Here is a 44,494-nt window from a genome sequence, read left to right on the forward strand (position 1 = left end):
AAAATTAGCTAAAGCTATTCAATCAGCTGTCAATGGCTCTTATCGTCTGCCTAAGCTCCAACAAGATTCCGTCAATGTTGTTCTCGGGCTATTAGCTCGAGAAATCCGAAATCTGGAACAAATGATTAAGGATATTGATAAAGCTATTGAANANATGGTNGAAGTCATNCCTGAATACCAGTGTTTAACTTCTGTGCCTGGTGTTGGTAAAGTTTACGCTGCAGGAATTATCGCTGAAATTGGACAGATTGAGCGCTTTAAAGACCATCCTCAAGTCGCTAAATAGGCAGGATTGAATTGGAAACAGAATCAATCTGGGAACACTAACTCTCAAAATACGGAACTTGTCAAACGAGGCAACCGCTATCTCCGTTATTACTTAGTTGAAGCCGCCAACTCGGTCAGACGACATGATAGTGAATATCAAACCTTTTACAAGAAGAAGTATCATGAAGTTCCTAAACATCAACACAAACGAGCCATCGTCTTAACCGCTAGAAAATTTGTGCGTCTGGTGGATGCGCTACTACGCAATCGCCAACTCTATACGCCACCAAGGAGGCTTATGGAAGATAGATAATGATCTGCACAAGTCCTTGGTTAAGCTAGTGAAAAAAAGCGATTTTCACTAGGTGTTTTTAGTGCACCCTGTTTTCTAAAAAATCAACTAGAATTTTCTCAACTTTCTATTGACTTTTTACCACTAGACTATTATTTAAATATTGTCCCAATCAACTCTGGCAAACTCTTCAACCACAACTTCACCGAAACCCCAAGCCATCCAATTTGCCATTTCGTAAATATCACGAAATCTCTTTTGGTGCTTGCGAGCAAAGTCTGGATTGCGTTCAGCTTCGTTCATAGCTGCGATAAAGGCTTTCGCAGTTGTATCATAAAAATCCTCGTACATATCACCATAGTCATAGGTAAACACTGTCGCATAATAAGCGAAACTGAGGTTGATTTCAGCTAGCAAAGTAACATCTGTTACAACCTTCTTGGTCTCTCTGAAAAGTTTTTTGGCATTTTTAAACTCAAACGATCGAATGCGCCTATACATTTTCTCAAGTTTTTGATCAAATTCTCTAACAATCGTTTCATTGGCTTCCGGCCCTAAAAACAGTTGTTCCAATAAAAGGCTAGCTTCATTACTTTTCTTATATAGATGGCAAATCAAATCTTCTCTTTCTTTTTCAGATAAGGCACGGATGTGCTGACGCAACTCTCTGATTCCCAACTGTTTAGACATTGATAACTCCAATACTTTCTACAAAACGCATAAAGGCAGATTGACCTTTTTCATCACGTTTGTAAACACCTGCGTCTTCTAAAACACGAACAAAGGTTTGCCCGACAGCTTGTTTGACAACTTCTGAAACAGTTGCTTCGCTCACATCAGGATGGTCTGCTTTGATGGCATCCGCCCAATCTTTGTGATAGTCTGCTACTTCATTATACTGGCTCAGGAGGTATTTTTCAACCTCTGTCAGTTCATTTTTGAGCCTTGGCGGCAAAATAGCTAAGCCCATGACCTCAATCAGACCGATATTTTCTTTTTTGATATGCTGCACATCAGCGTGCGGATGATAAACACCGTCTGGAAATTCAGCTGTCGTGTGATTGTCACGCAAAACAATATCCAGTTCAAAGACGCCATCACGTCTACGGGCAATTGGAGTCACGGTGTGGTGCGGTGTGTCTCCTGTATAAGCGACAACATCAACACTATCATCAGAATAATCACGCCAAGCCAAGCGAATTTTTTCAGCCAATTCAACCAAGTGGTTCCTGTCCTCGCTACGTAAACGAATAACAGACATTGGCCATTTGACAATACCAGCTGTCACATCAGAAAAGCCTTTGAAATGAAACTCACGGTCTAGCTCTGCTATTTCCATAGGAAAGACATGACGCCCACCTTGATAGTGATTGTGTGTCAAAATTGACCCACCAACAATTGGTAAATCAGAATTTGACCCTGCAAAATAGCCTGGGAAAATATCAACAATGTCCAATAATTGCGCAAAAGTATCCTTGCTAATAACCATTGGCACATGCTCAGTATTTAAAATAATGCAGTGCTCATTGAAGTAAGCATAAGGTGAATACTGGAAGCCCCATTTTTCATCACCCAAATTCATACGGATAATGCGGTGATTAGCGCGGGCAGGATGGTTAATCCGACCTTGGTAGCCTTCATTTTCCATGCAAAGTTGGCATTTTGGATATGAGGAAGCTTTGACCAGTTTAGCTTGTGCAATAGCTTTGGGGTCTTTTTCAGGTTTTGATAAATTGATTGTGATTTGAATATCGCCATATTGTGATGGTGTTGTAAAGGCAATATTTTTTGCGATTGCGGCAACTTTAATATAATCGTTGCGTTTGCTGAGGGCGTAAAAATCTGCGATAGCTTGTTGAGGAGATTTTGCATAAGTATCCCAGAATTTACGGTTCACCTGACTTGGGACAGGCGTGATAAAATTCATTAGCTCAGCACCCAAACAATCTTTTTCAGCCACCAATTCACCAACCTTGCCATTTTGCACGGCTAGGTCAACCAGTTCATCTTTGAGAGCAATAAGCTCTGTTTGCTTCGTTTCTTGCTGTGCGCCTTCTTCGCCAACAAGGGCAAGGACACGGTTACGCAAGTAAAACATATCATCTGCTGTGTAGTCGCTAACTGCAATGACTTTAGCAACAAAAGTATCTAAAAGTTTCATTTTTCTTCTCTAATCTTACTTATTTTCGAGACAAGACACGTGAGCCAGCTGCAATTTCAGCAATGTAGAAAGCTGGCGCATAGCCAATGATTTCTGTATAAACCTTGCCGACATTTTGGGTGAATTCATCAACTTTATCTTTAGCGACAATGGCAATACCGCAGCCACCAAAGCCCGCTCCTGTCATACGAGCTCCAAGGACACCTTCTTGTTGCCAAGCGGTATGAGCAAGGGTATCAAGCTCAATACCAGTCACTTCGTAATCATGCTCAAGTGATACATGTGAGGCATTGACCAAACGACCAAATTTTTCAAGTTCACCTGCAATCAAAGCTTCTTTGGCTTGAAGAGTGCGTTGATTTTCCCAAACAGCGTGACGAGCACGTTTGAGACGATTGGCATCTTTAATGAGGTAACTGTATTCATCAAAAGCTTGCAAATCAAGTTCACCAAGTGTCTTGATATCAAGCGCTTGATTCAATTCTTCAACGGCTTTTTCACATTCGGCACGACGTTCATTGTATTTTGAATCAGCCAATTCACGGCGTTTGTTAGTATTCATGATAACAATGACATTGTCACCTAAATCAAGCGGCACAAGGTCGTATTCTAATGTGTTGGTATCAAGGTAAATAGCTTGCTTGTCAGCTCCCATACCGATGGCAAATTGGTCCATGATTCCTGAATTAACGCCGATAAATTCATTTTCAGTCTGTTTACCAATTTTTACTAAGTCAAGACGGTCTAAGTTGAGGTCAAATAATTCTTCAGCAACAATTCCGACCAAGAGCTCTAACGAAGCTGATGATGACAAGCCTGAACCGTTTGGAATATTCCCATTGACATAAAGGTCAAAACCGGTAGCAATCGTATGTCCAGCTTCTTGCAAGCATTTGATGACCCCTTTTGGATAATTGGTCCAGCTGTCTTTTTTATCAAAGACAAGATTAGCAAGGTCAACCTCGATAATGCCTAAATCAGCAAAGTTTGCTGAATAAAAACGAAGTGTTTGGTCATCACGTTTGCGAGCTGCACCGTATGTTCCAAGTGTGATAGCCGCTGGGAAAACATGACCACCATTGTAGTCTGTATGTTCACCAATCAAATTGATACGTCCTGGTGAGAAAAAGGTTGCGTCTGCTTCATTGCCAAATACGGCTGTGAAGGCTTCTTTTAATTCTGTAACTTTCATGAGGGTCTCCTTTTTATTTCTTCTATGATTACGGTTTCATTGTACACCTGTCCTTATTCCAAGTCAATAATTTTACTAAAATTTTACTTAAAATTTTCTTTGTGTTATTTTTGTGCTATACTAAAGAAAAGATAAGAAAGAAGGGATGACTTATGGCTACATTAAAAGACATTGCAAAGTTGGCAAAGGTTTCATCAGCGACCGTTTCTCGGGTGCTTAATCAAGATGCTACCCTTTCTGTTAGCGAGGAAACACGGCATCGCATTTTAACCGTTGCTGAAGAGTTGGGGTACGAAAAGCATAAACGCAGCACGAATATTTTACAAGAACGGCAAAAAATTGCTATTGTGCAATGGTACAGCAAGCAAGAAGAACTCAATGACCTCTATTATTACAGCATTCGTATCGGACTCGAAAAACGCGCTCAAGAGCTGGGCTATGATATTATTCGTTACTTTAATAATGACATTTTAACGATTTCTGAAAACATCTGTGGTATTATTGCCATTGGTAAATTTTCTAGCGCACAAATTTCAAAGCTCGAAAAATTGTCTCAAAATCTTGTTTTTGTTGACAGCGACACACTTAATGCAGGACACCCTTGCGTGACCACTGATTTTGATAATGCCGTTGTCAAGGTGCTTGATTACTTTATGGATCAAGGGTTCACAAAAATCGGGATGATTGCTGGCGAAGAACGCACAACCGACCAACAAGAACTTATCGTTGACCAACGCTTCCGTACTTTCAAAAATTACGCCTATGAAAATAATCTCTACAATCCTAACTACGTATTTGTCGGAGATTTTTCAGCACAAGCAGGATATGAATTAATGAAAAAAGCCATTACCGAACTTGGTAATGACCTCCCTCAAGCTTTCTTTGTTGCCAACGATACCCTTGCAATCGGTGCGCTTCGCGCTCTCCAAGAAGCTAGTATCATTGTGCCAGACCGCGTCAGCCTCATCTCTTTTAACGACACTCCACTAACGAAACAAGTCTTTCCAGCCCTATCAAGCATCACTGTTTATACCGAAGAAATGGGACGGACTGCAGTTGACATCCTTAACCGCCAACTTATCAACCATAACACTATCCCAACAATGACAAGACTCGCAACCACACTAACATTGCGAGACAGCACGAAATAAAAATTATCAACAAAAGAATGAGACAAAGACGCGGGCAAAACATCCATGATTGCTCCGCCCTCATCCACAGAATAATGAAAACAAACATAAAGCCCTCACTAGGTGTATAATCTTAGTGAGGGCTTTGTGGTTGACGAGTTAATGATGTTAGTCATCTAGGCCAAAACTATTGAAAAAGTAAATACGCATAAAATCAAGTTATCAAAAACATTGATTCTACGCGTTTTTTACTGTAAACTTGTCCAAAGTATTAAAGCCGGATTACATTTTGACCAACTTCTTCATGAGCCTAAAAAGCAAATTGGGAATTGTAAACCTAATAGATCCAAATTGCCATAATACCACATTTTCTAGAATAATCAAGCATTGCTTCATTCCGCTAAAAAGAAGACGAGTTCTCTTCTTTTTGATTATAAAAAGACAATCTCTCTCCCGTTTTCTTTAACCGTATAACTTAAGTCTTTTAGATTGATTGTAGCGTCTGCAACCACACTGCTACCTTGATTACGACGAGTGATTATAAGCGTGTTTTCATCTAATACCTCTACATCAATACTGCCTTCAAGGTCAAAAGCAGCTGAGTGATTTCGGAAAGTAAAGAGTTTGAGCAAAGCTTGAACCACTGGGCGTTTGACTTCTTCAGCGATTTCTTCACTCGTGTAATAATGACGATTGATGTTGCGGCCTTCTTTTGTTTTTTCTAACAAATCAAGGTCATTTTTTCCTGCTAAAAAGCCAACATAATAAACTTGTGGAATACCTGGTGCAAAAGCCTGAATCAAGCGTGCTAAGAAATATTTCTTGTCATCATCACCGAGCGCAGAATAATAAGTCGAATTGATTTGATAAATATCAAGATTATTGTATTCAGCAGATGAGTATTTGCGTTTGACATTAGCACCAACTTTATAAAGTTCACTGGAGGTGTAATCAATTTCCTCATCTGTCAAAATATCTTTAACATCAACCACACCAATTCCATCGTGTGTATCAAGCGTTGTAAATTGCTTCATTGGCGACATTTTCAACCATTTCGCCAAGCGGCCAACTTTGCCACTATATAAGCTATAAAGCGTCACCATGGGAAGTGCAAAATCATAAACATAATAGCCATGCTCAGCAATCTTAAACTGGATTGAATAATGCTCATGAATTTCTGGAAGCAATTCTGTGCCAGATTGAGCTGCAATGCTACGCACTTTATCAAGTAAGTCCCAAATGTCTGGCTCTACGAAGAAATCATTGGTATCCAATTTCTTAACCGCATAAGCAAATGCATCTAGACGGATGAGGTCACAGCCATTTTCTGCCAAATGTTCGATGGTCTTTCGAATGAAATCCATGGTCACCTCTTTTGTCACATCAAGGTCAATCTGTTCCTCACCAAATGTGTTCCACAAATGCTCAACTGAGCCATCGGCAAAATGAATTTCTTGTTTTGGTGCACGATCTTTACGCTTATAAATCAAGTCTACATCAGCTTGTGTCGGACGATTTTCTGGCCAGAATTTATCCCAATTAAGGAATAAATCTTTATAAGCGCTGGCTTCGTGTTTTTCTTGATAATCTTTATAATATTTTGATTGACGAGAGATATGATTAATCATGAAATCAAACATGAGATAATACTTTTCACCTAAATTCTTCACATCATCCCAAGTACCAAATGCAAAATCAACCTCGTCATAATCAACAGGGGCAAAACCGCGGTCACCCGTTGATGGGAAGAATGGTAAAAGATGAATACCACCAACTGCTTCCCCAAAGTACTTCTCAAGATTATCCGCTAACTCTTTCAAATTCTTACCCAGACTATCCGAGTAAGTGATTAACATTGTTTTATTTTGAATTCCCATAATGATTCCTTTGTTTTATTTTCATCATTTATATTGTGATATCGTTGAACACAACCTATAAGCGTAGCAAAAAATAATTTTTCCTAGAATGTACACGTTCTTCGTCTAAATTCTTATTTTTACTGATCCCGCTATAGACCTTAAATCTTACTAGCAATCCGGCCATTGTGGTTAGCGTTATTTGACGAGATGCTTTAGCAACCATCAAATATAGCAAGTTAAGTCAAACTCGAGCTACAGGCTTGGTGAAAAAGGAAGAGTCTCCTTGTGTCTGAGCGACACTTCGCCATCTCCCTATTTTCACTGTGCCCGCTATAGGCCTTCTGTATCCTTATTTCACCGCTCCATTACTCATACCAGCAATGATATGTTTTTGGAAAATGAGGTAGACAATCGTAATGGTAATGATTCCTACGATATAAGATGCAAAACTTGGACCATAGTCATTAAAGTATTGTCCGCTGTAATTGTATTGGAACAAAGGAAGCGTCCACATGCTTGAATCCTTGTTAAGAATCAACAGAGGCAGCATAAAATCATTCCAGAACCAAAGCGCGTTAATAATCAAAGTCGTTGCATGCATTGGTTTTAGCATAGGAAAAATAATTTTACGATAAGTTGTAAATTTATCCGCACCATCAACCTCGGCAGCTTCATCTAAACTGTCAGGAACACTTAATTTAATATAACCAACATAAAGAAAGAGAGTCTGCGGAATAGCATAAGTTAAATAGAGAATAATCAACCCCCACATATTAGCTAGCCCTAATTTGCTCATCATAACCGTAATAGGAATCATGATAACTTGGAAGGGGACGAAAATCCCTAAAATCAAAAGACTGTACATGATATTAAAGGCACGTCTTTTAGACATATTACGGGCAATGGAATAAGCTGCTGCAGGAATAAAGAGCATAACCACTAGAACTGATAAGACGGTGATAACCGTTGAATTCCAAAAATATCCTCCAACACCATCAGCTAACAAACGTTTATAGTTATCCAAAGTAATGGGATTTGGAAAAGCAAAGAAATGATTCATAATATCCTTAGTTTTCTTAAAAGAACTAAAGACAGTGACCAAGAGGGGAATTAGAATTAAAATACCGCCTGCAGCCAAAAGAACATATTTCCAAAAATAATTCAATTTTTCATCTTTTTTCATGACACTAGTCTCCTTTAAACTTCAAATTTCTTAGAGAGTTTAATTTGCAGTACAGAAACAATTCCAATGATAATAAAGAGAATCAAAGCGATAGCATTGGCATAGCCGTACTGATTGCTCTTAAAGGCATAATTGTAGACCAAAAGACCTAGTGATGTTGTTGAATTATTTGGACCACCACCTGTTAAAGCAAAGATTTGGTCAAAAGCTGTTAAACCCGCTTTCAAAGCCATGATAAAAACCATGGAAATACTTGGAAGTAAGTAAGGTAGCTCGATTGACCAAAAAGTCTGTCTGCTGTCAGCACCATCAATTGCTGCTGCTTCGACAATTTCTGATGGAATACTTTGAAGGCCTGAGAGAAAAAGAATGATAGGCATAGCGACACCTTGCCACAAAAGAACGAAAATTGAAGCAATAACAGCCCCGTTCGCTGTTCCCAACATACTTGTTTCTAAAAATTTAAGTCCCAAAGCACTGCCGATTGCTGGGAGTCCATAATTAAAAACTTGCTTAAAAATCAAAGATACAGTTAAGCCAGATAAAACAGCCGGGAAGAAAAACCAAGCTCTGAAAAAAGTTTTTCCTTTTATTTTAGCATTGAGAGCACGCGCGATAATGATTCCAAGGACAATTTCACCAACAATCAGGGCCAGAGTCAAAATTAAAGTAAAGCCAATAGCCTTCATAAATTTTCCATCAGTCATCAAAATCTTATAATTACTGATGCCAACAAAATCAAAATTATAGGTCAGACCAGTCCAATTGGTAAAGCTGTAGAAAGCTCCTTGAATCATAGGGAAATAAAAGAATACAGCTTGTAAGATAAGGGGAACAATTAAAAATGTCCAACCCCAGTATTTATTTAAAAATTTTCTGATAGTCATTCCTTATCCCTCCTAATCAACATCTGCTTTCATTGGATTAAAGAAAGCGTTAAGACCGTCGGCCAGCCCCTTACCATTTTTTGTCATTAGATAGTTTGTCGTCGTCGTGAAGAAATCATCTTCACTATTCCAATGCTGACCTAACCATACATAATGCTTATCGGTAAAGGCTAATTTATTCAGGGGCTGCAAAGGTGAATTCTTGTCTTCCTTAACCCCCTTAACTGCTACTGGTGAACCATCAACATCATAATATTTTTGCATAGCTTTAGCAGTTGTCATATATTTAATAAATTTTTCAGCCTCTTTAGGGTGCTTTGTTTTAGCGGAAATTGATAGGGCTAAATCTCCAGCTCCAACAGTTATTCCATCTCCAGACTTTTTACTCGGAAAAGCAAAGGTGCCAATTTCAAATTTTGGATCTTGCTGTTTAATAGCTGGCAATGCCCAGGAACCATTTGGTGTCATGAGAGCTTTTTCATTAGCAAAGGCCACGAGGGCATCATTATAGGAAGCACCTTTCCAGTTTTTTTGCTGGTTGCCCTCATCGGCTAAAAGATTAAGACGTGTCATGTCTTCTTTAAGCACTTTATCACTAGTCTTAATCGAATTTGGTTGTGAAAAACGAAGGTATTTATTGGCAGCATCCGCACTGCCAGTAATTGAAATCAAGGATAACTGATGGTAACCGTTTAAGGTCCAGCCTTCTGTTCCTGCTAGGGCAAATGGTGTTTCTTTCTTCGCCTTGATTTGTTCTACCAATTTAACGAACTCATCCCAATTTTCAGGAACCTTTAAGCCCAGTTCTTTAAATTTTGTTTTATTATAATAAATCCCTGAAACATTAGCTGTCAAAGGAACGCTATAAACTTTTTTGTTAATCTTATATTCATTGGCATAGTGATTTTTTAAATTATTAAGATATGCTTTACCAGTCATATCATAAAAATAACCTGCTTTTGCCCATTCTTGAAAGTCCATATTTTGAGGATAAATATTAATGACATCAGGCACATCTCCTGCCAAGACGCGTGTCTTCAAGACTGTACCAGCATCTGGAACACTGGTCATCTTAACATGGATTTTAGGATTTTCTTTTTCAAAATCTTTAATGATTTCTTTTAAAGTAGCATCCATTTCTTTCTTCTGATTAAAATATTCAATGGTTACCTTGCCATCAGCCGATGTGTCATCCTCTTTTGAACACGCCGTCAATATTAAACCAGCAGTGGTAGCTAAAGCTACTATGCCAGCAGCTATCAATTGTTTACGCCATTTCATTGAAAACCTCCTTTTTGTTTCACAAAATAGTATTGTTTGCTGAGATAGTCACCTTGTGGGAGAGTTACGGTCAAACCTGCATACATGAGTTCAGCCCCGGAGAAAATTTGTCCTGTTTCTTGTAAGCGATAGGTATCTGCTTCCTCTAAACCTTTCAGTTTTAGCGTCGTTTCAATTGTTTCAATCATTGAAAGTGTGCGAACGTAAGTTACAACGACTTTATCTTCATAGACAAATTGCACAGCCGCTTCATTTGCGCCTTGTTCTGGATTGATAAGACGATAATGCTTCCCAAATTGGACAACTGGACGAATGTCTTTGTAGTGAGAAACTTGAGTAGCAATCACTTCTTTTTCACTTTCTGGAAGGCTTGTCAAATCAAGTTCGTAGCCAAGATTTCCCATCATAGCAACATTTCCACGTGTTTCAATTGGTGTTGTGCGTCCCATTTGGTGATTTGGGCTTGCTGAAACATGGGAACCCATAGAGATAGTTGGGTACAGATAGCTTGAACCATATTGAATTTGCAAACGAGAAATGGCATCTGTATTATCACTAGCCCAAACTTGTGGGAAGTAGCGCATCATTCCAAGGTCGTTTCGACCACCGCCACCTGAGCATGATTCAAAGAGAATATTGCTATGTTTTCCAGTCAAATAGGATACCAAATCATACAAACCTAACATATATGCATGGGATTGCATCTTAGTGGCAAGAGCTGAGTCGCCATTTCCGATATTTGTGATGTTACGGTTATAATCCCATTTGACATAATCAATAGCATTTTCTGTTAAAATCTTGTCAATAGCTGATTTAATATAAGCTACCACATCAGGGTTGGCAAGGTTAAGCACCAATTGGTTACGAGAATAAGTGTGTCCTCGACCCTCAGCCTGAATAGCCCAATCCGGATGGGAGCGGTAAAGATCACTATCTACAGAAATCATTTCCGGTTCAAACCACAAACCAAATTTCAAGCCTTTAGCATGAACTTTATCAATCAAATCACTCAATGGTCCACCAAGTTTTTCTTCATTGACACCCCAGTCACCAAGTGCACGATTATCGTCGAATCGATTTCCAAACCAACCGTCATCTAAAACAAAGAGTTCAATACCGAGTTTACTTGCTTCATCAGCTAAATCCAGCAATTTTTCTTTCTTGAAATCAAAATAAGTCGCTTCCCAGTTATTGATAAGAATCGGACGCTCAACGTGGGCAAATTGTTTTGGCATGATGTGATTTTGCACAAATAACTGGCTTTCTTGGCTTAAATGTGTCAAACCTTTTGCCGAATAAGTCATCAAAGCCACTGGCGTTTCAAAATTATCTCCAGCTGCTAATTGCCAAGCAAAGTTATCATCATTAATGCCAATTCCCAGACGAACTTCATTCAATTGATTTTTTTGGAAAAATGCTTGGAAATTACCACTATAAAGTAATTGAAGAGCTAAAGCCTGACCAGCCTCCTCCGTCGCTGTCCCATCACACAAAATCATAGCTGGGGTCTGAGCGTGACCAGAAGCTCCGCGATTCGAAGCGATGCTAAAGATGCCTTGCTCAACTTTTTGACGACGAACTGTTTTCTCACGCGCATAAGCGCCTTGCAAAGTCACCACATCATAATTTCCAGCAGGTACATCAAGCATAGTTGATAAAGCACGGTTGATGACAACAGCTCTATCGGATAGATTACTAATCTTAGCAAAGGTTGAAATAGTTGCACGATCTGCATAAGCTGTGTAATAAAGCGTCAGACGCAACTTAGCAAATTCATCTTCTAAGACAAGCACTAGTGTCTCGGCACTTTCTGTTGAATAAGGATTAGGTAATCCTGTTGCCTCAACAACTCCATGTAAAATATGACTATCTTTTAACTTAAATTGTGTTAATTCATTGTTATCATGTTGAATTTTAAGTGATGGGCAACGAAAATCACCAAAGCCATGCACACCAAATACTTGACGTTGGGTATCATAGCTAAACGTACGATTATCGGGAGTCGGATTGCCTGAAAAAGCATGATCTTTCTCCAATATCGCATTTGAACCGTGATAGTTAGCGATTTTACCCCCAATATGACGAAGAAGTAAATCACCTTCTCGGTTCTCAATAATCATTGACATCTCTTTACTCTGAATATAGAAAAGATTTCCTTTGATTGTAATTCCCACAAGTTTTCCTCCTCTATTTTTACTAAAATTTTACCACCAAATTCCCCTTTGTTAAATGGTAGGATGTTGGACAAATATGGTAAAATGTTGCTTATAGAGGAGATGATAATTTGAACGTTCTAAATACCTATAATGAATTTGATACCAATAATTTTGATCTAAATGTTGACCACTACGGTGCTGAAATCTGCGAAGGTAATTACTCTTTTGGACCAACCCTTCGTGATAATTTTGTTTTGCATTTTATTGTTGATGGTAAAGGAAAATTTACTATTGATGGCCAAACTACCGAACTTGGTGTTGGTGATATGTTTATCCTTCCCAAAGGAAAAGTGACCTTTTATCAAGCTGATAAAGAACATCCTTGGACATACCTCTGGGTCGGATTTAGCGGTTCAAAGGCTGAAAGTATTTTAAGTAAAACTCAGCTACTAGATCAATACTTCTGCCATTCAACACTTAAGTCCAGAGTTCTTGATCAAATCGTCAAATTAACTCAATTTCGCGACCAAAAACTCGATGACGTAACTGAACTTCAACTGATTGCTGAACTTTATAAGCTACTTGCCTACTTAATTGAAGAATCTCCCAGTAAAGCAGCCTCTGATGGTAGTATCCTTATTCAAAACTATATTAGACAAACTAAAAAAATAATTCATTCACAATATGGAACTTCTTTAAAAGTGGGAGAAATCGCAGATAAACTCAATCTTAACCGTAGTTACCTTTACAAGATTTTCAAAGAAGAAACTGGCTATGCCATCAAAGATTATATCGTCCAAGTCCGCATGGAAAAAAGTGCTGATTTACTTACCAACACTACTTTTCATATCTCAGAAGTTGCAAACGCCGTAGGCTTCACAGATGGTCTCGCGTTTAGCAAAGCCTTCAAAAAATACTTCAACCAAAGTCCAAGCAATTACCGAAAAACACTAAAAAATTAAGCAAAAAGCGTTAGGATTCTCTTACCTAACGTTTTTTACAACACCCAAAATCCCCCAAGAGACTAAGCTCTTAGGGGTGAAATGAAATGTATAACTAATCGACTTTAACAAGTCTGACGTTATCGATGTTTAACCATTTGTTAGCAGAGGCATTGACGTAAATGCCGATTTCACATTGTCCGTTTGTGATTTGGATGTTATCATACCTATATTTACATATACTCGTCTGTTTGCTTTTCCTATTTTTATAAAGTGATTTAAGCAAAGTAAGACATTACGAAGGCTACGGCATCTTCTGGGTCACGTGTTAATTAATGTATTCAGCACCTTTTTGTAGCTGCCAACTTGATACCAAGCGCATCAGTATCTTTCTTAATATCTTAATAGAATGAGTTAACTTGATGAGCAAGCATATCATATCGAAGTTTTTCAGTTGCTACTTTTACTGGAGCTACACTTTCAACAAATGTTGGCTCTACCTCACTGTGCCTTACACCAGTACTACCTGTGTTTTGAGGTCTAGTCTGACTCTGATAAGTTTCGTTTAGTATTAAGAAAAACTCTCCATAGCGCAACTGTTTGCATTCCCAAAAGAAAATCCCCAAAAGTTTGAGGATTTCATTCTTTAGGAGGTTCTTAACGAATTGCTTGTTCTGTTTCAATATCGAAGAAGTGTCCCTTAGCTACGTTAAATGTCAGAGAAACTTTTTCTCCTGGGTTGTGGAAATCACGTGCTTCTACACGAGAAGCGAATTCTGCTTCACCAATTTTAACATAGAGCATTGTTTCTGAACCAAGCAATTCAGATACCATGACTTCTGCTGTGACAGTTGCATCTGGATAAGTTTCTTGAACGATAAGATTGCTTGAAACATCTTCTGGACGGATACCAAAGATAACTTCTTTGCCAAGATAACCTTTACTTTCAAGAACCTTAGCTTGACCGGCAGGAAGAGCGAGAGTAAAGCCATCTTTGCTAACAAGACGATCTTTTTCAACAGTCACAGTGAAGAAATTCATCGCTGGACTTCCGATAAATCCAGCAACAAATTTATTAGCTGGTTGGTTGTAAAGTTCTTGTGGTGTACCAATTTGTTCAACACGACCGATTGTTCCTGAACCGTCAGGGTTTTTAGTAGAACTCATGATAACAATACGGTCAGCAAGAGTCATGGCTTCTGTTTGGTCGTGAGTGACGTAAATTGTAGTTGAACCGATACGACGGTGAATTTTCGCAATTTCAGCACGCATTGATACACGCAACTTCGCATCCAAGTTTGACAATGGTTCATCCATCAAAAATACTTTGGCATCACGAACAATAGCACGTCCCATAGCTACACGTTGACGTTGACCACCTGACAAGTCTGCAGGTTTACGTTGTAAGAACTCAGTCAAACCAAGGATTTGAGCAGCTTCTTTCACACGCTTGTCAATATCTTCTTTAGAGTATTTACGCAATTTCAAGCCGAAAGCCATATTATCGTAAACAGTCATGTGTGGGTAAAGAGCATAGTTTTGGAAAACCATGGCAATGTCACGGTCTTTTGGTGCTTTGTCATTAACTACTTCACCATCAATCTTCAATTCACCCTCGGTGATATCTTCAAGACCTGCGACCATACGAAGTGTTGTTGATTTACCACAGCCTGAAGGACCAACAAAAACGATAAATTCTTTGTCTTTAATATCCAAATTAAAATCTTCAACAGCATAGTGTGTTGCGTTTGGATATTTTTTAAAGATGTGATTTAGATTTAATTCAACCATGATAAGCTCCTTTTTCATTGCTCTGGAAAATAGCAGAGCTTCTTATTTGATGGTTTCATTGTAACAAAGATAACGTTTTCATGGTATAGTCATTCCTGACAAAGTCTTTTGTGCAAGGTGACTAAAAATCACTCCATCAGAATGAGGAGATAACAAAAAGCTAAGTCATCTAATTTTTTCAAGTTGAGTCCTGACAAGCTGGCAAATTTATCCAACTTGTATTGCAGAGAATTACGATGAATAAAAAGTTTTTGAGCCGTTTGAACTAAATTGCCATGCTCTTCCCACATCGTTACGATGATATCTCTAACATCTTTACTCTCATTGATATCTTGCAAAATTTTAGATTTGATAGCTGAGAGATTACTTCCATGAATTCCCCCCCAAAGAACAGCCTGTGAGAAAGAAATTAGATTTTTATCTGCCTTATAGTGAATAAAATCAGAAAAGAGACTGTTTTCATTGTCAAAATAAAGTCGCAATTCATCACCCTTAAACTTTGTCCAACTATTACCAAAAAATACTGTCAACGTCATCCCGAAATCACTCTCAATCGTCGGTAAAATATCCTGAACAAGTGTTTCAACATCAAAGAACGTTTCTTGATTAAGTAGAAGTAAAGTACGCGTTGGAGACAAATCAACTAAAGCCTCCAAATTAACCAATAAACTAGTAAAAAAATCCTTCAGTTCCTGTGACAATGGCTGCCGATGCTCAATGTAAAGCATTTGAACACATTCAAAACTTTGAGGAATTTCCCCCTGCTTTTGTAAAAAATAAGTCTGCCAGACATCAACCGTCTGTGGCTCCCCTACCAAACTTTTGGAGAATAGTCCTAATAAAAGCTGTTCACGTTTTGATAAGGAGGTCTTTGGCAAATAAACATACTGCTCGTCTAGCAATAATTCTAAGTAATCCTGAACCAGTGACAAATCTCTATTTTGACGAATTACCGCCTCTGGAAATAGTGTTTCAATTTTCATAGTAGCTCACTTCTCTTGGATTCATACAATCATTATAACATAGTCACAAAAATACGCCTCTCCTGTAAAGCAGGTGACCCTTTTTCACAAAAATAATACTATACTAAAATTGAAGTGCGGCAGTAGTTGTCCAAAATTTCTTCTGAATTTTCTTAGGTTTGTTGGTATCAAGTGGACCAACCAAGATACAACAACCGATAGATTTTTGGTGGACATCAATACCACAACATCTTTCAATCATGGCTTCTATATGAAAAACCTCCTACCCTGATATTTAACAATAAAATAGGAGGCTTCTGGTAAGATAGTTGCACGCTTCTCTGCGTATTCGAGTTTTCTCATGACTCTTATTCATCCAGTTTTGTATACAGGCCAGGCAAAGCCTGCTTAGATTTTGTATTGCTATAAAAAGTTAGCACAATTTCACGCAAAAAGCATCCCATGGTTCTAACATTTTATTAGTTAAAACTGTTGAAACATCAGTGTTTGAAATAATTTCCTCAGAAACAGCAATCGGCATATCAAAAACTTGTTTATCATCTGACACATTGACAACTACCAAATAAACAGCGTCCGCAGTTTTTCTGAGATAGGCAAAGACCTTGTCTGCTGTCTCTAGAAGTTCAAAATCCGCATCAATCAACCACTCATTTTCCTTGCGAAGTTTGATGAGTTTTTGATAAGTATAGAAAATAGATTCTGGATTATATAGAGCAGCTTGGACATTGATAGTATTATGATTTGGATTAACTGGCAACCAAGTCTTATCAGCTGTTGAAAACCCTGCATTCTTGCTACTATCCCATTGCATAGGCGTTCTGGCATTATCGCGACCAATCATACGAATACTGTCTAGCACTTCTTCTGACGTCTTACCATTTTCAAGCGCTTCTTTGGCAAAATTGAGTGACTCAATGTCATCAATTTCTCCTAAATCCTTAAAAGGATAGTTGGTCATGCCGATTTCCTCACCTTGATAGATGTAGGGCGTACCACGCATGAGGTGGAGGGCAATAGCTAACGCTTTGGCGGATTTTTCGCGGTAGGCAGCTGTATCACCCCAAATTGACAGAACACGGGGCAGATCATGGTTGTTCCAGAAAAGTGAGTTCCAACCTTGACCCAGTTCTAGTTCAGTTTGCCATTTATTGAAAATAGCCTTGAGAGCTGGGACATTCAGCTCTTTTTCATAGTCCCATTTTGGGGCATTAGGCTTATGTTGCAGACCAATATGCTCAAATTGGAAAACCATGGACAGCTCTTCCTCGGCTGGGCTAGAGTATTTCTTGGCAATCTCAGGTGTTGCCCCCCAAGTCTCTCCCACTGTCAGTAAATCCTTGCCAGCTAGAGTCGCTTGGTGCATTTCCTTGATGTAATCGTGCAATTTCGGACCGTTGTTGGCGATCTTCTGATCAGGAATTTTTCCAATCATGTCAATCACATCCATACGAAAACCAGCAATTCCCTTATCAATCCACCAATTCATCATGTCATAAACTTTCTGACGCAACGCAGCATTCTCCCAATTCAAATCAGGCTGTTTCTTGCTGAAAAAGTGGAGATAGTATTGACTAGATTTGTCATCATATTGCCAGGCAGATCCTCCAAAAATAGAGTCCAGATCATTAGGCTGGTCACGCCAGATGTAGTAATCACGTTCTGGACTGTCAGGATTTTCACGCGCTTCGACAAACCAGGCGTGCTCATCAGACGTATGATTAACCACCAAGTCCATAATAATCCTAATGCCACGCTGCTTAGCTTGCGCCAGCAATTCTTCCATATCCGCCATATCACCGAAAATATCAGCGATAGCCTGATAGTCTGAAATATCATAGCCGTTATCATCCATCGGACTTTGATAAACAGGAGACAGCCAGATTGCTGTAATGCCTAGCTTTTGTAAGTAATCCAACTTACTCGTAATCCCTTTTAAATCCCCAATACCATCACCGTTAGAGTCCATAAAGGACTTGGGATAAATCTGATAAATCGTTGCCTTATGCCACCAGTGTTTTTTCATGGTATCCTCCTTTTGTTCAAGTTTATTTTACTCTATTTAAGCATTTTATGCAATCGCTTGCGTTTGCTTTCCTCCAAAAATAATAAACCTACCACGTCAGCACTAAGTCTGAGCACGGTAGTTTTATTGTTATTTAGCGTACTTTGGTATCCAAGTTGATGGTCACAGGGCCGTCATTGACAAGCGAGACTTGCATGTCTGCTCCAAAAACACCTGTTTGAACGGTAACAAATTGAGCCAGCTCTTGGTTGAACTGGTCATAAAACTGGCTGGCCATATCAGGATGAGCAGCTTCTGTGAAGGCTGGCCGGTTGCCTTTTTTAGTATCCGCAAAAAGGGTGAACTGAGAAATAGAAAGAATCTTACCTTTGATGTCTTGGACAGAGAGATTCATTTTGCCATTGTCATCTGAGAAAATACGCATATTGACAATCTTTCTGACCGCGTAAGCTAAATCCTCGGCTGTGTCAAGGTCTCCTACACCGACTAGGAGTAGGAGACCTTGACCAATAGCGCCAGCTACTTTGCCATCAATAGAAACAGATGCCTCTGTCACGCGCTGAATGATAATCCTCATGAGCAGATCACCCATTAGTCCTTTTAACCGAGTAAACGTCTGGAATAATCTTGATTTTATCCACAACTGTGGTCAGCTCAGATAGATTAGGGATGCCAAAACTAATGTGAATATTGGCAAACTTCATGTCCTTGGTTGGTTGGGCATTGACCGTAGAAACATTCTTGGTCGCATTGGAGAGAACCTGTAGCACGTCATTAAGTAAACCAGAACGGTTAAGACCGTAGATGTCAATCTCAGCCAAATAATCCTTGCTAGAATTGTCATCGTCCCACTCAACCTCAATCAAGCGTTGCTCATAGCCTTCTTGGCTCTTGATATTGTGGCAGTCTGCACGGTGAATTGCAACACCACGACCCTTGGTAATATAGCCTTCAATGGGGTCGCCCGGAACGGGATTACAACATTTGGCAATCCGCATGAGTAGACCCGATGCCCCTTGGATGATAACGCCATTTTCGCTGCGCACCTTGAGCACATCCTTCTTCTCATGTTTGACTTCGCCACCCTTGACCAATTCGTCTGCTTCAGCTTGAGCCTTGGCGCGCTCTTCCTCACGACGTTCTTTTTCAGTTAATTTATTGAACACACTCATCGGACTGAGTTCACCAAAGCCAACGGCCGCATAGAGGGCTTCTTCACTGCGCACACTAAGGCGTGGTAAGATGCTGTCAATGTGCTTCTTGTCCAAAAATTTATTGGCCACATAGCCGTGATTTTGGAATTCTGTCACCAATAAATCACGACCCTTGTTGATGGACATTTCCTTGTCTTGGTTTTTAAAGAATTGACGAATTTTATTTCTAGCCTTATTGGTCTTAACCAGTTTGATCCAATCTCGACTTGGTCCAAAGGAAGAAGCATTGGTTACAATTTCGCAGGTATCACCTGTTTTTAATTTAGCTGTCAGGGGCACCATACGACCATTAATCTTGGCCCCAACTGCCTTTTCCCCCACCTTGGTATGGATAGCATAGGCAAAATCAATTGGTCCAGAGTCTTTTGGCAATTCCTTAACAGCACCTGTTGGAGTGAAAACATAGATGCGTTCGGAGAAAATATCTTCCTTGACTGAGTCGACGAAATCTTGGGCATCACCGTTGGATTCATTTTGCAATTCAACCAATTCCTTAATCCAATTCATACCCAAAGCCTGCTCAGACTGGTTGACCTTGCCTTTTATGCCTTTTTTATAGGCCCAGTGAGCAGCAACCCCATACTCAGCCACTTGATGCATTTCCTTGGTACGGATTTGAATTTCAATTGGTCCTTTTGGTCCGAAAACTGTGGTGTGAATAGACTGATAACCATTAGCTTTAGGCGCAGCAATATAATCCTTGAAACGACCTGGCATAGGATGCCAAAGCTCGTGAATGTAGCCAACCATAGCATAGACATCACTAGGGGTTTCCATGATGCAGCGAATAGCAATCAAATCATAGATCTGGTCGAAGCGCTTCTTCTTATCACGCATCTTGCGATAAATAGAATAGATGTGCTTAGGGCGACCGTAAACATCACCGTAAAGACCTTGTTCCTGTGTGTAATCCTTAATTTTTTTAACGATTTCTTCAACCAAGGCTTCACGTTCACGGCGTTTCTCATTCATCATGTGGGAAATCTTGTAAAATTCTACCTCATTGAGATAGCGGAAAGACAGGTCTTCCAACTCCCACTTAATACGACTGATCCCCAAGCGATGGGCAAGTGGTGCGTAGATTTCCATGGTTTCGCGGGAAATACGTTCTTGCTTGTCCTTACGCAAATGTTTAAGCGTCCGCATATTGTGCAGACGGTCAGCCAACTTGACCAAGATAACACGAATATCCTTGGACATGGCCATAAGCATCTTGCGGTGATTTTCCGCCAACTGCTCCTCGTGTGACTTGTACTCAACCTTACCTAGCTTGGTCACACCATCCACGATATCACGAACGTCCTTACCAAAATCAAACTCGATATTATCTAAAGTAATGTCCGTGTCTTCCACCACATCATGTAAGAATCCACAAGCCACTGTCACAGCATCCAGGTGCAAGTCAGCCAAGATTCCCGCTACCTGAATAGGGTGAATAATGTAAGGCTCACCCGATTGCCTTACTTGATAATAATGTGCAGCCGTTGCATACTCCAAAGCTTTCCTAACAAAGGCGACATCTGTCTCATTCATATAAGTAGCTGCCAAAGCAACAACTTCGTCTCCTGTTAAATTTACTTCTTTAGCCATATAAGCCCTCTTACTATACAGTTTGATATTGTTTCTATTTTAACACTTTTTTAAGCTAAATGGAAAAAATCCCAATTCTAATTCTCTGACTCGTGGTGATAAAAGATTATGGAGCCATTTTATTCAATATAATACAGACGTTCTATTAATAAAGCAACTTTATGATTCGGAATTTACTTGTTGTAGGCTACTATTTCTTGTATAATAATAGTCTAAGTCATTTTAAGGAGACTATTATGAAAAAGCATTACTTATCAAAAAGCGCTCTTTTGCTATCGCTGATAGCAGCATCCGGTGCAACTGGACTTGTTTACGCCGACGAAAGCCCCGCTGCAACACCGACAGCCACTGTTCAAAAAACTGCTGCAACGACTGAGGTGGCAATTCAAAATCAAGCAGCGACAGCTACACCCACTGGATCTACTCCTAAAGCCACTGTAGAGGCTTCAACTAATACGACTGCAACAACTAGTGCTACTGAAATAACTGCTATCCAGACTAATCAGCCTCTTTCAGTTTCTGAAACAAGCAACGGCTCCACGCAGGCCCTGCCTGAGACTAGCACTGAACCTAATGCCTCCGCTCAACCAACTCCAACAGGCAATTCAACAACCACTACTACTGTAAATGACAGCTCTGCTATGTCCAAGACAGCGACTGCCCCTCAAAACCTTGCCGATACTTCTGCTCCAAGCCTTCCTACTGAGGGACAGAGCATTGAACTCCGTATCCTGTCTACGACAGATCTCCACACCAACCTCGTCAACTATGATTATTATCAAGATAAGCCGTCACAAACCGTTGGGCTAGCTAAAACAGCTCTGCTGATTGAGGATGCTAAGAAAGAAAACGGCAATACTATCCTTGTTGACAGCGGAGACACCATCCAAGGCACACCTTTTGGTACCTACGAGGCCTTGATCAATCCTGTCAAGGAAGGTCAGACTCACCCTATGTATAAGGCCTTTGAAAAACTGGGTTACGATGCAGAAACACTGGGCAATCACGAGTTCAATTATGGGCTTGACTTCCTTAACCGCATGGTCAACACTGCTGGTCTACCAATTGTCAATGCTAATGTCCGCGATGCCAAAACGGGCGACTACTATTTCACACCTTATAAAATTATTGAGAAACCCTTTGCTGATACCAAAGGACAACCCATCACAATCAAAGTTGGTATCACAGGTGTCCTGCCACCTCAAATCATGGTCTGGGACAAGGCCAATCTTGAAGGCAAGGTGACCGTGGATGACCCTGTTAAGTCTGTTGAAAAATTAGTCCCTGTCATGAAAAATGCTGGCGCTGATATTATTTTAGCCTTGGCTCACTCTGGTATCGGAGATGACGAATACCAATCTGGTGAAGAAAATGAAGGGTATTTCTTGGCTGGCATTGGTGGTGTGGACGCTGTCGCAACAGGGCATTCCCATGCTAATTTCCCAAATGGAGACGGCAGCAGCTTTTATGCCAAATACAAGGGGGTTGACGATATCAACGGTCTCATAAATGGCAAACCTGTTGTCATGGCTGGTAAATTCGGTGACCATCTCGGTATCATGGACATGACCTTAACTTACAAGGAAAACAAGTGGCAAGTCATCAAGAGCAAGTCTCAACTGCGCAAGATTGATAGTAAATCTGATGCTGCCGACCAAGAGCTGATTGACCTCGTCAAAGACGAACACCAAGGAACTATCAGTTATGTTCGTCAAGAGGTCGGCCAAACTACTGCTCCTATCAACAGTTACTTTGCACAGATCTTGGATGATCCATCCATTCAGATTGTCAATAACGCTCAAGTCTGGTATGCCAAACAACAACTGGCTGGGACAGCCGACGCCAACCTGCCAATCATCTCTGCAGCTGCACCATTTAAGGCAGGAACACGCGGCGATGCCACCTACTACACTGATATTCCAGCAGGGCCTTTGGCCATCAAGAATGTCGCTGACCTCTACCTTTATGATAACGTCACAGCCCTTATCAAATTAACTGGCGCCCAAATCAAGGAGTGGTTGGAAATGTCTGCTGGTCAGTTCAACCAAATTGATCCTAACAGCAAAGCACCTCAACAATTAATCAACAGCAACTATCGTTCTTACAACTACGACGTGCTAGATGGCCTGACTTATCAATTTGACATCACACAGCCTAATAAGTATGACTTTGAAGGTAAATTAGTCAATCCTGATGCCAGTCGGGTTCGTAACCTGCAGTATCAAGGCAAGGCTATCGATCCCAATCAGACCTTCATCGTAGTCAGCAACAACTACCGCGCAACTGGTAATTTCCCTGGTGTTCGAGATGCAGCCGAAAAACGCCTGCTCAACCTTGAAAATCGTCAAGTTATCATTGATTACATCGTCAGTGAAAAGATCATCAACCCATCTGCTGATGGCAACTGGAGCTTTACCGATAATAGCTTGAAAGGTTTGGATATTCGCTTCCTTTCCTCAGAAAGTGCTCAAAAATACCTGGCTGGTCAAAGCAATATCAAATTCCTTGGCTCGTCTAGCTCAGAAGGTTTTGGAGAATATCAACTGCTTTACACAGAAAAATCAGCCAATCTTGCTGAAAAAACTGAAGCCCCTATTAACACAGAAAAACAAAGTCAGTCAAGTAACATTTACAACCTAGTAGCCAAAGCTTATGCTCAAACCCAAGCGGCAACTACCACTCAAACAGCCATTGCTTGGTCAAGACAAGCTAGCACTAGCCATACTAACAAGGCGTCTGCTCTTCCAAATACTAGCTCAACTGACTCATCCGTTCTTAGCTTCCTAGGCTTCTCTCTGCTTGGTCTGGCAGGCTTCTTTACTAGAAAAATCAAACACTAATAAGCTTACAACTCCTAAACGGTGTGAACACTTCACATCGTTTTTTTGTCTTGTCCATCCCCACATATTGTGTTAAAATTGGTGTACATTCACAATATTTAGTAAAAGGAGACTATCGTGTCCCAATTAACCATTGTTTATATCAGCCTTAGTGGAAATACGCAGAGCTTTGTCAGACGATTATCCGACTATCTCAAGCTCAATCATGACATGACAACGCGCCAGATTAACATTAAAGAGCTTGACCACCAGACCTTCCCCGTAGAAGAACCCTTTGTCGCTATTCTGCCAACTTATTTAGAAGGGGGAAATGGCATTGACGACGGTGATGTGGAAATTCTAACTAATCCACTAGGCGACTTCATTGCAGCCCATGACAACTACAAACACTGCTTTGGCATCATTGGCTCTGGCAACCGCAACTTCAATAACCAATATTGCCTGACAGCCAAACAATACGCCAAACGCTTCGGATTTCCTATGATTGGCGACTTTGAACTGCGTGGTACAAGCAGCGACATTGAGCGGCTGGCAGCTGTCATCTTGGAGACACAAGAAGCCTTCGCAACGAAAATATCTTGAGCCCTACCATTCCTCCGAAAAAGACTAAAAAAGAAAAGAGTGTTTGTTAACATGACCAAACTCATCCTTATCCGAGGCAATGCGGCCTCTGGCAAGACAAGTCTTGCTACTGTCCTTCAAGCTGAACTAGGGGAAAACACTCTTCTACTCTCTCAGGACAATATTCGCCGTACTATGTTGGCTGCCCATGATGGTCCCGACATACCAACCATCCCCCTCCTTAGGAATCTTCTCATCTATGGAAAGACGCACTGCGACTACCTTATCCTAGAGGGCATCCTACGCGCTGATTGGTATACTCCCATCTGGGAGATGATAACAGATCTATTTGGCAGTAAGAATACCTACGCTTATTACTACGATCTCCCCTTTGAAGATACCCTGCGCCGCCATAGCAGCAGAGCAAAAAGTCAAGAATTTGGAGAGAAATCACTCAGACGCTGGTGGAATGACAACGACTACTTGACCCACTTTTCCGAAAAGAAAATTGCAACCACTAGTAGCCTATCAGACAGCCTAGAAACCATTTTGCAAGACATCAAACAATAAACATCTGACGACTAGCCAAACACAAAATCGTACCAGTCAATATCTGCTAAGGGAGATTCACTTACTTAAAAAAAAACAGCCATCTGTAAAATCAGACGGTTGTTTTTACTTGTAAAAGTCGCATCTGCCCTGAGCAACGACTCGTTTTGGAAATTATTTGAGCGTCTGCTTTGGGTAATGACTGTTTTTCAAATGCATGAAGACGCCTACCAAAGCAAGTGACAAGGTTGCAAATTAACCAGCAAAAGCCAATCATGTCATTTAAAAATCGCTTTAGAGCAGTTCTTGGAATAGGGGGCATAAGCGATTTTTGTTTTCTCTTCTTTAAATTATCATGGTTGGGTCAAACTTTGTGCTAGTATCCAAGGATTAGAAGTCAAGCTCAACAGCTAAGCCAAAATGATCACTGACAATTGGAGCATCTCCACCGTCAAAAACGACTTTGGACGATTTTACTGGGAGGTCTGGACTGGTGAAAACATGATCAACCTTCAAAGATTGCTTGTTACCTTCCCAACCATCAATGTCTTCAATAATTGTATGGTCACCAGAAACATATTCAGCAACTTTGTGACTGTCCTGTAAGCCTAGAGGACTTTTGCTGATGATCTCATAACCTTCTAGGTCGGTTGGATTGTTAAAATCACCCATGAGAACCAAGGGTTTTGGCAGATTAGTTAGAGCAGTCTCCAGCTTTTGCCATTCAGCCTCAAACCCCTTGCCAAACCAAGACATGTGGAGACTAACCACCGTCAGATTCTTCCCCTCAACCTCAGTCTGGGCAGCGAGGACATGCCTAGTGTGAAAATCCGTCTCATCATCCACATCCGAAATCAAGATTTCCTGAGACTTCAAAGGCGCCTTAGACAGGATAGCCACACCCTCTTGATACTTGTCATAGCCGATATGGTTGTAGGCCCAAGACCAGTAATAGTGGCGCCCCTGACTTTTCAGATAGGTGACCAATTGCAGAGCAAAATTATCACGATGGATGGTCGGCGTACCAGGAATTTCCACATAGCCGTCCACTTCTTTTGCAGGCAGGCTGCGCATTTCCTGGTTTACCTCCTGTAAGCAGATGACATCGTAATTTTCATTGTAGATATGTTCAGCCACATCAAATAATTTCTTCAATGAATTGGCTTCAAGCCATGAATGGGTATTTAGTGTTAAAAATTTAGCCATTTTTTCTCCTCATCTTCAAAGAAAATTAGGGCTCAGTGACACGAGATGTTCAACTCTTCTTATTAAAAGCCCTTTATAATGAATAAGGGCTGAGAGCCTAGACTCCCAACTCCTTATCTTTTTATAGTTTAACGAAGAACTTCTTAAAGTTCAACCTTGGCAACAGCTGTTTTGGCTGCCACTTGACCAGTTTTTTCTAAGTTAACTGATTTAATGCTGTCAGCATTTGTGAAGACTACGATAACAGATGTTTCTTTACCGGCTGCTTTAATAGCATCTAAGTCAGCAACGACTGCCAAGTCACCAGCTTTCACGGCTTGACCTTCTGAAATTTTCACATCAAATGGTTTGCCTTCAAGTGATACAGTATCCAAACCAATGTGAACAAGGACTTCCAGACCACTATCAGTTAAAAGGCCGAAAGCATGTTTAGTTGGGAAGATGCTTGTTACTTTAGCATCAACTGGAATATAGATGTTGCCGTTTGTTGGTTCAACAGCGAAGCCATCCCCCATCATCTTTTGAGCAAAGACAGGGTCTTTAACAGCAGTCACATCAATAACTTCACCATCAGCAACAGATTCAATCGTTTCTGTTACACCTTTGTAAGTAACTGCATGAGCAGTCACAGTTCCACCAGTTTCAACATTGATGACTGGGATAACTGCACCAGAATCAAGTAAGTCTTGAATGTCTGATTTGAGGACATCAGCCTTAGGTCCATAGATAGCCTGTACGCCAGAGCCTTTCACAACAAGCCCCATTGCGCCAGCTTTTTTCCATGAAGATTCATCACCAACGTGCGCTGGATCTTTAACAGTCACACGAAGACGTGTCATACATGCATCCACATCAACGATGTTATCACGTCCACCAAGAAGGTTGATAACTTGAACAACTTGCGTATTAGCATCTGCTGCTGCACCAGGAGTACCTGCAGGAGCAGATGAATCTGTATCAGCATCTTCATTATCATAGTTACCATTACGTCCTGCTGTTGCAAGGTTAAATTTCTTAATCATGAAGTTAGCAATGAAGTACATGATAAAGCCAAAGAGAACTGTAACCCAGACAAAGTTAAGGACATCACCACCAAGGCCTGCTTTTATAGCCATTGGAGTACGTGTTAAGAATTCGATATTACCAAATGAGTGAACACGAAGGTGAACAAGGTCAGCCATTGCAAAAGCACAACCTTGAACAACAGCATAAACAAGATAAAGTGGAAGGGCAGCAAACATGAACATATATTCAATTGGTTCAGTAACACCAGTCAAGAATGTTGCAACAGCTGCAGAAATGAACATTGATTTGTATTTTGGTTTCTTGTCTTCGTCAACGTTGCGGTACATCGCGTAAGTCAGACCCATCAAGATACCTGAGGAACCAATCATTTGACCGACTTTGAAACGAGCTGGTGTAACGCTTGTAAGAAGGTGTTGGTATTGTGAAGGATGAGCGCCTTTAAGATTAATCAAGTCAGTAACCCAAGCCAGCCAAAGTGGATCTTGTCCAAGAACTTGAGTTCCTTTAGTAGCTCCAGTAAGAACAGTGTAAGTACCACCCAGTTGTGTGTAGTTCATTGGGATTGTCAACATGTGGTGAAGACCGAATGGCAAAAGCAAACGTTCCATGGTACCATAAACAAATGGTGCTAAGATTGGCGCAGTGTCTTGTGAGTTAGCGATCCACATACCAAAGCCGTTAATACCAGATTGGATAAGTGGCCAAACAATTGACATGATGAGAGCGACGACTGTTGTACGAACGATAACGACAAATGGTACGAAACGTTTACCATTGAAGAATGACAGGGCATCTGGGAGTTTGCGGTAGTTGTAGTATTTATTGTAGGCTGTGGCACCGATGAAACCAGCGATAATACCAACGAATACCCCCATATTAAGAGCAGGTTGACCAAGAACATTGATGAAGTAGTCTGCTACGAGCATTTTACCACCAAAAACATTGTGAACAACACTCTTACCATCAGCGATCATATCCAATTTAACACCGTAGAAGTGACCTGTAATCAAGTTCAAGGTGATAAATGAAATACCTGCGGCAAAAGCACCACCAGCACGTTCCTTAGCCCAGCTACCACCGATAGCCAAAGCGAAGAGGATGTGCAAGTTGTTAATGACACCCCAACCGATTTGAGCAATGATGTTACCAACGGTTCCTAAAATAGCTGAATTCGGTGCAATCAATGGAATAGAGTTCCCAATTGACACCATCAAACCTGCGGCTGGCATAACCGCGATGACCACCATGAGCGCTTTACCGAATTTTTGCCAAAATTCGAAGCTCGTTAAGTTCTTAAACGCCTTCTTCATAAGACATCTCCTTAATCTTTTGAAATTTACGCAAACGTTTGCGCTTCATGCTTTAATTATAACACGATTTTCTGTTTTGTAAAGCGGTTTCTTTCAAAAAAATAAAAAATTCAAAAAAAGAATCGAAGCTAACGAAGCTAGATTCTTGGACTTGTTTCACGTTGGATAATTTGATGGGGAATAATAACTGTATTCTCCGGGCTAGCACTTAATTGATCAGCTAGGGCAAGCCTGGCCGCGGCCTCCCCCAACTGATAAGGGAAGATTTCCACTGAAGTCAGCGGCGGATTGGCAATCTCAGTGATGAATGAATTATTAAACCCAACCAATCCCATCTCTTTCACAGGAAGGTTGACCTGCTTCAGCAATCGCTGAATATGAATAGCTAGGACATCATCACTGGCGACAAAGGCCTGCACATCGGGATGTTCTTCCAAGAAATCAGCTAGGGCTTGACTATTCTTATCATCTCCTTCAGACAATTTCAGAATACTAGCTGACTTGCCTTGCTCTGCCATGCTAACACTGAAACCATTGTAGCGTTCGGATTGCACCAGCTCATCAAGATCTGTATAAGCAAAGCAAATGTGATTATAGCCCTTATCAATCAAGAAGGAAGCAACATCCTTGCCAGCCTGATAGTTGTTGTTATCCACATAGCGAATACGTGGGCTGGGAGCATCAAAGGCCTGACCGACAACAAGACAAGACACAGAGCTCTGCTCTTTGGCAAACTCAAAGGCTAGATCACCTTTCTTGGAATAGAGAAAAATCAGCTTAGTAACGTTTCCACTGCGAATCAGTGTCTGAGCATTCTTCCTCAACTCTTCATCACTGTGACCTGTCACCAAACTAACCATATACTCATTTTCACTACAGACGCTAGAAATACCTTGGATAATTTGCATGAAAAAAGGGTTGTAACCCAATGAGTTTTGATTTTCCCTGACTGGCAAGACAATACCTACAGTATTTGACTTGCGATTGACTAAGTTTTGTGCCGAATAGTTAGGCGAATAGTCTAGCTCTACCATTGCCTTGCGGACACGCTCCTTGGTTGCTTCGCTAATCATCTCGCTATCATGCATGGCTCTCGAAGCCGTTGAGGTGGAAACACCTGCTAACTTTGCTACATCTTTAATTGTTGCCATAACGCTCTTTCTAATTTATTAACTTCCTTTAGGATAATGTTTTAAAAGGTATATGTCAACTCCTTCGAAAGATAAAAGTGAGGTCGAAACAGTTGTCCCACCTCAGCTTCTTTTTACTTCATCAATTCCAGCGCAAAGCTGATGCTGCTTAGGGCAAATAGCGGAGCCGTTTCTGTCCGCATAATACGCGGACCAAGTCCAACTGTGACAGCCCCGGCCTTCTCAAAGGCTTGAATTTCCGCTGGTGAAAGACCACCCTCTGGACCGAAGATGAAGAGCAGCTTTTGTCCTTTTTCGACCGTCCCCAGCTCACGCGCCAGAGCTGCGCTTTCTCCCTCTTTAGCCGATTCTTCGTAGGCAACCAAGATTTTATCAAAATGTGTCAGCTGGGCCAAAAAATCAGGCTTTTTCTCAAAGAGTTTGACCTGCGGAATGATATTGCGTTTGGATTGTTCGGCTGCGCCTTGGGCAATCTTAGCCAGTTTATCAGCCTTTTTACTTAACTTTTTGCTGTCCCATTTGGCCACTGACCAGTCAGCTGGAAAGGCCCATAGAGCTGATGCTCCCAGTTCGGTTGTCTTTTGCGCTAGAAATTCTAATTTATCCCCTTTAGGAAAGCCTGAGGCAATGGTGACTTGGACAGGCATTTCCACATCATCTGACAGGGTTTCTGTCAGCTCAAAAGTGTGGGCTGCGCTGTCTGTGACTTTTGCCAAATGCTTGACCCCATCATCAAAAACCAGCACTACTTTATCGTCTTTAGACAAGCGCATGACCTGAAACATGTGCTTAAGGATATCCTTATCGGTGATAGTGACGGTATTTTCTGCTTTGCCATTTACAAAATACTGCTGCATTTATCCTCCAATCACACCTGAAATATCGTCTGTTTTCTTGAAAATGCAGGCGTTCCACTCGCCCTGAATCATGTGAGTTTCGAGGAAAAAGCCTGCGTCCTCAGCTGATTTGCGAACCATATCCCATTTCTCAGAAATAATACCTGACATGATGAGGTACCCCTCGTCCTTGACCAGACGGTAGGCATCCTCCGTCAGATTAATCAAAATGTCTGCCAAAATATTGGCCACGATGACATCTACCTTGATGTCAACACCCTTGAGCAGGTCACCCGCTGCCACATGAATATTCTCTGTCCCAGCGTTGAGGTCAATATTCTCCTGAGCCACACGCACCGCCACATCATCAAGGTCATAAGCGTAAATGTCCTTGGCTCCCAGAAGAGAGCTAGCAATGGACAGCACTCCTGAGCCAGTCCCCACATCAAGAACGGTCTCACCGCCGCGTAAAACTTGCTCCAAGGCGAAAAGACTCATTTTGGTGGTCGGATGGGTACCCGTGCCAAAAGCCATACCAGGATCCAGTTTGATAATTTTCTCACCTGCTCGAGCCTCATAATCGGTCCAGCTAGGCACAATGGTCAAATCGTGCGTGATACGAGCAGGTTCATAGTATTTCTTCCAGTTTTCAGCCCAGTCTTCCTCAACCAATTCCTGTGTGGTCAACTCTACCTGACCTGTCTGTAGACCAAAATCACTCAACTCTGCCATGCGTTCATTGACCTGTCTCGTAATGGCTGTCATATCCGCTGTTTCAGGGTAGTAGGCTGTGATAGTGACCATTTCCACCTGCTCTACTTCTGGGAAAAGTTCGCCATACTTGCCAACTTGACCAAGATAATCCGCACTGTCATCAATGGCCACCCCTTGGCTGCCGCATTCAATTAAAATATTAGAGGCCGCTTCTTCCGCCTCACGATTGACTGTGATGGTTAGTTCTTGCCATGCGTTCATGTTGTTTTTCCTTTGCTTTCTTCTTTTAGACAGTTGCTTCCGTTCGCTTACTTCATCGCGAGCTGTACTGCTTATCATTTACTGCCAAGCTTTTTAGTCATGTAAACCATATCCATACCTTCTTGCTCTGGCTTAATATGGGTTTTATGGTAGCCACATTTTTCATAAAAATTGACCATGGGTTCTTCCTGAAAGACCGTGCACAAATCCCACTGACGCACCGTGGCTAATTCTTTCTCCAGCAGGCGCATACCTTCAGAACCGTAGCCTTTTCGCTGGTATTGCGGTAGAATGGCTGCTGTTCCGAGCCAAGCTTCGGTTTGCTCATCGTTGGTTTGCGCTCGAAGAAAGCCAACAATCTCCTCACCGTCTTTGACAAAGTAATAAAAACTATTGGGACGTTCCAGCAGTTTCCATCGAATACGCTCCTCATCTTCCATATAAGGGTCATATTCATCGTGGTATTTATCGTAAACCACCTTAAAGCTAGCGCGTTGAATGCTAATAATAGTCTCCAAATCCTCTGCTTGTGCCTGTTCAAGCCTAATCATCCTTTTTCCTCCAAATAGTCTCTCAATCGTTCCTGCAATTGCGGAATGACCTGATTTTCTGTCAGAAAGCCAGCTACAGACATCAGTTTGTAAGTCTGACCCTCATCACCCAGCACAATGTTGTCAAAATCTGCTTTACTAATATGACCAACCATAAAAACAGACAACTTGTCAGGCTTGATCATGCCTTGATAGGTTTTTACCCAGTCGATATTGTCCTTGGTTAAGGTCAGGTTCAACTCCTCCATGGTCTCACGCGCCAAGCATTCAAAAGGTGTTTCATTATTTTCACGACCACCGCCAGGCAAGTCCCAGTAACCAGCGTAAGGTAGACCTGGAAAATCATCTCTCAAACTGGTCACTATCTGTCCCTCACAAAAGAGAGCAATCTTGCTACCTGAAAAGTCAAAGATGTCGTCTAATAACTCCATATGTTACCTCACTAACGCGTGTAAAAGTTAGTCCACTCATCAATACCTCGGATAAGGGTAAAACTCAGTCTCTTTCAACTCTGCTCTGCCATTTTCAAAGGCTTGCGCATCCCAGTCAAGCCCGAAGTCTGTAGCTGTCTCGTCAGTTAGGAAGTCCATGAGGTCATCAAGTCCATGAGTAGCGACGTCGTTGAGGGTTTGGGCAAAGTAAGCGAGAAACTCACGTGAGAGGCCCTTTTTAGGCTCGTAAGGGATGGTCACCAGATAGTCGTCCGCATCAAACGTGGACTTGGCTGGATTGTAGAAAAGCACATAGTCCTCAAAAACAATATCCTCGCTTGAAACCTCTCCTGTGTCATCAATGGTTTCCACACTGCCAGCATTTTGCGCTTCAAGGATAAAGGTCAGTTCCACCGCATGGTTCTTCTTGTCCCAATCCATTGCATAATCAAAGCTAAAGTGCTTGTCCATTTCTTCTTCTAACACGGATAAAAAGCCAAATTTTGCCATAATCATTCCTTTTCTGAAAGTCATTTACCTTATTATAACATGATTTCCTTATCAAAATGTGAATTTTTAAATGAGAGAGCCGCTCGCTAGAAAGAATAACGAACATTTGACATTAGAGAGACACTCACCAAAAGGAATGTTAAAAGGGAGGAACTAAATCGCGGCGATTCAGTTAGCATTTGATAAAAGTGAAGCAAAATCGCCACGCGCAAGGCTTAGTTTTCTCAAAAGTTGACCAAATCTTGACGATTTTAGAAGAATAACGAACATTTTTCTTAAATCCTCCGAGATTTAGAGTAAATTTTGAAAAAGACAGACTTGATCTCCGCGATTAAACAAGAATACCGAACATTCCTTTCCAGTTTACCGCTCTAAAACCTATAGCAGGAGCAAGAGAGAAGGAAAATCCCCCTGACCAGCGGCTTTTATGCTACAATGACAGTAAGATATTCACAAAAAAGGAGGAATGACAATGATTCGACCAATGGAACTGGCTGATATTGACCAAGTCGTAGCTTTGGAAAACACGGTCTGGACCAGTCACAACACACCAGCCACTCTCCCTGTTGCTTCGCGTGATAAAATCATTCAATGCTTTGAAGATAACACCCACTTTCTCATCGCCCAAGAGGATGACCAGATTGTCGGTGTGCTAGATTATCACCCCTACTATCCCTTTACCAACGGACGCCATGTGGTGACTTTTGGCATTGCCATAGAAAATGGCTGGCGCAGAAAAGGTATCGGCCAGCAGCTCTGGCAAGCTTTCTTAGAAGAGATCAAGGGAGATTACCGAAAAGTAGTCATCCATGTCCTATCTAGCAATCAAGAAGCCCTGTCCTTTTACCAAAAACTCGGCTTTAGACAGGAAGGCTGCCTTAAAAAGCAGTTTTTCCTAGACGACCATTACGCCGATGACCTCATCTACAGCTATGATTTGGAGGATAACTATGCCACATAATCTCGCACTTCGTATGCGCCCAAAGACCATTGACCAAGTCATCGGTCAGCAGCATCTGGTCGGTGAAGGCAAGATTATCCGCCGTATGGTGGAAGCCAACATGCTCTCATCTATGATACTCTATGGCCCTCCAGGAATCGGGAAGACCTCCATCGCTTCTGCTATCGCAGGAACGACTAAGTTCGCTTTTCGTACCTTCAACGCTACGACCGACAGCAAAAAGCGCCTGCAGGAAATTGCCGAAGAAGCCAAGTTTTCAGGCGGTCTCGTTCTTCTTTTGGACGAAATTCATCGTCTGGACAAGACCAAGCAAGATTTTCTCCTACCTCTGCTGGAAAATGGCAATATTATCATGATTGGCGCGACTACTGAAAATCCTTTTTTCTCCGTCACACCTGCCATTCGCTCACGCGTTCAGATTTTTGAGCTGGAGCCACTGTCAAATAAGGACATCAAGAAAGCTCTGCAAGTGGCTCTGACTGATAAGGAACGTGGCTTTGACTTTGAGGTACAGCTAGATGATGGGGCCCTTGATTTTATCGCGACAGCCACCAATGGTGATTTGCGCTCCGCCTTTAATTCACTGGATTTGGCAGTCATGTCCACCCAGCCAGATAAAACTGGCAGCCGCCATATTAGTCTAGATACCGTTGAAAACAGCTTGCAGCGCAGCTACATTACCATGGACAAAGACGGAGATGCCCACTATGATGTCCTCTCCGCCCTGCAAAAATCCATTCGTGGCTCTGATGTCAATGCTAGCCTCCACTATGCTGCGCGTCTGGTCGAAGCGGGTGATCTGCCTAGTCTGGCACGACGCCTAACCGTTATCGCCTACGAAGACATTGGCCTTGCCAACCCCGACGCTCAGATTCACACGGTGACGGCTCTTGATGCTGCTCAGCGCATTGGCTTTCCTGAAGCCCGTATCCTCATTGCCAATGTTGTCATTGATTTGGCGCTCTCACCCAAGTCTAATTCTGCCTATGTCGCTATGGATAAGGCTATCGCAGACCTTCATAAGAGTGGGACGCTGCCTATTCCTCGCCATCTTCGTGATGGCCATTACAAGGGCAGTAAAGAACTGGGCAATGCCCAAGACTATCTCTACCCACATAACTACCCAGAGAAATGGGTCAAACAGCAATATTTACCAGATAAGTTAGTCGGCACTAACTACTTCGAGCCCAACGAAACAGGAAAATATGAACGCGCGCTAGGTGCCAACAAAGACTGTATTGACAAGCTTTCTCGCTAGTTAGTCGAAACCGTTTGCGGAAAATTATCGTTTTCCTCTTGAAATTTTTTCAAAAAATGGTATTATAAGAGTACGGAAAAAACATTGCTGTGGCATACGAATTCACATCTAAGTGTTGACCGACTGTTATTTTGTATTTTCGGGAAACAAAAGTCTTTCTCCAGTATGCATGCCGTTTCACGCGGAAGCGACTTTAGGAGAAGCGAGTTGCCCACCTGCTTAAGTGTGCGGGTTCAATACAAAACGTGAATCATCGGTGCCAATACAGCTTCTTGCCTCCTTAGCTCAGTTGGTAGAGCAGTGGACTCTTAATCCATGGGTCACAGGTTCGAGCCCTGTAGGGGGCATTTATTGTAGCAAAAAAGCCTGAACTATCAGGCTTTTTTGCTACTCTCATGCAAATTTGTTATTCTCTGCTCCTTTATATCTTTACTTTTGTATCAATCACTTACTTTGACTGTTCATCCACTGGAAGATATCATCATACTCTACTCCATTGACAGTTGCTTTGCTAGCACCTCCCTGAGTCGGATTGGTCGCAACCATCCCCAAGAGCCCTGAATAGGAAGCTGTATTGGCCGTACTTTGAACACCTCTGACCTGATCATTAAATAAATAAACCCAAGACCAGTGACCATCATACTCTACTCCAGGCATATCTGTTCCGACAACTGTCTCATAATAGGAGAGCCATTTGTTGCTTGCTCCCCTGTCAATCATCGCCTTGTAAAATGGCAAGACACTGTTATCAACAGGTATTGTCTGGTCAGAACGGCTATGAATGAACCACATTGGTTGATTTTTCAAAGCATTAAAAGCATTATAAGTAGCATCATCAATAGTATAAGTGTAGTCATTGCCAGCCCAAGTAGCTTGGTAAGAATAGTTAGCAGAAATTGGCACCAAGGCTGCAAAGTAATTCGGATAACGTTTCCCCATATCGACAACCATGCCACCTCCATTTGAAGCACCAACTAGATAAATACGATTAGCATCAATATCAGGGTGACTAGACACATAGGACTGAATAGTTGACATCAAGGCTGCTTCATTAGATTCCCCGCCCCAATAAGTAGGAGCTTGAGGAACCAGAACATAAGCTCCTGTCAGGCCACTGTTACCCGTCGCTGTAAAGTAACATTGAATCTGATCCTTAGTCAAGTTGGCAACATTATTAGCTAAGAGTGGAAAATTAATATCCGTTCCTGCTTCTCCAATACCATGCAGCCAAACAATCAAGGGGCGCTTGCCACCTTCTCCTTGAGGACGATAGGCCGCATAAGATAGACCACTTGTTCCTCTTTCTGAAAATCGCTCTGCATCCGGTAATATAAGATTGTTAATAGCTTCTTGTTCTGAATTAATAGTCTGATCCTGACCAAAAGCAGAGACCTTGATATTTTCAACTTTAACGTTATAACTTCCTACCCATCGGTTGCGATAAGCTGCTAAATCAAAACTAAATGGAGAAGCTACATCCTTGCCAACTTCCAACACTAAACTAAGATAACGGCTTTTAGAATAATTGATAGGATTTCCTTGTGCATCTGACAGATAAGCATCCGTCACTGTCCGCTCAACTCCTGCTGTCGTTACCTTGCTATCAGAATTGAAGTCTACTGCCCCTACTGAACGATTTAACTCCAAGACAACCTTAGAAACCCCTGGTCCAAATTCATAATTATTAATCACAAGGCTAGTTTTAGAAACTACTGGCGCTTGTTCACCGTACCCAAAATAGTTATTTGCTCTGGCCTCACTCCCTATCAAAAGAAAAATCAGCCCTAGCAGCATAAGCAAAAGACATTTCAACCATTTACTAGACATATCCTAACTCCTCTCAATTAAAACCTTGGTTAGCAGTGAGCATTCAAACACTACTCACTAGCCGAAACTTTTTCGTCTGCTACAATGATATACACTCCTCCTTTTTTAGAGGTGATTTTACAGGATAAGGATTACAAAACATCACTCGGTTCTATTAGAAAAATATTATATTTAGTTAATTTTGTATGACTATTTTGCTGCATATAAGTATTTTCTTTGGGGTCAAATAACCGACCAAGTCCAAACCAAGCAAAAAAGGCTAGAAAAATCTAGCCTTCTTAGGAAACACTTCAGATAAGCTGTCACAAAATAACAAAGTAAAATTTCTGAAAGGAATTTATAGATTTTTAAGAGGGGGAAAGTGCTTCACTTATATTATTCGGAAAGAAAATCAAAAGTTGATATTTTTTAAATATTTTCCAAATTTATGATTGGCTGAGACTAGTCTGCAACATTAAACCATGTTCTCTGCCTCTCACTTTATCTATTCGAAAGAGCCTCTCGAACTTTCCATATTTTTTAAAATTTCTATCGAAACAAATAAACCCTGCGTTTAGCAAGGTTTATTTTCTCTATTCATCGTATTATTTAACAACAATATTAACTAGTTTGTTAGGTACTGCAATAATTTTCACGACGTCTTTGCCTTCAATCTCAGCTTTCACTTTATCATTTGAAAGGGCAATTTCTTGTAATGCATCACGAGAAAGGTCTTTAGCTACCATGAGTTTGGCACGAACCTTGCCCTTAATTTGAACAACAATTTCGACTTCGTTTTCAACCAATTTGGACTCATCCCAGCTTGGCCATGCCACGTAGGAAATGGACTCACCAGAGGCTGTTAATTCTTGCCAAAGTTCTTCTGCTAGGTGTGGTGCAAATGGTGCCAGCAATTGTACAAATCCTTTAGCATAGTCAGCAAAGAGCTTATCTTCTTTGTTAGCAGCATTGACAAAAATCATGAGCTGAGAAATAGCTGTATTGAACTTCATTTGGTCTAATTGCTCTGTAACGGATTTAACTGTTTCGTTGTAGACCTTGTCCAAAGCTCCGCTATTTTCCGCAACAATCTCTTTAGAAGTAATGAGGCGATAAACGCGGTCGAGGAACTTACGTGAACCTTCGAGACCTTCTTCGCTCCATGCGATGGAAGCATCAAGTGGTCCCATGAACATTTCGTAAACTCGGAGTGTGTCGGCACCATACTGCTCAACCACATCATCTGGGTTAACAACATTTTTAAGAGATTTAGACATCTTGGCTGGCGCTTGTTCAAGTTCTTCACCTGTTTCGATATTAAAGAATGAACCATCGCGTTTTTCAACCTTGTCAGTTGCTATAAGCGCCCCACGGCTGTCGCGGTAGCTTGTGCCCAAAATCATCCCTTGGTTAAAGAGTTTTTGGAATGGTTCTTTAGTCGGTACCACACCGAGGTCATAGAGGAATTTGTGCCAGAAACGTGCATAAAGCAAGTGAAGAACAGCGTGCTCTGCACCACCCACATAAATATCAACTGGCAACCATTGTTTAAGCAGCTCTTCATCAGCTAATTTTTCGTCATTGTGTGGATCAATGTAGCGCAGGAAATACCAGCTTGAACCCGCCCATTGTGGCATAGTATTTGTCTCACGACGTCCTTTGACACCATCCTCGCGAGTGACTTCAAGCCAATCTGTCAAGTTAGCAAGTGGTGACTCACCGGTTCCTGAAGGCTTGATGTCTTTTGTCACTGGCAATACAAGCGGTAATTCGCTCTCAGGTACCGCAGTTGATGTCCCATCCCCCCAATGGATAATTGGAATTGGCTCACCCCAATAACGTTGACGGCTGAAGAGCCAGTCCCGCAGACGGTAATTAACTTGTTTCTTACCAAAGCCATTTTCTTCAAGGAAGGCCACCATCTTGTCAATGGCTTCTTCTTTGTTGAGACCGTCAAGGAAGTCAGAGTTGATGTGAAGACCGTCTTCTGTATAAGCCTCCTCTTCGACATTTCCACCTTCAAGAACTGGAATAATATCGAGACCGAATTGCTTAGCAAATTCCCAGTCACGCGTATCGTGGGCAGGAACAGCCATGATAGCACCAGTACCGTAGCTTGCCAGAACATAATCAGAAATCCAGATTGGAATCTCGCGACCATTAACAGGGTTGATGGCGTAAGCGCCAGTCCAAACACCTGTTTTTTCCTTGGCAAGGTCAGTACGAGCTAAGTCAGACTTAAGGCTGGCTTGGCGTTTGTAGTCAGCAACAACTGCTGCCTGCTCTGAGCTTGTAATGGCGTCCACCAAGTCGTGTTCAGGAGCCATAACAGCGTATGTCGCACCGAATAGCGTATCAGGACGAGTGGTAAAGACGGTGAAATCTTTATCCGTACCGGCCACTTTGAAAGTCACATGTGCACCAGTTGATTTACCAATCCAGTTGCGCTGCATATCTTTGATAGACTCTGGCCAATCAAGGTCATCTAAGTCTTCAAGCAAACGTTCTGCGTAGGCTGTGATTTTAAGCATCCATTGGCGCATAGGCTTGCGGACAACAGGGTAGCCGCCACGTTCAGATGTTCCATCTGGCAGCACTTCTTCGTTGGCGATGGCCGTACCCAATTCTTCGACCCAGTTTACAGGGACTTCAGCTTCGTAGGCTAGGCCTTTTTCATAAAGTTTGGTGAAAATCCACTGCGTCCATTTGTAATAGTTAGGGTCAGTTGTATTGACTTCACGATCCCAATCGTAAGAGAAACCAAGTGAATTGATTTGACGTTTGAAGGTCGCAATGTTTTTAGCTGTAAATTCGGCTGGATCATTCCCAGTGTCCATAGCGTATTGTTCGGCAGGTAGGCCAAAAGCATCCCAACCCATTGGATGCAGGACATTGTAGCCTTGCGCACGTTTGAAACGGCTGAGGATATCTGTTGCGGTATAGCCTTCTGGGTGCCCAACGTGAAGCCCAGCCCCAGATGGATAAGGGAACATGTCTAGGGCATAAAATTTAGGTTTTGAGGCATCGGTTCCAGTCTTGAAAGTCTTATTTTCAGCCCAGAAAGCCTGCCATTTCTTTTCAATAGCTTTGTGATTGTAGTAAACCATAATGTTCAGTCTTCTCCAAAATATAGTGTTGGTAATATTATAGCATTTTCAAGGGGGTTTTAAAACCTGAAATCAAAAGCGAATCAGATTTTAGGACTTGTTGGCGACATCCTTAAACTGTTTGAGAAAATGCTCAACCGAGTCAGGCAATTTATCTGACGAGTGATTAACTGGAATCTCGTCCACAAGCTGACTTTCCTCGCCATCCTCATCAACTTCGGTATAAATGTCTCTGTAAACGTAGCCTGACTTAGTTTTAACCAAGGTAGGCTCTTTTTGATAGACTAGATTTTCTGCGTTGTCAATGTATTTCTTGAAAATTTCCTTCTTCTCAACTGCCTTAACCGATTTAAACTGGACCGTGACTGACTTGGTCATGCGAAAATAATACTTGTCCCCCTTCTTTTTATAGGTACCCTCGTAGAAGGTCTGTTCAGGGTAAACATCATCTGGGTAATTGTCCAAGCGCTCTTCTTCCAACTCGTCCTCATCTTCATAGTCGCTGTTATCCAGCAGAACAACCCAGCGATTGCCCTCCAATAATTTAAAATCATAGTTACTCGCATAGGTCTGATTGAGTTCAAGCTGGCTGACTGGCTGCTCCTCATACCATTGCCAGCCAAAATAGCCTCCTCCAACAATCAAAACCAGGCCAACTAAGACCAAGCTAAGACGCAGTTTCTTCTTTTTCATGACGTCTCCTCTCCACAAGTTTCTTGTAAGCCCTGATAACCTTCTTGACCCGTTTGAATCGACTCAGCCCTTTCTGTGCGTAATAGCCCTCACTATTAAAATAGCTATTTTCCCAACGTTTGTGCGGACGAGTAAAACGCGAATCCTTGATTCTATTAGGTGCCTTAAAGGCTGCACCATAATTTTGCGTGACTGCTTTTCTAAATTGAGGGTCATGCCTCAAGGCAGGGTAAACATCTAGATGGCGGTGCAGTTTGTTGTTTTTATTGGCATAGTTAAAGCTGGCACCGTTAATAATTCCATTTTCATTGGTCCCTTCAGGATCCAGTTCATTAACGAAATGCCCTGCTTCATCTAAGATAAACTCAGTATAAAAGCTCATGACGATTTTGAAATTAGCCTGATTCTTGCTATCAGGATAAATCCGTTTGAGATTGGAGAAGGACTGTCCCTTGATGGCCATTTTATTGTGCAAACGAGAAGATTCCCCAAAATTATAGTCATAATAATAGTCTGACTTATCGACACCAATCTTTTCCAGGATTCCATTCATCTCGTCCATATCCTTCATATAGTAAGAGAGAGCCTGGGCATCAGTCATCTCAGTTTTCCGATATGCATCGCGAACCCACTGAGCCTGCTGGGCCGAAATGACGTAGCGCAGCTGATGAACCTGCCGCTGCAAACTTCCCTCCTGCGCCAAGCTGCGCTTGGGAAAAGCTGCTTGCACAACCTCAGATAATTTACCCCAGAAATCAGCATTAGGCTCTAAGTCATCTGAAAAATGGCTAATAAGCTTGACCGTTTCCTCCTTGCTGCCTGAAAGTTCACTAGGCATCCCTACCGTCTTGACCGTGATGCCAAGTAAGTGCCTTGCCTTTTTCTGATTGATCTGGCTCCCATCAATACTCCACATTTGTTGAAAGGCTTCGCTACCAAAAGATTGAATAGCCTCAAAGCGCTCTTTGAAGGTCTGAGAAAGCTTGCTGCTAGCAACTTTAGCGGAAGGCTTTTTAAGATATACCTTGCAAATGGCCTCTTGACTCCAACCAAGATCCTGCAAGCTCTTAACCTGACTTTTCAAAAGCTGAGCGAGAAGTTGCTTGTCTCCTTCTGACTGAGTCTGCTTAAAAGTGCCTACATAGCTCTGATAATCTGCTGGCAATTTCTTTTGACTAGCGCTAACCCTTGTCTGAAAAACAAGTAGCATCAAAAGAATCACCCCTAAACCATACTTCTTCATGTTTCTATTGTAACAAAAAGACTGACCATTCCCAATCCTAAGTAACTTGATTGGGCCGGTAAAAGAAAGTATAGTCATTTGAATTAACTTTGATACATCGTCACTTTCGTCTTGCCGTACTCTAGTACAGCCTGCGCCTCAGTTCCTTGTCTGAAAGCTAATTCATTCGACTATAAAAAGAATATCCTCCATAGGCTATCCTTCTACAATCAACACTGAAACAAAAGCTAAAGCAAAAAAATGCAGTCTAACTTAGTAAGATTGCATTTTTCTTCTTATTTCTTCAAATAGTCCTTCAAGTCATTCATGACTTCGCGTCCATCTGCTAAGCCAATATTATAAATTTCATCGAACTTGTCAGGGTTCTTCTCTAGGCGACCAATTTCCAGAGCTTGGCTGGGGCGGATGGCAAAGAGCTGCTCTTTTTGCTCCAAATCAATGACGTGCTCCAGAGCTCTATTGTAGTGGAGATAGCGTTTAGAAGCAACCTCAACAAACTTAGGGTACTTGCGGTAGAGGAGTTTGTAAAGACGACCACTGGATGGCTTTTTGCGATAATCCAAGGGACGGGTCAGGATGACAATAAGCTTGTCAAAGCCCAGACTGCGCGCAAAATCAACAGGGATACTATCTGACAGACCGCCATCTAAGTACTTTTTGCCCTCATATTCCACGATTTTAGCCGCTACAGGCAAGGCAGAGCTGGCACGAAAGGCTTCCATCTGGTCAAAGACATTGTTAATTTTGAGATAGTCTGGCTTTCCAGTCTCAATATCAGTCGCCACAGCGTAGAAATCTACTCCCGCTTCTTCAAAGGCCTCCTCATCAAAGATATCCAGTTTCATAGGGATTTCGTAGTAGGTGAAGTCTCTATTGACTACATTTCCCGTCTTAAGCCAAGAACGCAGCCCCATATAGTTAGGGTAGGAAATGTATTTCTTATTGTAGCGCAAAGCACGGCCACGCTGGCCAGACACATAATTGACCCCAAAGAGAGCTCCAGCCGACACTGAAACTATACCGTCAACCTTAATTCCCGCATCTAAAAAAGCATCTAAAACGCCAGCCGTATAAAGCCCACGCATGCCGCCACCTTCTAAGACCAAACCAACAGACATAAGTATCCCTCTTTTCTAATGATGTTACTGATTATAACAAAAAATGAGAAAAATTGTCAGTCTTTGATTTGAGGATAGACTATATCACGCCACCTCTGTCAACTACGACACCGAATCACAAAATAGGTCGTGAAAGGACATGGATGTTATGAAGCATCTAATGAATAATGCCTTCTAAAGTCCGCATTACTCAAAGAACTATCAAACAGTTTTTAAATGCCAATGACTATCAAAAAAAACACTTTCTTTTGAAAACGGTCCTCTCAGTTTTGATTAAATTCGGTAATAAGGATGGTCGTCTGCACTGGCATCTTGACCCCTTGTCAGTGAGTCTTGACTAGTGACACCACCAGTTCTTGGAGTGGCAACATAGGCAGGAATAGCAGTGATATTAGCACTTCCCGCTGACTCATTTGGATTATAGACCGTACCAAAGAAGGCATTGCCTGTCACACCATTGGAGGAAATCTGATAAGTTCCTGTTAGGGATGTCGCAGTGACTGACCCATCTGCTGAGATAGTCACAAAATCCCCTAAATCATTTGTCCAAGTCCCAGCAATGGCAGAGAAAGCACCTGCAGCGGCTGCATGACATCAAGACCACTAGTGGTAGCCGCATGAGAAGTCTGACCTGCTTGAGCAACTGTAGAATCTGACCACATAGTGGGGTGAGAAGAGCAGACTTTCTTTGGCAGACTTGTCATCCAGCTGGTTCTTGCGCAGTTTGAGGATTTGATTGAGTGAGTTCAACACCTGATCACGCGTGCGTTGATTATAGACAAAACCACGCACATTCATCTCTTGCAAAGTAGCATGCGGCAACCAGCGCAGCCAGTCCCACTCTGTCTTTTCCTCCTCTGGCATGATGGTAATGAATTGCACATCATGATAAGAGTGGAAGAAAGCTAGCTGATTCACCATGAGTTGCAGTTGCTCGATGACCAAGGGACGAGGTCCGATGTAACCAACAGGACCATGTGCTAGATTAGCAACGATGGGCATCTGATCAATGGTGCGATTTTGTGTATAAAGTTGATAGCCCTCAGCTTCCAGAGGATCGGTCTGCCCACTGCGCTCTGTTTGAGAATAGCAGTGAACTGATCAAAGAATACGATTTAACNCCCTCAACCTTTGATAAGTGGATCAGACAGGCAAGAACGACTGGCTCATTTAAAACTGTCGATAATCTGACAGATGAACAACGTGAGTTGATAGAACTCAGAAAACGCAATAAAGAACTGGAAATGCAATTAGATATCCTAAAGCAAGCGGCGGTGATTATGGCACGAAAAGAGAAGTAATCACCGCTAACAANGACAAATACAGCATCTCAGCCATGTGTCGCTGGTTGAACCTTCCACGTTCTAGCTATTACTATAAGGCTGTTAAACCAGTATCTGAAGCAGAACTTG

At 41.7% G+C, this 44,494-nt stretch carries 34 protein-coding genes, 1 tRNA gene and 5 pseudogenes; 10 read left to right on the top strand and 30 right to left on the bottom strand.

Annotated features, from left to right (window positions below; translation table 11 throughout):
* Positions 1–580: pseudogene (locus A3GS_RS11420) on the top strand (IS110 family RNA-guided transposase); the annotation flags it as partial.
* A gap of 135 nt (positions 581–715) precedes the next feature.
* On the opposite strand, the gene A3GS_RS0103120 reads toward A3GS_RS11420, so the two are convergent.
* The 3 genes from A3GS_RS0103120 to A3GS_RS0103130 are packed head-to-tail and all read right to left on the bottom strand — an operon-like array spanning position 716 to position 3,912.
* Positions 716–1,249, bottom strand: coding sequence for a hypothetical protein (locus A3GS_RS0103120; RefSeq protein ID WP_018363962.1), 534 nt, complete (start codon positions 1,247–1,249; stop codon positions 716–718).
* Positions 1,242–2,720, bottom strand: coding sequence for a UDP-glucose--hexose-1-phosphate uridylyltransferase (gene galT / locus A3GS_RS0103125; protein ID WP_018363963.1), 1,479 nt, complete (start codon positions 2,718–2,720; stop codon positions 1,242–1,244). Before galT ends, A3GS_RS0103120 begins: the two co-directional genes overlap by 8 nt.
* Before the next feature lie 19 nt (positions 2,721–2,739).
* Positions 2,740–3,912: a galactokinase gene (locus tag A3GS_RS0103130; protein WP_018363964.1), complete on the bottom strand. Its 1,173-nt coding sequence runs from the start codon at positions 3,910–3,912 to the stop codon at positions 2,740–2,742.
* A 152-nt stretch (positions 3,913–4,064) separates the two neighbouring features.
* Between A3GS_RS0103130 and A3GS_RS0103135 the strand changes: the two genes are divergently transcribed.
* Complete coding sequence (locus A3GS_RS0103135) at positions 4,065–5,063, top strand: LacI family DNA-binding transcriptional regulator (RefSeq protein ID WP_018363965.1); 999 nt, start codon at positions 4,065–4,067, stop codon at positions 5,061–5,063.
* Positions 5,064–5,473: 410 nt separating this feature from the next.
* Here the strand turns inward: A3GS_RS0103135 and gtfA are convergent, their stop codons facing one another.
* The 5 genes from gtfA to A3GS_RS0103160 form a co-directional block, all read right to left on the bottom strand.
* A complete protein-coding gene (gene gtfA, locus A3GS_RS0103140; RefSeq protein WP_018363966.1) occupies positions 5,474–6,919 on the bottom strand; it encodes a sucrose phosphorylase in 1,446 nt (481 codons plus the stop codon).
* Positions 6,920–7,250: 331 nt separating this feature from the next.
* A complete protein-coding gene (locus A3GS_RS0103145) occupies positions 7,251–8,084 on the bottom strand; it encodes a carbohydrate ABC transporter permease (protein ID WP_018363967.1) in 834 nt (277 codons plus the stop codon).
* Positions 8,085–8,098: 14 nt separating this feature from the next.
* Entirely contained in the window at positions 8,099–8,971 is an 873-nt protein-coding gene (locus A3GS_RS0103150; RefSeq protein WP_018363968.1) for a carbohydrate ABC transporter permease, read from the bottom strand.
* A gap of 12 nt (positions 8,972–8,983) precedes the next feature.
* The gene (locus A3GS_RS0103155) at positions 8,984–10,252 is read right to left on the bottom strand and encodes an extracellular solute-binding protein (RefSeq protein ID WP_018363969.1); all 1,269 of its coding nucleotides are present in this window, start codon (positions 10,250–10,252) and stop codon (positions 8,984–8,986) included.
* Positions 10,249–12,426, bottom strand: coding sequence for an alpha-galactosidase (locus tag A3GS_RS0103160; protein ID WP_018363970.1), 2,178 nt, complete (start codon positions 12,424–12,426; stop codon positions 10,249–10,251). The genes A3GS_RS0103155 and A3GS_RS0103160 overlap by 4 nt, the downstream gene beginning before the upstream one ends.
* Before the next feature lie 110 nt (positions 12,427–12,536).
* Here A3GS_RS0103160 and A3GS_RS0103165 point away from each other — a divergent pair, with 110 nt between their 5' ends.
* Positions 12,537–13,370, top strand: coding sequence for an AraC family transcriptional regulator (locus A3GS_RS0103165; protein WP_018363971.1), 834 nt, complete (start codon positions 12,537–12,539; stop codon positions 13,368–13,370).
* Between the two features lie 257 nt (positions 13,371–13,627).
* Here the strand turns inward: A3GS_RS0103165 and A3GS_RS13285 are convergent.
* From A3GS_RS13285 to A3GS_RS0103200, 7 genes and pseudogenes are all read right to left on the bottom strand, one after another.
* Positions 13,628–13,803: pseudogene (locus A3GS_RS13285) on the bottom strand (PTS sugar transporter subunit IIB); the annotation flags it as partial.
* Positions 13,804–14,006: 203 nt separating this feature from the next.
* A complete protein-coding gene (locus tag A3GS_RS0103175) occupies positions 14,007–15,140 on the bottom strand; it encodes an ABC transporter ATP-binding protein (RefSeq protein WP_018363973.1) in 1,134 nt (377 codons plus the stop codon).
* A gap of 128 nt (positions 15,141–15,268) precedes the next feature.
* On the bottom strand, positions 15,269–16,123 hold the full coding sequence (locus tag A3GS_RS0103180; RefSeq protein ID WP_018363974.1) for a helix-turn-helix domain-containing protein: 855 nt from the start codon (positions 16,121–16,123) through the stop codon (positions 15,269–15,271).
* A gap of 103 nt (positions 16,124–16,226) precedes the next feature.
* Positions 16,227–16,364 carry a hypothetical protein gene (locus tag A3GS_RS12865; protein ID WP_018363975.1) on the bottom strand — a complete coding sequence of 46 codons (138 nt, stop codon included), beginning with the start codon at positions 16,362–16,364 and terminating at the stop codon, positions 16,227–16,229.
* A 171-nt stretch (positions 16,365–16,535) separates the two neighbouring features.
* Positions 16,536–18,146 carry a glucan 1,6-alpha-glucosidase DexB gene (gene dexB / locus A3GS_RS0103190; RefSeq protein ID WP_018363976.1) on the bottom strand — a complete coding sequence of 537 codons (1,611 nt, stop codon included), beginning with the start codon at positions 18,144–18,146 and terminating at the stop codon, positions 16,536–16,538.
* 133 nt (positions 18,147–18,279) lie between these two features.
* Complete coding sequence (gene dtd, locus A3GS_RS0103195) at positions 18,280–18,723, bottom strand: D-aminoacyl-tRNA deacylase (RefSeq protein ID WP_026216249.1); 444 nt, start codon at positions 18,721–18,723, stop codon at positions 18,280–18,282.
* 7 nt (positions 18,724–18,730) lie between these two features.
* Positions 18,731–20,950, bottom strand: coding sequence for a RelA/SpoT family protein (locus A3GS_RS0103200; protein WP_018363978.1), 2,220 nt, complete (start codon positions 20,948–20,950; stop codon positions 18,731–18,733).
* Positions 20,951–21,186: 236 nt separating this feature from the next.
* Between A3GS_RS0103200 and A3GS_RS0103205 the strand changes: the two genes are divergently transcribed.
* From A3GS_RS0103205 to A3GS_RS0103215, 3 genes are all read left to right on the top strand, one after another.
* On the top strand, positions 21,187–23,790 hold the full coding sequence (locus tag A3GS_RS0103205; RefSeq protein ID WP_018363979.1) for a bifunctional 2',3'-cyclic-nucleotide 2'-phosphodiesterase/3'-nucleotidase: 2,604 nt from the start codon (positions 21,187–21,189) through the stop codon (positions 23,788–23,790).
* Positions 23,791–23,907: 117 nt separating this feature from the next.
* Positions 23,908–24,372: a class Ib ribonucleoside-diphosphate reductase assembly flavoprotein NrdI gene (gene nrdI, locus A3GS_RS0103210; RefSeq protein ID WP_018363980.1), complete on the top strand. Its 465-nt coding sequence runs from the start codon at positions 23,908–23,910 to the stop codon at positions 24,370–24,372.
* A 51-nt stretch (positions 24,373–24,423) separates the two neighbouring features.
* Positions 24,424–24,921 (top strand): P-loop NTPase family protein, encoded by a 498-nt coding sequence (locus A3GS_RS0103215; RefSeq protein ID WP_018363981.1) that lies wholly within the window; start codon positions 24,424–24,426, stop codon positions 24,919–24,921.
* A gap of 369 nt (positions 24,922–25,290) precedes the next feature.
* Here A3GS_RS0103215 and A3GS_RS0103220 read toward each other — a convergent pair whose 3' ends face one another.
* From A3GS_RS0103220 to A3GS_RS0103255, 8 genes are all read right to left on the bottom strand, one after another.
* Positions 25,291–26,106, bottom strand: a complete 816-nt coding sequence (locus tag A3GS_RS0103220; RefSeq protein WP_018363982.1) for an endonuclease/exonuclease/phosphatase family protein — start codon at positions 26,104–26,106, stop codon at positions 25,291–25,293.
* A 143-nt stretch (positions 26,107–26,249) separates the two neighbouring features.
* Positions 26,250–28,442, bottom strand: a complete 2,193-nt coding sequence (locus tag A3GS_RS0103225; RefSeq protein WP_018363983.1) for a PTS transporter subunit IIBC — start codon at positions 28,440–28,442, stop codon at positions 26,250–26,252.
* Positions 28,443–28,579: 137 nt separating this feature from the next.
* Positions 28,580–29,593 carry a LacI family DNA-binding transcriptional regulator gene (locus A3GS_RS0103230; RefSeq protein WP_018363984.1) on the bottom strand — a complete coding sequence of 338 codons (1,014 nt, stop codon included), beginning with the start codon at positions 29,591–29,593 and terminating at the stop codon, positions 28,580–28,582.
* A 113-nt stretch (positions 29,594–29,706) separates the two neighbouring features.
* Positions 29,707–30,450, bottom strand: a complete 744-nt coding sequence (locus tag A3GS_RS0103235) for a 16S rRNA (uracil(1498)-N(3))-methyltransferase (RefSeq protein ID WP_018363985.1) — start codon at positions 30,448–30,450, stop codon at positions 29,707–29,709.
* The gene (prmA, locus tag A3GS_RS0103240) at positions 30,451–31,404 is read right to left on the bottom strand and encodes a 50S ribosomal protein L11 methyltransferase (protein WP_018363986.1); all 954 of its coding nucleotides are present in this window, start codon (positions 31,402–31,404) and stop codon (positions 30,451–30,453) included.
* Positions 31,405–31,478: 74 nt separating this feature from the next.
* On the bottom strand, positions 31,479–31,955 hold the full coding sequence (locus A3GS_RS0103245) for a GNAT family N-acetyltransferase (protein WP_018363987.1): 477 nt from the start codon (positions 31,953–31,955) through the stop codon (positions 31,479–31,481).
* Complete coding sequence (locus tag A3GS_RS0103250) at positions 31,952–32,386, bottom strand: NUDIX hydrolase (RefSeq protein WP_018363988.1); 435 nt, start codon at positions 32,384–32,386, stop codon at positions 31,952–31,954. The genes A3GS_RS0103245 and A3GS_RS0103250 overlap by 4 nt, the downstream gene beginning before the upstream one ends.
* A gap of 39 nt (positions 32,387–32,425) precedes the next feature.
* Positions 32,426–32,896 carry a DUF3013 family protein gene (locus A3GS_RS0103255; RefSeq protein WP_018363989.1) on the bottom strand — a complete coding sequence of 157 codons (471 nt, stop codon included), beginning with the start codon at positions 32,894–32,896 and terminating at the stop codon, positions 32,426–32,428.
* A 472-nt stretch (positions 32,897–33,368) separates the two neighbouring features.
* Between A3GS_RS0103255 and A3GS_RS0103260 the strand changes: the two genes are divergently transcribed.
* The 3 genes from A3GS_RS0103260 to A3GS_RS0103270 all read left to right on the top strand — a co-directional run bounded on the left by A3GS_RS0103260 (position 33,369) and on the right by A3GS_RS0103270 (position 35,462).
* Positions 33,369–33,857, top strand: coding sequence for a GNAT family N-acetyltransferase (locus A3GS_RS0103260; protein WP_018363990.1), 489 nt, complete (start codon positions 33,369–33,371; stop codon positions 33,855–33,857).
* Positions 33,847–35,115, top strand: a complete 1,269-nt coding sequence (locus tag A3GS_RS0103265) for a replication-associated recombination protein A (RefSeq protein WP_018363991.1) — start codon at positions 33,847–33,849, stop codon at positions 35,113–35,115. The genes A3GS_RS0103260 and A3GS_RS0103265 overlap by 11 nt, the downstream gene beginning before the upstream one ends.
* A 274-nt stretch (positions 35,116–35,389) precedes the next feature.
* Positions 35,390–35,462: transfer RNA gene (locus tag A3GS_RS0103270), tRNA-Lys, on the top strand.
* Positions 35,463–35,559: 97 nt separating this feature from the next.
* Here the strand turns inward: A3GS_RS0103270 and A3GS_RS0103275 are convergent.
* From A3GS_RS0103275 to A3GS_RS0103305, 7 genes and pseudogenes are all read right to left on the bottom strand, one after another.
* Positions 35,560–36,942: a PHB depolymerase family esterase gene (locus A3GS_RS0103275; protein WP_018363992.1), complete on the bottom strand. Its 1,383-nt coding sequence runs from the start codon at positions 36,940–36,942 to the stop codon at positions 35,560–35,562.
* Positions 36,943–37,526: 584 nt separating this feature from the next.
* Positions 37,527–40,028 (bottom strand): leucine--tRNA ligase, encoded by a 2,502-nt coding sequence (leuS, locus tag A3GS_RS0103280; protein WP_018363993.1) that lies wholly within the window; start codon positions 40,026–40,028, stop codon positions 37,527–37,529.
* A 90-nt stretch (positions 40,029–40,118) separates the two neighbouring features.
* The gene (locus tag A3GS_RS0103285; protein WP_018363994.1) at positions 40,119–40,721 is read right to left on the bottom strand and encodes a hypothetical protein; all 603 of its coding nucleotides are present in this window, start codon (positions 40,719–40,721) and stop codon (positions 40,119–40,121) included.
* Positions 40,696–41,964 carry a DUF3114 domain-containing protein gene (locus A3GS_RS0103290; RefSeq protein WP_018363995.1) on the bottom strand — a complete coding sequence of 423 codons (1,269 nt, stop codon included), beginning with the start codon at positions 41,962–41,964 and terminating at the stop codon, positions 40,696–40,698. Before A3GS_RS0103290 ends, A3GS_RS0103285 begins: the two co-directional genes overlap by 26 nt.
* A gap of 275 nt (positions 41,965–42,239) precedes the next feature.
* Complete coding sequence (locus A3GS_RS0103295; protein ID WP_018363996.1) at positions 42,240–43,082, bottom strand: patatin-like phospholipase family protein; 843 nt, start codon at positions 43,080–43,082, stop codon at positions 42,240–42,242.
* A gap of 273 nt (positions 43,083–43,355) precedes the next feature.
* Positions 43,356–43,658 (bottom strand): annotated as a pseudogene (locus A3GS_RS11425) (DUF6287 domain-containing protein); the annotation flags it as partial.
* A gap of 78 nt (positions 43,659–43,736) precedes the next feature.
* Positions 43,737–44,171, bottom strand: a pseudogene (locus A3GS_RS0103305) (hypothetical protein); the annotation flags it as partial.
* Positions 44,172–44,173: 2 nt separating this feature from the next.
* Here A3GS_RS0103305 and A3GS_RS0103310 point away from each other — a divergent pair.
* A pseudogene (locus A3GS_RS0103310) lies at positions 44,174–44,494 on the top strand (IS3 family transposase); the annotation flags it as partial.

It is taken from the genome of Streptococcus caballi DSM 19004 (genome assembly GCF_000379985.1).
Taxonomy (GTDB): Bacteria; Bacillota; Bacilli; order Lactobacillales; family Streptococcaceae; genus Streptococcus; species Streptococcus caballi.

Bases quoted from the DNA above. Each gene is read 5' to 3' on its own strand.
- A3GS_RS0103120 (WP_018363962.1), bottom strand. From the start codon at position 1,249: ATGTCTAAACAGTTGGGAATCAGAGAGTTGCGTCAGCACATCCGTGCC.
- galT (WP_018363963.1), bottom strand. From the start codon at position 2,720: ATGAAACTTTTAGATACTTTTGTTGCTAAAGTCATTGCAGTTAGCGAC.
- A3GS_RS0103130 (WP_018363964.1), bottom strand. From the start codon at position 3,912: ATGAAAGTTACAGAATTAAAAGAAGCCTTCACAGCCGTATTTGGCAAT.
- A3GS_RS0103135 (WP_018363965.1), top strand. From the start codon at position 4,065: ATGGCTACATTAAAAGACATTGCAAAGTTGGCAAAGGTTTCATCAGCG.
- gtfA (WP_018363966.1), bottom strand. From the start codon at position 6,919: ATGGGAATTCAAAATAAAACAATGTTAATCACTTACTCGGATAGTCTG.
- A3GS_RS0103145 (WP_018363967.1), bottom strand. From the start codon at position 8,084: ATGAAAAAAGATGAAAAATTGAATTATTTTTGGAAATATGTTCTTTTG.
- A3GS_RS0103150 (WP_018363968.1), bottom strand. From the start codon at position 8,971: ATGACTATCAGAAAATTTTTAAATAAATACTGGGGTTGGACATTTTTA.
- A3GS_RS0103155 (WP_018363969.1), bottom strand. From the start codon at position 10,252: ATGAAATGGCGTAAACAATTGATAGCTGCTGGCATAGTAGCTTTAGCT.
- A3GS_RS0103175 (WP_018363973.1), bottom strand. From the start codon at position 15,140: ATGGTTGAATTAAATCTAAATCACATCTTTAAAAAATATCCAAACGCA.
- A3GS_RS0103180 (WP_018363974.1), bottom strand. From the start codon at position 16,123: ATGAAAATTGAAACACTATTTCCAGAGGCGGTAATTCGTCAAAATAGA.
- A3GS_RS12865 (WP_018363975.1), bottom strand. From the start codon at position 16,364: ATGATTGAAAGATGTTGTGGTATTGATGTCCACCAAAAATCTATCGGT.
- dexB (WP_018363976.1), bottom strand. From the start codon at position 18,146: ATGAAAAAACACTGGTGGCATAAGGCAACGATTTATCAGATTTATCCC.
- dtd (WP_026216249.1), bottom strand. From the start codon at position 18,723: ATGAGGATTATCATTCAGCGCGTGACAGAGGCATCTGTTTCTATTGAT.
- A3GS_RS0103200 (WP_018363978.1), bottom strand. From the start codon at position 20,950: ATGGCTAAAGAAGTAAATTTAACAGGAGACGAAGTTGTTGCTTTGGCA.
- A3GS_RS0103205 (WP_018363979.1), top strand. From the start codon at position 21,187: ATGAAAAAGCATTACTTATCAAAAAGCGCTCTTTTGCTATCGCTGATA.
- A3GS_RS0103215 (WP_018363981.1), top strand. From the start codon at position 24,424: ATGACCAAACTCATCCTTATCCGAGGCAATGCGGCCTCTGGCAAGACA.
- A3GS_RS0103220 (WP_018363982.1), bottom strand. From the start codon at position 26,106: ATGGCTAAATTTTTAACACTAAATACCCATTCATGGCTTGAAGCCAAT.
- A3GS_RS0103225 (WP_018363983.1), bottom strand. From the start codon at position 28,442: ATGAAGAAGGCGTTTAAGAACTTAACGAGCTTCGAATTTTGGCAAAAA.
- A3GS_RS0103230 (WP_018363984.1), bottom strand. From the start codon at position 29,593: ATGGCAACAATTAAAGATGTAGCAAAGTTAGCAGGTGTTTCCACCTCA.
- A3GS_RS0103235 (WP_018363985.1), bottom strand. From the start codon at position 30,450: ATGCAGCAGTATTTTGTAAATGGCAAAGCAGAAAATACCGTCACTATC.
- prmA (WP_018363986.1), bottom strand. From the start codon at position 31,404: ATGAACGCATGGCAAGAACTAACCATCACAGTCAATCGTGAGGCGGAA.
- A3GS_RS0103245 (WP_018363987.1), bottom strand. From the start codon at position 31,955: ATGATTAGGCTTGAACAGGCACAAGCAGAGGATTTGGAGACTATTATT.
- A3GS_RS0103250 (WP_018363988.1), bottom strand. From the start codon at position 32,386: ATGGAGTTATTAGACGACATCTTTGACTTTTCAGGTAGCAAGATTGCT.
- A3GS_RS0103255 (WP_018363989.1), bottom strand. From the start codon at position 32,896: ATGGCAAAATTTGGCTTTTTATCCGTGTTAGAAGAAGAAATGGACAAG.
- A3GS_RS0103260 (WP_018363990.1), top strand. From the start codon at position 33,369: ATGATTCGACCAATGGAACTGGCTGATATTGACCAAGTCGTAGCTTTG.
- A3GS_RS0103265 (WP_018363991.1), top strand. From the start codon at position 33,847: ATGCCACATAATCTCGCACTTCGTATGCGCCCAAAGACCATTGACCAA.
- A3GS_RS0103275 (WP_018363992.1), bottom strand. From the start codon at position 36,942: ATGTCTAGTAAATGGTTGAAATGTCTTTTGCTTATGCTGCTAGGGCTG.
- leuS (WP_018363993.1), bottom strand. From the start codon at position 40,028: ATGGTTTACTACAATCACAAAGCTATTGAAAAGAAATGGCAGGCTTTC.
- A3GS_RS0103285 (WP_018363994.1), bottom strand. From the start codon at position 40,721: ATGAAAAAGAAGAAACTGCGTCTTAGCTTGGTCTTAGTTGGCCTGGTT.
- A3GS_RS0103290 (WP_018363995.1), bottom strand. From the start codon at position 41,964: ATGAAGAAGTATGGTTTAGGGGTGATTCTTTTGATGCTACTTGTTTTT.
- A3GS_RS0103295 (WP_018363996.1), bottom strand. From the start codon at position 43,082: ATGTCTGTTGGTTTGGTCTTAGAAGGTGGCGGCATGCGTGGGCTTTAT.